Raw genomic sequence first — 57,671 nt, 5'->3', positions numbered from 1 at the left:
TCAACTTATTTAAAGAACGTCTTTATACAACAACTGTATTAACAGGCATGTTTTACGGCGGTGTATTTATGGTCTCAACTATCTATATCCCCCTTTATATCCAAGGAGTAACTGGTGGAACGGCTACCAACTCAGGGCTGCTTCTTTTGCCAATGATGGTAACATCAAGTATTGCAGCAGCACTTGGCGGATCACTTGCCAATAAATTCAGCTATCGATCCATCATGCTTACCTCCGGAATCATCATGGCTGTCGGAACATATTTGTTAAGCACCCTTGAACCAAGCACACCACGCTTAGCTGTTACTATCTATATGATGGTAATTGGACTTGGAGTAGGACCCTCATTCTCGGTGCTTGGAATGGCTGCGCTGCAGAAAGCTTTACCGCAGCAGCGCGGAATTGCCAGCTCGACAAGCAATTTTCTCCGGTCACTTGGCATGACATTGGGAATTACTGTTTTCGGAGTAATTCAAAGAAACAGCTTTACAGACGGACTTCCGGCATCGATGCAGGAAGGAGCAGGCAGCGCAGAAAGCGGAAGTATTCTCTCACCTGAAGCAAGAGCACATATCCCTGCAGATATTCTGAAGCAGATTACAGATGTACTCGCAGACTCAATCAGCACAACTTTCCTGTGGACCTTTGTTCCCCTGCTGCTGTCATTTGTGTTTATCCTGTTCATGAGCAAAGAAAAAATTACCGATTCGAAATTAAATCAACAAGGCTAAAAAGCAGAAAGGGACCACTGTACAGAAACAGTGGTCCTTTTGCTGTTAAATCTTTTTCTCTCTTATTGACACTCGGTGGATATGAATCATGAAGTAGGCAAGCTCATCCTTCGTCATTTTCATGGAATATTCCTTTTCCAAGTAATCGGCAACCTTCATTGTACATTTATATGCTTCGGCATATTGTCTTTTGACTTGGTTATAAAGAGCGTCATTATGCTCATCATTTATTTCTCCGCGCAGCATACGGTAGGCAAAATAGCGCAAATGTGTAACGAACCGGCTGTAATTGACTGATTCCTCATTAAAGTCTATTCCATAATGATATTTAACGATATTCGTCACATCTTTAACGATATTTGTCATCGTTACGGTTTCTTCCAAGCCAGTATTATCTTGCCTTGCATTAAAGATATGCAGTGCGATGGAGGCAACCTCATCTTCCGGGAGCTCCATACCTGTTCTTTCCTTAATCAGTCCAAGAGCAATGCGGGCAACATGATATTCGGCTTTATAAAACTTCTTCACTTCCCACATTAATGCGTTTTTGATGGGGATGTCATTTTTAATTCTCGTAATGGCAAAGTGGATATGATCCGATAACGATAAATACAACGAATCGTTCAGCTCTGTATGCAATTCCCTCTCTGCAAGCTCAATAATGTCTTTTGAAAGTGACATAATCTCATAAGGAATTTCATTTAAAAGCTCAGAAAGCTTGGCCGCGAAGTTTTCCGAAGGCGAGACAAATACCTTTTGCACTTTCTCTTCATCTATTTCATCTCCGACCTTTTTCTGAAATGCAAGTCCCTTGCCCATCACTACCATTTCCGTAGAATTAAGGTCTCTAGTCAAAGCGACGTTATTATTAAATACTTTTAAAATTTTCATTCTAATCACTTTTCCTTCGAATTTTATCATAAAAAAACCCGAACCAAATAAACTCATAGATAAACTGCTTTGCTCCATAAGTTTAGTTGATTCAGGTTTTGCCTGCCTAACAGTAACAATCCTTACTAAACCTATTATAGATGATAACGTTTTCTATTGCAAGAATATTATGCATCAATATTACTAGAAAAAACCGCTTTTTCCCTTCTAAATTATTCCACTAATCATTTAGAAGAACGCAAAAAGAATTTCAAAAAGGTATTTCTTTTGGTGCGTCGAATAAGTTACTTAAAACAATCATTATCCTTAAAAAAAAGCAAAGTGAGGGTTTGTTTTGCTAATAAACGACCAACAAAATAAGCTTATGTTATTTCTAATAGAACACCAGTCTACATTTATCAATGAATGGATTAATATGTCCGTCTTTGAAAACGATGATCCTCATAAGGCGGAAATTGAGAAAAATGCTGTGACGATGTATGGACTTCTCATAAAGGCATTGTCAGATACTTATTCCGAAGCTGAGCTCCAAGAGTTTGCCTATAAGGTTGGCAAACAACGGCTTGAAGCCGGCATTAATATTGGCGATTTCATCTTTAACGTAAATACAGGCAGAAGCATTCTGATTAAATATTGCTTTCAAGCACAGCTGCCGCACCATGAATTAGAATCTTTCGTCAACAATCTAAACAGTCTATTTGATTCTTTCTGCTATCATGCAGTGAAAAGGTACACCCAGCTAAAAAATCGGGAACTGCATACGAAAACTAAATATATCAATGAAAACCATATGGATAAGCTTGCGATTCTTGGACAAATTTCCTCCAGCTTTGTTCATGAATTTAGAAACCCCCTTACAGCCATAATCGGGTTCAATAAAATCTTGCGCGATGAATACCCTGATTTAAAATACTTGGATATTATTCAACATGAACTGAACGAATTGAATTTCAGAATTACACAATTTCTTCATACCTCCAAAACGGAAATCGTTAAAAAAGGGAAGGAGAATGTTGCGATTGATCTGCTTTTTGATAATTTAAAGCAGCTTTGCTATGCGAGCACAGTTGATAACAAAATTAATCTGACAATCGATAAAGCGAAGCCGCTCTTCCTTTATACGTTTAAAGACGAATTAAAACAGGTGTTGCTCAACCTGATAATGAATTCAATTGATGCATTAAAGCAAAGGTCCTCCAGCAGAGAATTAAGGATAAGCACCACAAAGAATGCTAAAGAAGTAATCTTTGTTATTTCCAATAATGGCCCGATGATTGAAGAGGAAAACACAAAGACTATTTTCGAACCGTTCTACACAACAAAAGAGCTTGGGACAGGGATTGGCTTATTCGTCTGTAAACAAATTATTGAAAAAATCGGCGGCACTATTTATTGTAAGTCTGACGAGAATTGGACCTCTTTTTTCATTCATCATCCGATATCATCTTAAAGTAAGAAGCAAAAAAGTGTGCAGAGACTCTGCACACTCTTCTTTTATTATTTGTAGAATTTCACACGATCTTCTAATGGCTTGAATTCTTTTTCACCTGGTTGTGCAGTTGGTTTACCGAATGGCATTTGAGCGATAAGCTTCCATGTAGAAGGAATATTCCACTCTGCTGCAACAGCTTCGTCAATCAATGGGTTGTAGTGCTGCAAGGATGCACCAAATCCAACCTCTTCAAGCGCTGTCCAAATTACTAATTGATGCATTGCATTTGTTTGGTTTGCCCATACTGGGAAGTTTTCTGCATACAATTCAAATGCTTTTTGCAAGCCTTCAATAACTTCTTGGTCTTCGAAGAACAATACTGTTCCGTAGCCAGCCTTAAAGCTGTTCAGCTTTTCTTCTGTTGATGCAAAGTTCTCTGCAGGTACAATTTTCTTTAGCTCTGCTGCTGTAATATCCCAAACTTTATCATGATTATCGTTTAAAAGAACAACCACTCTTGTGCTTTGAGAATTGAAAGAAGAAGGAGTATGAAGTACTGCTTCATTCACAATTTGTTGAATTTTTTCATCAGATACAACCTGTTCTTTGCTGATTGCATAATAAGAACGGCGGTTTTTAATTGTTTCTAAAATACTCATTTTGATTACCCTCCAAAAGTTATTTCGTTATCCTACCTTTAACTATGTAAATGTAAATAACGGTTATCATTCATAATTACTCAGCGAGATATCTCAACATAACATATCTCTACTTCAAGATAAAATTATTATAACACTCTAGAAAATAATGTCAACTTTTTCTTCTTACAGACAGAAAAAACCTGAAAAAATTTTTCTTTCAGGTTTTTTACTCCCTTAAAAGTCTATTTCTGCCAACAGTTCATAAGATCTCACCTTATCTTCAAACTTGTAAACATTAGTCAAAACCATAAATTCCTCTGTGTTATAAAGCTCACTAAGACGAAGAAGCTCTGACCGAACAGTTTCTTTAGTACCGATAATCATTCTCCGGCGATTTTCCTTTATCGCTTTTTTATCGTCTGGTGACAGAACTTTGCGGTTAACCTGTTCCGGACTGAGAATTTCTGCATTCGCTTCCCCTTTACCAAGTGCCAGCAGCCATATATCTAGACTCGCAGCCATTTGTTCTGCTTTTTCAGTAGTATCTGCACATATAACAAAAGTGCAAATATTGGCTTTCGGCTTGCTTGCATGAACAGACGGCTGAAAATATTTGTAATAATAATCCATTGCCCTTCTTCCATTCAATGGTGCAATGAAATGACCAAAGGTAAAAGCTAACCCCAGTTCTGCTGCTAGTCTTGCACCGCGATGGGACACTCCAAGCATCCACATTTCAGGAAAGCTTTCATGAACAGGGTAAGCAGTAACAGTATGCTTATCCTGTTGATTGCCAACAATGAATTTCTGCAAATCCTGCACTTGCCTTGGGAATTCATTTAAGCTTTTCCGAATGCCATCCGTTAAGGCTAGCCGTGTCTCAGGAGATCCTCCTGGGGACCTGCCAATTCCTAAATCGATACGATTTGGATACAAAGCTTCGAGCACCTTAAAGTTCTCTGCTACTTTATAAGGACTGTATTGGGGCAGCAGTACACCGCCTGAGCCTACTTTAATGCGCTTTGTCTTTGCGGCTATATGGGAAATCAGCACTTCTGGTGAGGTGCCTGCAATGCCGTTCGCATTATGATGCTCTGCCACCCAAAAACGTTCAAATCCTAGTTCTTCCGTTATTTGTGCTAATGCTGCTGTATTCTTTAAGGCAGTATGAGCTGTCGACCCACTGCTGATCACGGATTGATCTAATACACTTAATCTCAATCTCCCTGCTCCTCCGATCAACTTTTATTTGCTTCTATTATTATAAACTGATTTGCAGGGATATACTTAAAACGTGCTCATGTAAAAAAAACCCTTAAGCAAGCCTGCTTAAAGGTTTAAACTTTTTCTTATTTCTTTTCGACCGCATGCCCGCCGAACTCATTGCGAAGTGCCGCTACAACTTTACCTGTAAATGTATCGTTCTCAAGTGAACGGTAGCGCATTAGAAGCGACATGGCAATAACAGGAGTTGCTGCTTGTAAATCAAGTGCTGTTTCAACTGTCCATTTTCCTTCTCCTGAAGAATGCATAATCCCTTTAATCTCATCTAATTTAGCATCTTTAGAGAATGCATTCTCTGTCAATTCCATCAGCCATGAGCGAATAACAGAACCGTTGTTCCAAACCTTTGCAACCTTTTCATAATCGTAGTCGAATTCACTTTTCTCCAGTACTTCAAATCCTTCTCCGATAGCTGCCATCATGCCGTATTCAATTCCATTATGGACCATTTTCAAGAAGTGTCCGCTGCCGGCTTTACCAGCAAAGAAATAGCCATTTTCAACAGCAGTATCACGGAATATCGGTTCAACTACATCCCATGCAGCTTGATCGCCGCCAATCATGTAGCATGCGCCGTTTCTTGCTCCTGCCATACCGCCGGATGTACCAACATCCATAAAGTGCACACCAAATTCCTTCAGCTCATTATATCTGCGGATTGATTCTTTGTAATGGGAATTTCCAGCCTCAATTACAATATCTCCTTTAGCTAATAATGGAGCCATCTCACCTATTACAGAATCGACCACATTATGAGGTACCATAATCCAAAGCACTCTCGGTGTTTCCAATGATTGAACAAGCTCTGTTAAGCTAGTCGTTCCATCCGCACCATATTCCTTCATTTCGGATACAGCGCTTGGATTTAAATCGAAGGCTGAAACTTGATGTTTATTATCCAATAAATTTTTCCCTAAATTTAGACCCATCTTCCCTAAACCAATTAAACCAACTTTCATTATTAAACCCCTCCTGATTAACTGTGAAAAAAATGTATTATTACGAAGCCTAACATATTGGCAATGTTTGAAACCTTATACGAACAATGTGAGACAGTTGATAATACCTATATCATGTTCCAATTCCAATGCCGCTATGTTATGTCATCGAAACTAATTTACTTAAGCTTTCCGGCTTGCTGTCCAACCACCATTTATATCCATTTTCGGCAAGCAGTTTATCAGATGCTTCTGGTCCATTTGAGCCAGCTGGATAGAAATGAAGCGGAACCTCATTTTGTTCAAATGCATCTAAAATCGGCTGTACCCATTCCCAAGATAATTCCACTTCATTCCAATGAGCAAAGAAAGTAGAATCTCCCTTAATTGCATCAAAAATCAACCGTTCATATGCCTCTGGAACGTCTTTTGGAACATCTGAGAGATCAATTTCAACCTGATCCATTTTTCCATTTTCGAATGGGCTCTTGCTGTTAAGTGTTAATTTAATATTTTCATTCGGGCTGATTTCAATAATCAACAAATTAGGTGCAACTTGATCCTTTTTCTCTTCATAGAGATTTTTAAGGGTATCCTTGAATTCAATGACAATACGGGTTGATTTTTCCTGCATCTTCTTCCCTGTTCTAATATAGAATGGGACCCCTTCCCACATCTCATTGTCAATCCAAATCCGCGCTGCTATAAATGTATCTGTATGAGAATTTTCTTTAATATTCGGCTCATCTCGATAGCTCACAGAAGCTTGGCCATTCACTTCGCCACTGCTGTATTGTCCCCTGACAATATTTTCGGCAATATCCTCTCCCTTGACTGGACGAAGAGCTTCCATTACTTTTCGCTTCTCTGCACGAATTTGCTCTGGACCTACCTTTTCTGGAGTATGCATAGCAGTCATCATCAGCATTTGCAGCATATGGTTTTGCACCATATCACGAAGAGCACCGACATGATCGTAATAGCCAGCCCTTTCTTCTACTCCTACCATCTCACTTGCTGTTATTTGGACATTTGCAATATGCTGTTTATTCCATAATGCCTGCAAAACAGGATTCGCAAATTCCAATGCTTCAAGATTTTGAACCATAGGCTTCCCTAAATAATGGTCAATGCGATAGATTTCTTCCTCTTGGAATGCTTTACTCAATCTCTCATTCAACTCTCTAGCTGACGCAAGGTCATGACCGAATGGCTTTTCAATAATCAATTTCTTCCATCCAGCCGTATTACCCAAACCGCTTTCCTTCAGGTTTAAGGCGATGAGATCAAAGAACTCTGGCCCAACAGACAGATAGAACATGCGATTTTGTGGTATGTTCAGTTCAGCTTCCCGCTTTTCCACCTTTTCCAACAGTGTTTGATAATCCTCTATTTTCGTTGCATCCAGGATGCTGTAACGGAAGCTTTCAATAAATGCCTCCAATTGTTCTTCGTCCGCAGCTTTTCTTCTCGAAAAAGTTTCGATTGAGTTTCGCACATGCTCTTGGAAAGTAGCATCCGTGAATTCTTTTCTTCCTAATCCGAAAACGGAGATGGCCTGCGGCAGCTTATTGTCTAAATATAAATTGAAAAGTGCAGGATATATTTTTCTCTTCGCAAGATCACCTGTCGCACCAAACAACACAAATGTCATTGATTCCATCACTTAAACCTCCATATCTAAAACCATTGATTGGTTATATGAGTTACTTTTTATTACCTTAGTTATTTATCATAACAATAATAAGCCTGTTAGTTTTTCATGTCAATTACAACAACTTCGCTACGCGAAGTATTTTCCCCAAACGGACACTTCCTCATTCTTGGTAAGATATTGCTTACTTATCAAGTATTATTAACAAATAATTCCCATTAGAAATTAAAGGAAGTTTTTTTACGGCAAAATGAAGCTGCTTTCTAACATAGTTTCCGTTTAAGTCACTTTTTTAATAATGGTTATTAATAGTAACAATTTATGTACAATATAAAAGAACGGCTTTTAGGAGCCGCTCTAATCATTATTTGTCTTTACTCTTAACTTTAAATTTATTTACCTCTGCAGTTAATTCTTCTGCGAGCATTTGCAAGTCTTTTGAAGAGGCAGCAATCAGCTCTGTGGATGCTAGCTGTTCTTGACCTGAAGCAGATATTTCTTCTGTATTAGCAGCAAATTCCTCGGCTGTGTCCGTCATCTGCTGGATTTGCTCTGAAATACCTCTCGATTTGCTATTTATTGAATTTATATGAGCAGCTGTCTGCTTGAAGTTATGAACAATCCCGTCATAGGTGATTTTAATGTTAGTGAATGCTTCTTCCGTTATCTTTAATGCATCTTTTTGCTCATCAATTAAAGTATGTGCTTTATTAATATGTGAAACAGCTTCGTTTGTTTTTTCTGTTGTATCATGAATAATACCTGTAATTTCCTTCGCTGCTCTTGAGGATTCCTCGGCTAGATTTCTGATTTCCTCGGCTACTACACCAAACCCTCTGCCAGCTTCTCCTGCTCTTGCTGCTTCAATGGCTGCATTCAGTGCAAGCAAGTTCGTCTGTTCCGCAATATTCCTAATGACTGCTACGAAATTGCCAACTTGTCCAATCATTGTGCTTAATTCATGGATAGAGGATGTTGCTTCTGCTGACACAGAGATATTTTCATCCATCTTATTGCCTTGCAGTTCAACAGTGTTTTGACCTTCGACAATTGAATCAATGGATGCTGCTGCCTTATCGGCACCTGCAGAAGCCTCCGTCGTTATAGTTTCCATCAGACCGACCACCTCAAGCAATGTCGAGTTCACTTCACTTATTGTTTGAGCTTGACTATTGTTTCCAACTGCAATTTCTTCAATAGTTGCCACTACTTGATTAATATTTCTCGCATTTTCCTCTGTGTTTTTCGTAAGACTGCTCGAATGAGCTGCAACTGTTGACGAAACATACTTCAATTGAGTTGCCATTGACTTTAGCGAATTTCTGGTTTCAAGCAGGGCTCTTGCCATTTCTCCGGTTTCATCCTTTGATGCAAGTGTACGGCCAAAAATACTTTCATCCTCACTCAATTCAAGCTCTGATGTTTTTTGGGCTATTTCTGTCAGTTGGACAATTGGCTTCGAAATCAATTTCCCTAAGAAGTAAGACAAGATAACACCAAGCACGATAGAAACGGCAAGTCCTATGAGTACTTGCGTTGGCGGCAAATGGCTAAGCAGCCCGCTTTGCGCTTGCTCAGCACCTGTTCCCTCTGTATTGCTTCCTTGGCTGCTGCTCATAAAGAGTGAGGCACAAACATTGATCGCTGCCACAAACATCGAATTAATTAATGATAATATAATAATTTTTGTAGATATCTTTTTCACAGTAATTTCCCCTAATCTTTTTATTGTCAGTTTGTTATAGGACTTACTATAGAAGAGAAATCTTAAAATTCCCTTAAGCTAGTTATAAACTCCTGAATAAAAAGACCTACAACTAACTTTTTTTCTTATAATCCTGTTTTTTTGTTATAGTTAATGAAATAAACTTTTTAATAGCTTAATACAGGAGGGTAACAAATCGTGATAAGACCTATTCAAGAAAAGGATTTGCCCCAGATTCTAAACATCTATAATGATGCAATCCTTAATACAACTGCAGTGTATACATATAAACCAGATACTTTAGAAAACAGACGCATATGGTACGAACAAAAGATGAAAGACGGCTATCCGGTGATTGTGTATGAACTTGACGATAAGGCAGTTGGTTTCGCAACCTTTGGACCATTCCGAGCTTGGCCTGCTTATAAGTACTCTATCGAACATTCGGTATATGTTGACAATAATTATCGAAGAAAGGGTATTGGCGCAGCACTATTGAAGGAGATTATCTCAATTGCTACTGAAAAGGAATATGCCACATTGATTGCGGGTATAGATGCAGCGAACGAGAAAAGCATAGCATTGCATGAGCATTTCGGTTTTGTCCACTCAGGCACGATTGAGAAAGCTGGTTTTAAATTCGATAGATGGCTGGATCTTGCTTTCTATCAATTACACCTGCCAGGACCAAATAATCCAGTCGGCGAATAAGACATAATAACAGGCTTTTAGGATAAAAATTCTTAAATGGAGGTTAAGTCCATGTTAATAGGTCATATTGAAGAAATTGTCCGTCATCCTGTCAAATCCTTTCGTGGCGAAAGTGTACAAGCAACAAATGTGATGGAATACGGCTTGTATGGGGACAGGAGTCACACTTTTAGAGATGACACAAGAAACGACAAATATTTAACCATCACGCAATTTCCAGAGATGGTCCGTTATGCAGCCAAATTTGCAGGCGTGGAATCGACTCAAGAGTACCCAAAAGTGGAAATAACAACACCTGAAGGAAAAGTGTTGGAATGGGGAGACCCAGCTCTTCTCTCTGAACTGGAGGAGAAATCCAAACGAAAGGTTTCTTTTTTATCCTATACACCTGAGAATGTCCCACTAGGAGCCATTGAAGAGGAGCATATTCAGCTTGTGACAGACGCCTCCCTTGATAAACTCCATGAGCTATGGGGAGAATCAGTTGATCAGCGCCGCTTCCGTCCTAATCTTGTACTTTCTTTGAAGGACAAGATTCCGTTCATTGAAGAAAGCTGGTTCGGCAAACAGATAAAAATCGGCTCCGAGGTCGTACTGAGATTGAACAGGCATTGTGAAAGATGCATGATTATTACTGTGGACCCTGACAGTTCAGAAAAAGCTCCTTCTCTTCTTAAAACCGTTTATAAGGAAAGAAAAAATAATTTTGGCATCTATGCTTCTGTAATTAAAACAGGAAAAATTCATGTTGGAGATGAAATATATTTGGTTGATTGAAGGCTAACAAACTGCATCTATCTAAAAGATGCGGTTTTTTTGTGTCTTTCCTTCCAATCCTGTTCATATCTTTAATTGATTATGTCTAAGGGAGGGAAATGAATGAAAGCCATTGTTTCAAACAAATATGGTACACCAGATAGTCTCCAATTATTAGAAGTAGAACGAGCTGTTCCTAAGGAAGGAGAAGTGCTTGTAAAGATTCAAGCTGCCTCTCTCAATTACGGCAATCTTGTTTTACTGAGTGGCACTCCCTTTCTTGCCCGCTTCGCCTTCGGTTTGTTTAAACCAAAATATACGATTCCTGGGGGAGATATTGCAGGGATTGTGGAAGCTGTTGGCATGGGAGTTACACAATTTAAGAAGGGAGATGAAGTATTCGGCGATCTTTCTCAAAGTGGTTGGGGCGGCTTTGCAGAATATGTCTCAGTTCCAGTCAAAGCATTGGTACATAAGCCAGCAAATATCTCCTTTGCGGAGGCTGCTGCTGTTCCGATGGCAGGAACGACCGCATTACAGGCGTTGCGACATAAGGGAGTAATTCAGCCAGGGCAAAAGGTGTTAATTAATGGAGCATCTGGCGGTGTAGGCACCTTTGCTGTGCAAATCGCCAAAGCATTTGGTGCAGAAGTTACAGGTGTATGCAGCACTGGAAATGTGGAGATACTCCAAGCAATTGGTGCGGATCATGTTATTGATTATAACAAGGAAGATTTTACTCAAAGCTCCGACAAATATGATCTTATCCTTGCAGTAAATGGATATCAGCCAATTCTTTCTTATATGCGGGCATTGAAGGACCATGGAAGATATATTATGGTCGGCGGCCAAGGGAAACAGATGAGTGAAGCCATGATGCTTGGTCCTTGTCTTTCCGTCACAAGCAGTAAAAAGCTGGGCAATATGCTGCAGCGGGCAAACCAGGAAGATTTGCATTTACTCAAGGAGCTTCTTGAAGAGGAAAAGCTGCAACCGATTATTGATAAACAATTTAAGCTGAGCGAAGTACCTGAAGCATTTCGGTATTTTGCAGAAGGTCACGCCAAGGGAAAAGTTGTTATTACAATGTCAGAAGACTAGAGAACGCCGCAAAGCGTTCTCTTTTAAAAAAAGATGGAAATAGCACTGTAAACAAGCAGCAATGCCATCACGATATTGAACTGGCTCTTATATTTGGACAAGAACCTTTGAAACATGCTGCCAAACAAACTCCAGCTGAATGTGCTTAAAAACCCAACAAAAGCAAGTATCACAGCAAACAGCAGCAAACTAAGCTGAGATTGATAGTATGGAAGAATAAATGTTGCGATGACCGTTATCCCGTACAGTATCCCTTTTGGGTTAATGAACTGCAGCAGCATTCCTGCCAGGAAGCTGTTATTCTTGTCTTCTTCCTTTTCACCTCCATTATCCTTGCTGGAAACAATTTTATAGGCTAGATACAACATATAGACTGCACCAAGTATCGTCATTACAAACTCAATCTTAGGCATAAAGCTTTTCAGCATTAAATTAAAATAGCTGCAGATAAGCATAATCACAAAGAAACCGGCACTTACACCTGCACAGAAGCCAATGGTTTTCTTCAGCCCATATTTGTTGGCAAAAGCCATTGCCATTATATTATTAGGGCCAGGAGTAAAACTAGTTACAGTCACGTACAGCAAAAACGATAACAACGGCATACTTTTTCTCCCCCTTTATATGTATGTTATAATGTACATATTAGACAATATAACGATTTACGTTTTATTGTACAATACGGTCGCTATATTGTACATATGACAGGAGTGTTTTTTATGGAAGAAATTCAGCTTATTTTGGCAAAAAACTTAAAAGCGATTCGGGAAAAGAAAAAGCTTAGTCTTGAAAAAACCGCAGACTTGACCGGAGTAAGCAAAACGATGATTGGCCAGATTGAAAGAGGGGAATCTAGTCCAACACTTAATACTATTTGGAAAATCGCCAATGGCTTGAAAATCTCCTTCACCTCTCTTATTCAGCACCAGCAGCCTGAAGCAAAGGTTGTGAAAAGAGACGAAGTGCAAGTCCTATCAGAGGATGATGGCAAGTACAACATCTATCCTTACTTTCCATTTGAAGAAGATAAACGCTTTGAGATTTACTCAGTTGAAATCAAAAAGGGCGGCTATTTAAGTGCCGAGGCACATCAGGAAGGTACGGTAGAGTATATTACCGTTTTTGATGGAGTGCTGACAGTTCGAGTAAATGACAATGATTACCTAATATCTGCCGGTGACTCCATCCAGTTTAATGCAGACAAACCTCATACGTATCATAACTCAGGAGATAAGCTGACAAAGCTCAGCATGACTATATACTATCCTGGATAACCTAGCCGCCTCCTTATTGGGATGCGGTTTTTTAACATAAAATCCATGCTTGTCCTCCTACAGCTACCCATGTCATTCTTTATTACTTGAATAAAATGATAAGTGAATAATGAAAAAGGAGGATTTCTTATGAGCAAAGTATGGTATCCAGGTGAAGGGGATAATGACCAAAGCAATAAATCTAAATCTCGTTCTGGTGACAGTGACAGCCGCTCTGATGCGAATGTGGATTTCGAAAGTGACAATCGCTTAAAATCAGACACAAATGTAGACAACGACAATGATTTAAAAAACATCGACAAAAATACGAATGTCGCTAAAGTCAGCCGTTCTGGCAATGCAAAAATTGATCTTTGCATTGATGTTGAATCTGATTCAAAAGCTCGCGTTCGTTCTCGTTCAAAAGCGAATGCTGATTCTGATCAGGATCAGGACAACGATCAAGACAACAGCCAAGATCAAGACGAAGATTAATAATTGTGAGACGAGAATGGTCAAGCCCATTCTCGTTCTTTCGCAGTAAAGGAGGGGTAATCATGTATCCAAACCGCAAGCCAAGAGGCAGAGATAACATGAACTATGAGTTTCGCAACAACGGTCATACAGAGCTTGATGCGAATGCGGCGCAAATTGGGGAAAGCGGAAACTCAGATGTAGATGTTTATGTAAATGTTGAGGTTAATACAAACCCGATTGCCTACGCAATGCTATGTTCCTTATTGGCTACTAGACAAATAACAAGACCAGAATTTGATGAAGCAATAAAGCATTTAGACAGACTGATGAAAGAAACAAACAACAGCAATAACAGTACAGGAAGACTGCAAGGTCCTCCGCCGAGAAACCGCTAATGAATATCTCATAAAAAAAGAATTAACCTGTCACGAAATAACGTTAATTCTTTTTTTATTTGCTTTATAAGTTAAATTTAGTAGCCTCGTCGATTTCCTTTTTTGACGTTCTCCCAATCTACCTCAATATTTTCTCTGACCTTTTTCAGGAGTTCATAAAGAACCTCTGTTTGTTCATGAGACAATCCAGCAAGTGCAGTTTTGTCTGAATGATCTGCCTCCCTTTTTAGAAATGGATATACCTCCATTCCTTTTTCTGTAGGAAACAGCAGCTTGTTTTTTTTATTTGTCTCATCCTGTCTTTTTTCTATAAAGCCGTTCATTTCAAGCTTTTTAATAGCTCTGGCTGCAGTCGTGCGGTCAACTTTTATCATTTCTGCCAGCTTTTCTTGAATGATTCCCGGATTCTCGTATATTCGGACAAGGTATAAATATTGGCCCTTCGTCAAATCGTATTCCTTAAATTCAATATTGCTGATAGAATCAAGTGCTCTGGCAATCATGCCAACTTCACGAAGAATTTCCTTCATAAAAATAATAAACCTCCAATAATTGTTGTATTTACAACAATATATTTTTCCTATACACTGTTTAAAGATGATAAATAAATTATGACTTGTTTCTCATAATAAATCCAGAAAGGAATGAATAGCGATGGAAGCAAAAAAAATTACAACAACAGACGAACTAGAGCAGGCATTACATATAAGAAGGACAGTATTTGTGGAGGAACAGGGTGTTCCGTTAGACGACGAATACGATGAATTCGATAAACTTGATGGTAAATGTGAGCATATTCTTGTTTATTATCATAATGAGCCAGTCGGCACTGGACGGGTTAGATCGGTTGAAGGCTACGGCAAACTAGAAAGAATCTGTATCTTACAGGAATACCGTAAATTTGGTCTTGGGAAAGTTATTATTGCCAAGCTTGAAGAAATCGCCGCAGACCGAGGAGATTTAAAGGTAAAGCTGCATGGCCAAACACACGCAGAGGGCTTTTATAATAAGCTAGGCTACGAAACTGCTTCCGATGTATTTATGGAAGATGGCATCGCTCACGTGTTGATGGTGAAAAATATCGCAGAAAAGAGCCAGTCATCATGAACTGGCTCTTTCTTTGCTAGTTAGTTTATATTTTACAGCCTGTATGTCTGTTTTCCCGTTATAAGCAAAAAAACGGATATCCTGACTGTTTTGATCTGGGAATATTCTTGCAGTGAACACTTCTGCTCCGTCGTTCACAAATACCTCAACAGAAGAAACATCCACAAATATTCGGAAGGAAATTTTGTCTGTTTCTACTAAACATTTTCGGACCGCTCCATATTGTATGCCTGCTGCTTGCCCAGACTCGCTTCTGTCAAAAATCACTTTTTTCTCCTGCATGTCATATTTCAGGACTGTTTTCTCCTTGTCACTAGCTCGAAGCTCTATACCGAACTGCTCTGCCGTAAAATTGGAAAACTCTGCAGATAATTCATAGACATCACCAGCAAATCCTTCTATCCCCTTCGTCTCGTTATCTATTGTTATATGAGCTTCTGTTTCTTCCCCTCTAAGCAGCTCCAATTCCTTAACTGGATTTTGCCATAGTCGCCCGTTCTTTACAGTCAGTTCGCGCGGCAATGTTAAACAATGGGCCCAGCCGTTACTGTCTGTCGGATACTCTATTTCAGGCAGACCCATCCACCCTACTAATATTCTTCTGCCGTCAGGTGCTTCCATTGTCTGTGGTGCATAAAAGTCAAACCCTCTGTCTAATTCATGAAACCCACTGTGCACAAGCGTCCGCTCTTGAACATTCAGCCTGCTGCCGAGCACATAGCCTGATTGATAAATATTATGATAGCTGTCTCTGTCTCTCTCCAAGCCCTGTGGACAAAACAGCAGCACACCATGATTATCTAATTCGAAATAATCCGGACACTCCCACATATATCCGAATTCATTAAGGCCTATATCTACTTCGCCTTCTAAGTCCCATTCCAGCAAATTCTGCGAACGATACAGCATAATTGTACCTGTCTCGTTTTTACGCTGTGCTCCAATTACAGCAAAAAAACAATCATTATCTTTCCAAACCTTAGGATCACGGTAATGATCCGTATACCCGTTAGGAACTGCAGGAATCACTGGTTTTTCAAGCTTTTTTATTTGTCCCTCCTTATTCATGACAGCTAGTATCTGATAAGGATGTCTTACCCAGTTCTCGTCACGGTTGTTTCCAGTATACATAAGGAATAATTCGCCGTTATGCTCGATTCCGCTGCCTGAGTAAACACCGTGACTGTCAAACTCATTTGTCGGCTCAAGCGCAACGCCGACATTTTCCCAGTGAACGAGGTCCTTTGATTTAGTATGATACCAGTTCTTTAATCCATGAACAGCGCCAAGGGGAAACCATTGATAGAACAAATGATATTCACCATTATAATATGAGAAACCGTTTGGATCATTGAGAAGCCCTGTCACAGGCTGAATATGAAAGGTTTGTCTCCAGTTACACTGCTTGACGAGATTTTCAAGTTTCCTCCGTTCTGTCTTTGAGGCATCCTCCCATCTTCTGTACCGTTGTTCTCTGCTCCAATTCATTGATGCTTCACTCCCTAAAAAGAAAGGAGACAAGAGTCCCCTCCTATGCTTATCGATTTTTTATGCAACGATGCCTTCCTTTTTTACACTCGCTTCCTTTTTAGCCGCTCTTTTCGCCAATACGATGGTTACCGTAAATCCGACTACAAATGCGACTGCCATTCCAATAATATAAGGCACAATTTTATCTGGACGAATGGAGATGATGCCAGGCAATCCAGCAGCACCTAATGCGACTGCCTTCACTTTAAACAAAGTAACAAAACCAGAACCAACTGCAGACCCTACGATAGCACCAATAAACGGATACCTTAATTTCAGGTTTACCCCAAACATCGCCGGCTCTGTAATACCAAGCAATGCAGAGATGCCCGCAGCAGAAGCTGTTCCCTTAACTTTTGCATCCTTTGTTAGCTTCAAGACAGCCAATGTTGCTGCACCTTGAGCGATGTTAGACATGGTAGCAATCGCAAACAAGAAGGAGCCGCCTGTTTTTGCGATATCTGCTAACAGTTGAGTTTCAACAGCAATAAAGCTGTGATGCATGCCAGTGATAACGATCGGTGCATACAAGAGGCCGAAAATTAACCCGCCGATTACTCCTGTTGTGTCATACATCCAGACAATGCCATCAGTAAGAAGATTTCCAGCCGTTCTTGTTAACGGGCCGACTAACGTAAATGTCAAAAAACCAGTAATAAAAATAGATAAAAGCGGTGTCAATAAGTTATCCAAAGCCGAGGGCACAATCCTTCTGAGATATGTTTCAATCTTAGCCAAAATAAACGATGCTGCAAGTACAGGCAGCACTGTTCCTTGGTAAGCTACCTTCTCAATCTCCAAACCGAATATATTCCAGACAGGCACTTCATTTTTCAGCATGGCATCTGCATAATTATAGCCATTCAGCAAATCCGGATGAACCATCAGCATACCAAGTGCTGCTCCGAGATAAGGATTTCCGCCAAACCGCTGGGTAGCAGAAAAGCCAATCAGAATTGGCAGAAATACAAAGGCAGCGTTTGCAAAAGTATTAATAAGTGCAGCTAAATCTGCCATGTTTGGATATGCATCAACCAATGATTTGCTCTCTATAAATAAATCTTGAGCAGTCAGGACATTATTTAGTCCCATTAGTAAACCGCCGGCAACAATAGCTGGAATAATCGGCACAAAGATATCAGACAGCATTTTCACAAATCGCTGAATCGGATTAAGCTTCTTTGCTCCAGCCTCTTTTACTTCCTTCGTCGACATTTCTGAAAGACCTGTCATCCCTGCAAAATGCTTATACACTTCATTAACAGTGCCTGATCCTAAAATAATTTGATATTGACCGCCTGTAGAGAATGTTCCCTTCACCACATCCATCTTATCAAGCACATCTTGATTAACTGCTGATTCATCATGCAGTACTAAACGAAGCCGTGTTGCACAGTGAGCTGCTGCAGACACATTCTCTTTTCCGCCGATTGCCGCGAGAATTTCTTCTGCGATTTTTTTATGGTTCATTTTACGTTCCTCCCTATTATATCCGGCAATATAGAACCGGTTCCAAAATTACACAAAAAGTAAAACCGTTTAAGGAACCGGTTCCAAATAAAAGCTTAAAAAAATATGATTCTAACGAAACCAATTATAAATTTCATTGGAATCGATTTCATTAGAATTATAATTCATCATGCTAGATTGTGTCAACGCTTTCTCTTTTAATTATTTCAAAATTCATTGTTGTCAGTATTTCTACTGGCCGCTCATGTACTAGCTCCACCATATTAACTGCGGCCTTTTTCCCTGCTTCTTTATAATGAAATTTTGCTGTTGTAATGCCAGGATGAATGGCTTCCGTGACATCATAACCGCCAAAGCCAGTAACAGACAAAGTATCTGGTACAGCTATCCCCAGTTTGTATGCTGCCTTCAGACAGCCAAGGGCAATATTGTCTGTAGCACAAACGACAATACTCTGGTTGGAATTTCTTAAGATTTCCATGGCGGCAGCTTGGGCAGCAGGAATATTAAATTCTGTCTCATAATAATGGACATCAATATCTTCCTTCCCCTCCAATGCTTTTGTAAAGCCTTGTTTTCGTTTTATTCCAACAGCAATATCAAGCTCTGTCACTCCTAAGTAAGCAATGTTGCGATGCCCCTTTTCCAGCACATATTGCCCTATTGCCATACCGGCATGATAATCATCATGAATAACACTATGAATTTCCTCATGCTCCTGACCTATTAATAAAACTGGAATATTCACATCAGCTATTGCTTGAAGATGCCTGTCCGTAATCACGGTCGCAAGCAAGATAATACCCGCCATCTTCTGGTTTGCCAGGCTGTATATACTCTCAATTTCCCTGTCTAAATCTTGGCTCGTATTGGATATTAACATCTGATAGTTCAGTTCTTTCAAGCGCTCATCGATTCCAATCAACGTCTGTGATGACGCAAAAGAATCCAGCCTTGGAACAATCGTGCCAATGATATTTGTCTTTTTTGCTTTTAAACTTTGAGCAAAAGGGTTTGGCGTGTAGCCAGTCTCTCGAATTGCCTTTTCAATCTTCTTCCTTGTTGCCTCTCCGACAGAGCCTCCATTCAGGTAGCGGGATACCGTGCTTTTGGCGACTCCGGCGATTTTAGCAATATCCGCAATGGTCCGAATCATTAGTTTACCAACCTCATAATTGTATTTATGGTTATATTATATACTACTTATTCAAGCTTTTTGGGCAGCTGTTTCAAATTTAAGCCTAGACCCCTACATTACTGCCTGTTAATTGATTCACGAAATCTTTTTATATCACTGACTGGAGGAGCTCCAAACATTCTGCTGTATTCTCTGCTGAATTGGGATGGACTTTCATAGCCGACTTGAAAAGCCGCTTCACCTGCTTCCATCGGTTCAGATAACAAAAGCTTCCGTGCTTCCTGCAGCCGAATCATCTTTTGATACTTTAATGGGCTCATTGCTGTCACTTGTTTAAAATAATGATGGAAAGAGGAAACACTCATTTTAGCTATTTTTGCAAGCATATCTATCCGCAGCGGCTGGTTATATTCCTCATTGATTATGCGGATTACCTCTTTGATTGCCTGCGCTTGACTTCCCATTACTGCAAACTCTCTCATTTGATCTCCGTCTTCATTATTCCAAATTCTATAAAGAATTTCTTTTTTATAAAGAGGTGCCAGTGCTGAAATGTCTTGGGGCGTATCAAGCAAGCCTATCAGCCTGATAACTGCATCGAGTATATTGGATGTTGTCTTATTCACCATGATGGCTCTTTGTGCGGGAAATGAGTGATCTTGCTTCATCTTAATAACATCGAGAATCTCTTCTGTTGTGAAGCGGAGTTTGACTCCTAGATAGGGGCTGTCACTCGTCGCCTTCATGATTTTCCCTGTTATCGGCAGATGGACAGAGGCAATAAGGTAGTGATTGGGGTCATAATGAAAGATGTCATCCTCCAGCATCACGATTTTTGAGCCTTGGGCAATAAAGCAGACAGACGGCTCGAACAAGGAATGAAGAGGCTCTGATAAAGTCGATGAGCGGATAAAGCTCAATGTATCAATTTCCGCAGCAAATGTCCCATCCCTATTTGTATGTTTTTCAATTAAAGTCACTAACTGCTGCTGCCTGTCTTTCATGCCATTCACCGCCTTTTTTATATATTTTAACGTTTATTTGGAGAAATAGGCAAAAATAATAGACGATTCAGCTATCTCGTTATTCGTAACTTTATTTATAATTTAGAGGAAAATAGAGCTTGGAGGAATAAATGATGACAAACTTACAGGATAAAGTCGCAATAATTACAGGCGCATCAAGAGGAATAGGCGCTCAAAGTGCAATAAAATTAGCAGAACTGGGAGCTAAGGTTGTTGTTAATTATGCTAACAGCCCACAAGCAGCAGAGGCAGTGACCTCATCTATCATGGAAAAGGGCGGCCAGGCGATAGCTGTTAAAGCAGATGTGAGCAGCCTTAAGGAAATAGAGTATTTATTTGAAACGACCATTAGCCATTTCGGCAAGGTCGATATCCTTGTGAATAATGCAGGTATCATGCATACCATTCCAATCAGTGAAGTGACAGAGGAACAATTTGACCAACATTTTGCGATTAATGTTAAAGGCACCTATTTCGCCTGCCAACAAGCCTTTAAGCATATGGCACCGAACGGACGAATCGTTAATTTCTCTACTTCTGTTGCAGGAGTAATGTTCCCAGGCTACAGCATTTATGCAGCTACTAAAGGGGCTGTTGAACAAATCAGCAGACAGCTGGCCAGAGAATTCGGACCAAAGAATATAACGATAAATACAATCGCCCCAGGTCCGACAACAACAGAACTATTCTTGGAAGGAAAAACTCCTGAACAATTGCAGGCATTAAAAGGAAACAACGCCTTCGGAAGATTCGGAGAAACAAATGATATCGCCGATGCCTTAGCCTTTTTAGTAAGTGACGAATCCCGCTGGATTACAGGACAAACAATCCGTGTTAATGGCGGTATGATCTAGAATATTGAAAAGAAAAGATAGAGGTAGTGCTCTATCTTTTCTTTATACAGACTTCCTCTTCTAATTGAAAACAATTCTCATTTATGATACGTTTGTTGTAAATAATATGAAGAGAAGGTGGCTAACTTGTATTACGTTGAAACATACACAGCAACGAAAAAGGAATCTAAGGAACTTATCAGTAAACTGCATACATACTTCCATCAATATAATAGTCAGTTCTTATTCAATAGAATTTACCGGCGGAAACTGACTTTCTCCACTGAAGAAAAGAGTCAGCTATGGAATGTCCTTGTGATGATGAAAGCAGCAGATGGGAAGCAATATGAACATTTCCAAAATATTTTCAAGGACTATCAAACACAGTTAATCAGACAAGAAAACATGCTGCCAACACCAGGCTCCTTCCTCCCTTCTAACGAAAAGAACGGCTTCATACATATCGTTGAATACGTTCATGTTCAACCCGATTATCTAGCAGAATTTAAAGAAATAATGATTCACAATAATGGCCCTGCTATGGAGCATATTATCCAATCAAAAAAGTGGTGCAAGGAATTTATCGCCCTTGAAACGACAGAAGTATTATTCCATAAGGCTGATTATCCCGCATGGAATCAAATCCATCTAATCGCAATGCTTCCATCTGGAGTTTTTCACTTCAAAAAAGACTTTAATGAAGGGTTAATAAAAGTAAACGCTCCGAACTTTGCCGAAAACTTTGAAAGACTTGGACAAATTCGGAAGTTTACTTCAAAGGTAAGTGCCGCCCGCGAGTTATAATTAATTACGTCAGCTGCCCTCCATATTTAAAATTCTCCTGTACGCTCATTAAATGCTATAATTTAATATATTGCTATTTTCATTTTGACAAGATAACAGGAGTTTTTGTATGAATGTAAACAATGTATTGCCTCATTTACATAAAGAACTGCTTCACGGAATGTATTTTGACTATGATGATACCAGCACGAAATTTCTAGACATTATTACGATTACAACCAGTCTATTCTTATTTGCGCCAGAGATAAAAAAAGGCCAAAAAGATCTTTCCATTACCATTCCCGTTTTTCATTATTCTGTTTGGGAGAAGGAAAAAGCTGCGGCAGAAGCGTTTTTTTCCTGGATGACAGACACGCATGTGTCACTTCAATTTACAAATAACATTCCGCCAGATACGGAAGAAGGATTCTTATTGTCATTGCCAGCCTATCAAAACATTGCATTGTTCTATGATGATATCGAATCAATTGCCGGCATAAATCACCAGTTAGTATGTGATTATATACGCATTCCCAACAAAAATAATGAAAAAACAAAACAGCAGAAACTAGCTGCTTTTTTAAGAAAGACAGCATCCGATTCGAGCGAAATAATAAATATAGATATTAAATTACTCAACAAAAGAAAATCCAAAACTACTCCTGCGGCCATTTCCTTAGTATTGGCGATAGCTGCTGCCAAAGCCTATTTTAACGGCGGAACAAAAGTATATTATTATCAAAGCCAAAAGATAGATGCAGATTCTCTAAACCTAGCTAAGACTGCTCATCCGAAAACATATCAACTGCTGAATGCACTTTATCAATGCATTTCTGCAGATATGCAGATTGAGACACCCCTCTTGCATAAAACGAGGATAACTGTCCTCAAAGAAATGCCTAAAGAGCATAAATTACAAATTAAAAATACAAATGAATGTTTGAGAATGAAAAGAAAAACAGCATTAGCGGCTGCAAATACTCCTTGTGGCATTTGCACAGCTTGCTTCCAACGAAAGATTGCCTTAGCTGCAGCAAACAGTGAAGTATATGATGGTTTTTACCAATATGACTATGGCCAAAAGATAGCCGAAATAACGGACGAACACGATCAACAAATTTATCGAGACACTCTGGAATTAATGGAAACTCTCAGTCAGGAACGAAAAACCACAGAAGAAGACGAGTATTTAGCTGATGATCTTAGGTCAGCTTTTGCGTGTTTTGTTGATAGGTATAATCCGTACTGAAACCACGAAATCTAATAAACTCAAAGACCTCCTTTTTCGGAAGGTTTTATTCTAGGCTCCCTTTGCCCTTAAAAAATGTAAATCTAGCAAAAAAGAGCCGCCAAACGGCAGCTCTTTTGTTTAAAAAATGGTCGGAACCATTCCGCCATCCATACGGATTGGTGATCCTCTAAATGCAGATGCATAGGGACTGCATAGGAATGTGGCTAATCGTCCTATTTCAATCGGTCTGATAAATCGCTGTATTTCTGATTGAGGCAAATTAGTGACCATAAATTGTGTTTCTTTTTCTGTAAAGGTCATGTTTTCATCACTGTAAATACCCTCAATTATAGCTTGCACATTTTCAGAAAGTGTTGGTCCAGGCATAATGGTATTGACTGTAACTTCTGTACCTTTTGTTAGAAAAGACAAGCTTTTTGCTAATGATAGCAGCATTGATTTTGTCATACAATACTGTGGCATTTGTCCAGAAGGCATTACGGCTTCTTCACTAGCAATAAAAATGATTCGGCCATCATTTTTATTCAGCATTTTTGGAAGATAATGTTTACAAAGCCCATTTGCAGCTAATACATTCGTTTCAAAGTATTTTTGCCAGACTTCATCTGTAACATCTTCGTATTGCATGATTTCGTATATCCCCATATTGTTAACTAAAATATCGACATTAGGATATTTCCTAAATAGTTCCTCTCTTTGTTGCACATCGACAATATCAGCTGCAGCATTTTGAGGGGAAGTTAACGGGAATTCTGATTTAATTTCCTGTACAGTTCGTTCTACCTCGTCATAGTTGCGGCCATTGATGAGAACATTAACTCCTTCTTTAGCCAATTCTTTTGCTATTGCTTTCCCGATTCCTTTTGTTGAGCCTGTAACTAAAGCGGTTTTATTTACTAATTCCATTTCCAAGATACATTTCTCCTTTAAGTAGGTTATCCTTGTCGTTCGTCTATAAGTGCATGTTCAGTACGCCAATTTAAAGGAGTGTCACCTTCCCAACAACGGAAGGCACGATAGAACGAGCTATGGTCTTTATATCCAACGAGAAAAGCGACTTCTTTAATATCTAGGTCAGGATCAGCCAAGTACTGTCGTGCCTGTTCATGACGGACTTCCTTTAAGAGATCCTTAAAGCTGGTTTTTTCATCAGTAAGCCGTCGCTGTAAGGTACGTTCGCTCATGCCCAACTCACTTGCAACATCTTGTATGTCAAGTCGTTCTCCTGTTAAATTGCGTTTTAAAATCCACTTAACTATCTCCGTTATTGAGTGACTGTGGCGCTGCTCCTCCAATGTTTGCTCCAATACTGGTGTTAGTATCTGCAGTAATTCAGCATTATAGGAAGTAAAAGGACGATCAAGATCTTCTCTTTGCAATATCAGTCTATTATGTTTTGCTCCGATATGGATCGGGCAACCAAAATAATCTTCCAGTGCTTGGACTTGACCAAAAGAATGTGTAAATTCTACTAAGCTCGCTTTTATAGGATATCCGGTGCCTCTTCGTCCTAGTTCCAGTAAAAACGCAAGTGTTGTTCCGACAAGCAGGGCTGGTCCTGCTTGCTCGGTTTCCAACCATTTCAGTTCAATTACACAATTTGTATCTTGTTCCACAATGCGTAATTTTTCAGGAGGGCACATTTCTTTGTAACGCGCCATTCTGTTAAGCGCATCCCGATAATCACGGGCATGGTAAGCAGCCAGTACAGATGGGGGATACTGTGTTGTTTCAAATACTGTCGGAAGCTGCAACATGCCAGCTTCACTATCACCGATCATATCGGAATATGCTTGCCATAATGCATAATATTGTTCAACAGTGACAACTGATTCACTGATTACAGTCAGCGGCATTTTTGCTTTTCGAACTAAATCCTGCGCATTAAATCCTAGTTTTTTTAATCCAGTCCAAAGTCCATCCGGTATTCTAATACGAGTATTTGCAGTCATATTTATTTACACCTCTCTATCTATCAGCACATTACAGCTAATTCTGTTAACGGGATAGTTATTTCATTTTACTTTTATATTGTCTTACTGTAATTAGCAGGGAACGACAATCAATTAGCCAAAGACGCCAAGAGAAAAAATCTATGTTCATTATATCAATTTCGTTAAAGCTACTTTAACTAAAATTAAGCTCAAACTCAAAAAATGAAGTGTAATTTTAAACTAAATATTACATTAAACTCTAAATCAAGGATGATAAGCGGGAAAATCGTGAACATAAATTTTTGCTTGACCTCAAGAAAACTCTAAGTCATATGATTAAAAAGTACAAAAAAATCTATTATTGGAGTGAAGAACATGAAAGTAAGAAGACTTGGAAATAGTGAGTTGGAAGTATCATCCATTGGCCTAGGGTTGATGGGGATGTCACCAGGAATATATGGTCAGACAAATGATGAGGAATCAATTAGAACGATTCATAGTGCAATGGAATTGGGTGTGACATTATTAGATACGGCAGATGTTTATGGAAATGGTCATAATGAAAGTTTGCTCGGCAAGGCTTTGCAAGGTAAACGAGATAAAGCAATTGTTGCTACTAAGTTTGCTTATACAACAAATTATGAAAAAATCATCGGTCACCCTGATTATATCCAAAAAGCTGTTGATGACAGTCTGCGCCGATTAAATATTGACTATATTGACCTTTATTATCAACATCGTGTCGATCCAAATGTTCCGATTGAGGAGACAATCGGCGCAATGTCCGATTTAGTTACGGCAGGAAAAGTTCGAGCAATTGGATTATCCGAAGCATCAGTTGATACCATAAAACGGGCACACAACATACATCCTATTTCTGCATTACAAACAGAATACTCCTTGTGGAGCAGAGATATTGAGGAGGAAATCTTACCTGTTGTAAGATATCTAGGAATTACACATGTAGCTTACAGTCCATTAAGCAGAGGGTTTATAACCGGAGAAATAAGTAATTTCAAAGATTTTGGCGATGATGATTTGCGCAGATTTATGCCGCGGTTCCAAGGGGAGAACTTCCAAAAAAATCTTGATATAGTCAGTGAAATTCTGAATATGGCTAAAGAAAAGAATGTTACACCTTCTCAATTAGCTATCGCTTGGACAATTGCAAATGGTGCCCTGCCAATCCCTGGGACAAAGCGTCAAAAATACTTAGAGGAAAATGTCGGCGCTTTAGAAGTCGAATTAACTCCTCAAGATTTAGTACGTCTTGACAGTATAAATCCCAAAAATACGGTCTATGGAAATCGCTATGATGATAATAATATGAAGGATCTTAGTCTGTAAGTTTTTATGGGCACTACTCTTTTACGCAGTGCCCTTTTATTATGGCAGTATCTTTAAATCTTTTTCATGAATATCATAAAAAGCTAATTTATAATTTATTTTCTCCAGATAGCTATAAGTTTCTTGCAGCTGTTCTTCTACTTTTTTCTTATGCTTAAGCATCATTTCTTTTCTTTCCCTAATAGAGGCCTTGCCATACTGTGTTAATTCCACATATTTCTTCATTTCACTCAGCGGCATATTCGTTGCACGCAAACACACCATAAAGCTTAGCCACTCTAAGTGATAATCCTCATAAATTCGAATTCCATTATGATCTCTATTAACAGCAGGAACAAGTCCTTCTTTTTCATAAAAACGCAGTGTGTGCGGAGATATTCCTGTTTTTTCAGCAACCTCGCTTATCGTAAGCCCCATATGGCCCCTCCTCTTATACCTCATTCTATTTTCATGTATTTTACTTTATATCTATTTATTTCCGCAATTAAAAGCATATTCCTATAAATATGTTCATATTGAGAAAAGACCTATTAACGAATAATAGGCCTCTCCCTTTCATTCACATAATAATCTTATTACTGCATATACTTCTCCACTAATTCAAAGCATCTTTCTTCCGTAAGATTACCTAGCACAGCCACGTATTCCAACTCTTCCATCGTACCGCCTTCATATTTTAAAGAAGCCTCTTTTGCAGTACTATCTCTGTATTCAATCCACTTACGCTGTTCATTTCTCAACTGCTCCATTTCGTCAGAAGGCAGTTGCTTCTGTAAGACACCATAAATTTCATTTACTAAGCCATCCCACGTGTCATATCTGTCACCTTCAACCTTTATCATGGCATATGTTGAGTCATCTTCTGGATTGTTCCGCCGTTCATCCATTTCTTTTTTTGTATCATTTAATTTCTTGAGATACACTTCCTTTTGACTCTCTGCAGTATCATTAGCAGCTGTGTTTTTTTCCGTTTTATTTGTACCAGTATTTTCTTTAGGTGCCTCACCATTTGCTGTTTGAGAACTGCTGTTATGTTCAGCTTGTTTATCTGCTGAATTGCTTGATTCTGTGGATGAGTTATTACAAGCAGCCAAAATCAGTACCGCAACTAAAGAGAAAATCACCTCAAAAGTTTTCATTATGAAAGTCCTCCTTTTATGGAAGTGAATGACGTTCCTCCTTTTATCCCCTTTATTTAACAATATAACAATTACAATTATTGTTAATCAATTTATATGTATATTTCTCGGTTTATTTTTAGAAGCAAGACAGCAGCATAAATAAAAAAGCACCAAACCCCCAACCGGGAATTTGATGCTTCATATCTCTAAGTAGTAAAAAACCACCAAACATATGTATTTGGTGGAGACGGTGGGAGTCGAACCCACGTCCAGAAACATCGGCACTTAAGCTTCTACGAGTGTAGTCAACATATTCGCGATTCGCTCATTCTTATGCCTGCTGACGGGCGTCCGATGAGCTAGCCTGGTTGTTCTCTTCCTTCTTCCTCAGACGGTGGAATCCGGCGTAGCCCACTTAAAGTGAGTCCCTTACCCTACCACATGGGCGATGGAGGGAGGAACCGCTAAGCGCTATTAAGCAGCTAAAGCGAAGTTGTTTTGTTGTTTGCCAGTTATAGGCTTTGACGTTTTAACGAGGCCGATCCCCTCGACTCGCAACCTAAGCTCGAACTATCCCTGTCGAATCCGTAACGTCCCCATAAGGATAAAATCTAGTGATTGTTACATCACTGGATTCACGCTATTTGCGTTAACGTTAGGAAGCTCAAAAATAGGAGCTTTAAGTTATGCTTGTCTTAACGACATAATTTATTATAACATAAACATCCTAGATTTCAATTGTAAGTTTTTGGATTACATTTTTTGTCTATCTCTTAAGGCACGCTCGATGCTGCGGTTTGCTTCTTTGCGCTTTAATGTCTCACGCTTGTCATAGTTTTTCTTACCCTTACCGAGCCCGATTAAAACCTTGGCAAAGCCGTTTTTCATATAAAGCTTCAATGGAACTAGTGCATAACCGATTTCCTTCGTGTCGCCAATCAGCTGGTTTATCTGCTTTTTGTGAAGCAGCAGCTTGCGTGTTCTCAGCGGCTCATGATTATAACGGTTTCCTTGTTCATATGGGCTTATATGCATGCCATACAAAAATACTTCACCGTTATGAACACGGGCATATGATTCCTTCAGGTTAACCCTGCCAGCACGGATTGCCTTAATCTCTGTTCCTTGCAGCACGATGCCTGCTTCATATGTTTCCTCAATAAAATAATCGTGGTTCGCTTTTTTGTTTTGAGCGACTACTTTCCCTTCACCTTTTGGCATTAAAATCCCCTACCTTTATAACCTAATTGTATCAAATTATCTCTGTTCGGACAATTTTGATAAAGTTTATCAAAGGGAAGCAAGATATGCTTCCCTTTCTCAAAAACATTTTAGCGTTTCTTTTTCTTTCTTTTTGCTTTTGGGGCATTTTCATAAAACTTTCTTTCTTTTTTGCCCTTGCGTTTTCCTTCCCCGTTGCTGCCGCTGCCATTGCCATGGCGTCCATCTTTGCCGGCCCCAGACTTTCCTTTCCGTGGCGCGCGAGATGTGCTGCCAGTTGAAAATACTTTGCCCTCTTTTTTCGGATCTCTGCGGCGAGTTCCTTTCATGCCGACAATTTCGAAGTCAATGGCACGCTCTTCTTTATTAACATTAACAACACGAACTGTGATCTCATCACCAATACGGAATACTTTGCCTGTTCTTTCACCAATCATCGCAAAATGGCGTTCATCATAGCGATAATAGTCGTCTGTCATATAGCTGACATGTACAAGACCTTCAATTGTATTCTTAAGCTCCACAAACATTCCAAAGTTTGTGACAGAGCTGATGATGCCGTCATATTCTTCGCCGATTTTATCCAGCATATATTCTGCTTTTTTGAGTTCGTCAGTCTCACGTTCTGCTTCAACAGAGCGTCTTTCCATATTGGACGAATGCTCTGCTATGTCTGTCAGCTTGCTGTTCCATTTCTCTTGAGTAGGAGCGCTAATGTCACCTTCTACTAGATATGTGCGAATAAGTCTGTGCACAATTAAATCGGGATAGCGTCTGATGGGAGACGTGAAGTGCGTATAGAACTCTGTTGACAACCCGAAATGCCCTAGACTTTCTGGATAATATTTTGCCTGCTGCATGGAGCGGAGCATAACAGTTGAAATAACCATTTCTTCTGGTGTGCCTTGCACCTCTTCAATAATTTCCTGAAGAGCTCTCGGATGAACTTCATTCGCAGTACCTTTCACGATATAGCCGAAGTTTGTAATAAACTCAAAAAACCTGCGCAGCTTTTCTTCTTTCGGGTCTTCGTGAATACGATAAATAAACGGTACTTGCAGCCAGTGGAAATGTTCTGCTACTGTTTCATTGGCAACAAGCATGAACTCTTCAATAAGGCGTTCTGCAACAGAACGTTCACGAAGGACAACATCCTTTGGCTTTCCATTTTCTTCAACAAGAACCTTTGATTCTTTGAAATCAAAGTCGATTGCTCCTCGGCCCATCCGTTTTGTGCGAAGAATCTGCGCAAGCTCTTCCATTCTCTCAAACATTGGAACAAGCTCAGCATATCTTTCTCGCAGCTCTTCATCTTTGTCATTTAAGATTGAGTTAACATCGGCATAAGTCATTCGTTCTGTTGTCTTAATGACACTTTGGAATATCTCATGGCTAACCACTTCACCGCTCGGGCTGATTTCCATTTCACAAGACAATGTCAGACGATTTACTTTAGGATTCAAAGAGCAAATCCCATTTGACAGGCGATGTGGAATCATTGGAATAACTCGGTCTACTAAATAAACACTTGTGCCTCTGTCTTGTGCCTCTACATCAATTGGTGAATCTTCCGTCACATAATAAGAAACGTCTGCAATGTGAACCCCAAGCTTGTAGTTGCCATTTTCCAGCCTTGTAACGGTTACCGCATCGTCCAAGTCCTTTGCATCAGCACCATCAATTGTGACAATCTGCTGATCCCTTAAATCACGTCTGTTTTTGATTTCACTTTCATCAATTTCATCTGGAACACTGTCAGCCTGTGCCATCACTTCGTCAGGAAAAGCAAGCGGCAGTCCATGCTTATGAATAACAGATAGAATATCCACACCAGGATCATTTTTATGACCCAGTATCTTGATAATCTCCCCTTCTGCATTCTTTCTTCCTTCTGGATAAGCAGTTAAGTTTACAACTACTTTATGGCCTTCTACAGCACCCTTTGTGCTGCCTTTAGGAATGAACACATCTGTGGCAATTTTTTTATCATCGGGAATAACAAACCCAAAATTCTTGCTTTCGGAATATGTACCGACAATTTGCTGCACACCTCGTTCCAGAATACGGACGATGGTTCCTTCCCGTCTTTGACCAGAGCTTTCTGAAGTGACACGGGCAAGCACGATATCGCCATTCATCGCTGTCTTCACTTCATTTGGCGGGATAAAGATATCGTCTAGACCAGGCTCCTCTGGAATAACAAAGGCAAAACCCTTTGCATGGCCGGATATCTTCCCTTTCACTAAATTCATCTTTTCAGGCAGACCGTAACGATTGCTTCTCGTTCTTACAACCAACCCTTTTTCTTCCATCTGCACTAATGCCTTGACGAACTCCTTAAAGTTAGAAGAATCCTCAATTCCAAACGCTTCCTCCAGCTCCTGTACTGTCAGGGGCTTATACGCCTCGTCCTTCATATAATGCAGCAGCTTTTCTATATGCTCTTGAATTATATCCAAACAAACAACCTCCTTTTAATTAATTAATCCAATCTAATCGATCAATAAACTGGTAGAAATCCTCAAAAACCTCGTCCTTTTCTTTATCATGTGTAATAACATGGCCAGAATTCTCATACCATTTGATCTCTTTATCATCACTTTCCACTTCATTATAGATAATATTTGCACTATCTGTATTAATCATGTGGTCATGTCTTGCTTGTATAACAAAAACAGGGGAATAAATTAAATCCACTGATTGACGGACATCTGCAATCAAGCCTTGCAGCTCTTTTAACGTATTCATCGGGGCGAATTCTGCCATTTCTTGTTCAATGACTTCCTCCGATTTTCCTTCCCTAACCTTATAGTTACGAGCATATTCAAGGACGCCCTCATACATGACTTCTTCGCTTTTAATATACATTGGAGAACACATTGTTACGATACCCTTTACAGGTACAGTGTAACCTAACTTAAGAGAAAATACCCCGCCTAGAGAAAGTCCGCCCACTGCAATTTCTTCATAACCTTTTTCTTTCAAGAAATTATAGCCTGCCTGAACATCTTTCCACCAATCTTCTGGCCCATACTGCACAAGGTCCTCTGGCGGCACTCCATGGCCTTTATACAACGGAATATAGCAGCTGTATCCTTTAGTATTCAAATAGCGTCCAAGCATTCTTACATCTGATGTGTTGCCTGTGAAGCCGTGCAGCAGCAATACAGCACGTTTATTACTTCCTTCAAAATACAACGGCTTTTGTTCCACTAATTTCATTTTAAAAACACTCCTTGCCTTATCTTTTCCCATTTCCATCGGATTAACATATGTATAGCTGATTTTCTTTTTAGTAAATCTCATCCTATTTTAGGCAGAAAAAAGGATAAGAATCCAGCAAAAAGCTTCCAAAACCCCTCTTGCAGAAAAAAAACCTGACCGCATCCGGCCAGGTTTTTCATCTATACCGTTCAGCTATTAAATATCGAAATAGCTGACTGCAATCGTTAAAGCAAAGAACAAAATTGACAGTACGATTGTTGTATTATGAAGTATTAAGTCTAAACCGCGAGCTTTTTGTTTACCGAAAAGCTGTTCTGCCCCACCTGAAATGGCCCCGGATAGACCTGCACTTTTTCCTGATTGCAGAAGCACTACTACAATAAGAGCAAGAGCAACAATAATCAGTAATGTTAATAAGATTGTGTGTAACATACAAGCACCTCCATTAAAACGAACATACATTACTCTTAATGTACCATAATTTATCTTGTCCCACAATAGCATTACAACGGTTTTATCCAAGTTGTGGCAACAAAAAAGCACCTGACACAAAAATGTCAGGTGCTTGAAGTTCAAACCTTATTTAGTAAGGTTGTAGAAAGATTTAAGACCATCGTATACAGCTAGGTCGCCAAGCTCGTCTTCGATGCGAAGAAGTTGGTTGTACTTAGCAATACGGTCTGTACGAGAAAGTGAACCAGTTTTGATTTGGCCAGCGTTAGTAGCAACAGCGATGTCAGCGATTGTTGCATCTTCTGTTTCACCAGAACGGTGAGATACTACTGCAGTGTAACCTGCACGTTTAGCCATTTCGATAGCTTCGAAAGTTTCAGTCAAAGTACCGATTTGGTTAACTTTGATAAGGATTGAGTTAGCAATTCCTTTTTCGATACCTTCAGCCAATTTTTTAGTGTTTGTAACGAATAGATCGTCACCAACCAATTGTACTTTAGAACCGATGCGGTCAGTCAACAATTTGTGACCTTCCCAGTCGTTTTCGTCAAGACCATCTTCAATAGAGATGATTGGGAATTCGTTAACTAGCTCTTCGTAGAAAGATACTAGCTCTTCAGAAGTTAAGCCAGTGCGGCCTTCTCCAGCAAGATCGTATTTACCAGTTTCTTTGTTGTAGAACTCAGAAGAAGCAACGTCCATTCCAAGCAAGATGTCTTTACCAGGCTCATAGCCAGCTTTTTTGATTGCTTCGATGATAACTTCAAGAGCTTCACGGTTTGAACCAAGGTTTGGAGCGAATCCACCTTCGTCACCTACAGCTGTGTTCAAGCCTTTTGCAGATAGAACTGATTTAAGTGCATGGAACACTTCAGCACCATAACGCAATGCTTCTTTGAATGTTGGAGCACCTACTGGCAAGATCATGAACTCTTGGAAGTCCACGTTGTTGTCAGCGTGAGAACCACCGTTGATGATGTTCATCATTGGAGTTGGCAATTGCTTAGCATTGAATCCGCCAAGGTAACGGTACAATGGAAGACCAACAACTTCAGAAGCAGCGTGAGCTGCAGCCATAGATACACCAAGGATAGCGTTAGCACCTAATTTACCTTTGTTTTCAGTTCCGTCAAGCTCGATCATAGTTCTGTCGATTCCAGCTTGGTCAGTAACGTCCATACCGATGATAGCTTCAGCGATAACTTCGTTTACGTTTTCTACTGCTTTAAGAACACCTTTGCCAAGGTAGCGTGATTTGTCGCCGTCACGCAATTCTACTGCTTCGTATTCACCAGTTGATGCACCAGATGGAACAAGTGCACGACCGAAAAAACCTGATTCTGTTAAAACTTCTACTTCTACTGTTGGGTTACCGCGTGAGTCTAATACTTCGCGAGCATATACATGTTGAATGTATGGCATAATAAATTCTCTCCTTTTAATAAATCAATTATTTTTTAATGATAGATGTACCAGTCATTTCTGCTGGTTGTTCAAGTCCTAATAACTCAAGCATAGTTGGAGCCAAATCTCCAAGCTTTCCTTCTTGAAGCTCGACACCAGGCACTGTCACAATGACAGGCACAGGGTTTGTTGTATGTGCAGTCATTGGTTTTCCATCAAGTGTTACCACTTCATCTGAGTTACCATGGTCTGCTGTAATGATAGCTTTGCCGCCTTTTTCTTCAATCAGTGTGATGATTTTGCCTAAGCATTCATCAACAGTCTCGATAGCCTTGATAGTAGGTTCAAGCATTCCGGAGTGCCCAACCATATCAGGGTTTGCAAAGTTTAAGATGATAGCATCAAAATTATCTGCTTCAATCTCTTTTAGAAGTGCATCTGTCACTTCATAAGCGCTCATTTCTGGCTGCAAGTCGTATGTTGCAACTTTAGGAGAGTTGATCAAAATACGCTTTTCACCAGGGAATTCCGCTTCACGTCCACCGCTCATAAAGAACGTTACGTGTGGGTATTTTTCCGTTTCCGCAATGCGGAGCTGAGTTAATCCATTTTGGGAAATAACTTCACCTAATGTGTTATCCAAGTTTGTCGGCTTGAAAGCAACATACCCTTTTACTGTTTCACTGAAATGAGTTAAGCATACGAAATATAAATCTTTCGGATGATTTTCTCCGCGATCGAATGAACGGAAGTCCTCATTTGTGAATACATTAGAGATTTGGATTGCACGGTCTGGACGGAAGTTATAGAAAATTACTGCATCTTCGTCTTGAATGGTTGCAACCGGCTTACCGTCTTCTTTAGTAATAACAGACGGAAGTACGAATTCGTCAAAGATACCGTTTCTGTAGTTATCTTCTACAACATCCAATGGGTTGGAGTAGCTAGGTCCTTCACCATAGGCCATTGCACGGTAGGATTTTTCAACACGGTCCCAGCGCTTATCTCTATCCATAGAATAGTAGCGTCCTGAGATTGTCGCAAATTCACCTACACCGTATTCTTCTATTTTTTCTTGTGTAGCCTTAATGTATTTTTCCGCAGTCTTTTGACCGACGTCTCGGCCGTCTAGAATTCCGTGAATATATACATTTTTTACACCCTCGTCTTTTGCAAGGCGAAGAAGGGCATACATATGTTCAATATGGCTGTGAACTCCTCCATCTGATAAAAGACCGAACAGATGAAGATTCTTGCCTTTTTCCTTCACATGCTTGATGGCATTTACGAAAGTTTCGTTCTTAGCGAACTGACCTTCTCTGATTGCCACATTCACTCTTGTCAAGCTTTGGTAAACAATACGTCCTGCTCCAATGTTCAAATGGCCAACTTCAGAGTTACCCATTTGTCCTTCTGGAAGACCTACATCTTCACCGCTCGCAACAAGTGTTGTGTGAGGATATTGATTCCAGTATTTATCAAAGTTTGGCTTTTTTGCTTGAGCAACAGCATTTCCCATACGTTCGTCTCTCAATGCAAAGCCATCCAAAATGATCAATGCTACAGGAGATTTACTCATGCCTTACCTTCCTCCAATAATTGCAGGAAGCTTTGTGCTTCTAAGCTAGCTCCTCCTACAAGAGCACCATCGATATCAGGCTGTGCCATATATTCTTTGATGTTCTCAGGCTTAACGCTGCCGCCGTATTGAATGCGGATGCTTTCTGCTACTTCTGGAGAAAACTGTTCGCTTACTGTTTTACGGATATGTGCGCAAACTTCGTTAGCATCAGCTGATGTAGAAGATTTGCCTGTTCCGATTGCCCAGATTGGCTCATAAGCTACAACTGTTGCTTTAGCTTGCTCATCTGTAAGACCAGCTAGAGCTTTTGAAACTTGAGAAGCAACGAATTCGTTTGTTTCGCCGTTTTCTCTTTGCTCAAGCGTTTCACCACAGCAAACGATTGGAGTTAAGTTGTTTTCAAATGCTGCAATCGTTTTTTTGTTAACAGCTTCGTCTGTTTCATTGAAGAACTCACGGCGTTCAGAGTGTCCAAGGACAACGTATTTAGCACCGATGTTTTCCAAAGCTACAGGGCTGATTTCACCTGTGAAAGCACCATTTTTTTCGAAGTGCATGTTTTGTGCACCAATTTTCACTTCTGTGCCGTCAGTCAATTCTACTAATTGACCGATGAATAGAGCAGGAGCAACAACTACTGCATCAACCTGTTCACTAGAAGGAATTGATTCTTTAATTTCTTGGATAAAGTCCACTGCTTCAGGAAGTGTTTTGTTCATCTTCCAGTTTCCAGCGATAATAGGTTTGCGCATGTATAACATCCTTTCATGCTTGGTTAATTATTATTTATCGTTAAGAGCTACTACACCTGGAAGTTCTTTGCCTTCCATGAATTCCAACGAAGCACCGCCACCTGTTGAAATATGGCTCATTTTGTTTGCAAGGTCAAACTTCTCAACTGCTGCTGCAGAATCTCCACCACCGATGACAGAGTATGTATCTTGTGATTCAGCAAGAGCTGTTGCTACTGCTTTTGTTCCTTTAGCAAATGTATCTAATTCAAACACACCCATTGGTCCGTTCCAGATAACCAATTTAGAGTTTTTGATAACATCTGCATAGATTTCTCTTGTTTTTGGACCGATGTCCAACGCTTCCCAATCAGAAGGGATTTCTTCTATGGAAACAGTTTGTGTGTTAGCATCGTTAGAGAAGTCGTCTGCAACTGTTACATCTACAGGCATGTAGAATTTAACACCTTTTTCTTTCGCTTTTTCCATATAAGATTTCGCTAGTTCGATTTTATCTTCTTCAAGAAGAGACAATCCGATTTCATGGCCAAGTGCTTTTACAAATGTATAAGCTAATCCGCCACCGATGATCAAGTTATCTACTTTATCAAGAAGGTTATCGATTACGCCGATTTTGTCTTTTACTTTAGCTCCACCGACGATAGCTGTGAATGGACGGTCTGGATTTGAAAGTGCTTTTCCTAATACATCAAGCTCTTTTTCCATTAATAGACCAGATACAGCTGGGATATGGTGTGCAATACCTTCAGTTGAAGCATGTGCACGGTGTGCTGCACCAAATGCATCGTTTACGAATACATCAGCTAGTTCAGCATAGCTTTTTGCTAGTTCTGCATCGTTTTTCTCTTCACCAGCATTGAAACGTACGTTTTCAAGCAATAGCACATCGCCTTCAGACAGCTTGCTGATTTCAGCTTTAACAGCTTCACCATAAGATTCATCTGTTTTTACAACATTTTTGCCAAGTAGCTCAGAAAGACGTGCAGCAACTGGAGTTAAACGCAATTCTTCTACCACTTCACCATTTGGACGGCCTAAGTGACTTGCTAAAATTACGATAGCACCTTTTTCTACTAACTCGTTAATAGTTGGTAGTGCTGCTTGAATTCTTGTTTCATCCGTGATTTTTTGATCCTTCATCGGAACGTTGAAGTCAACACGAACAAATACTTTTTTTCCTTTTAAATCGATATCGCGAATCGTTTTCTTGTTCATTAAATGAGACCCTCCACTTGCATTATTTTAAGCTTTTAATCCGTATCCACTAAAGATTGCAAAGCTATTTTTAAAAGAGCGGAAACAAAGCTGTTTCCGCTGTTTGATTAAGGGCTTTAGCTTAACAAAATTATTTTGTAGCTAATTGTGCAAAGTGTTTAACTGTTCTTACAAGTTGGTTTGTGTAAGACATTTCGTTGTCATACCAAGCAACAGTTTTAACCAATTGCTTGTCGCCAACTGTCATAACTTTAGTTTGAGTTGCATCGAACAATGAACCATAGCTGATTCCGATGATGTCAGAAGAAACGATTTCGTCTTCAGTGTAACCGTAAGACTCGTCAGCAGCTGCTTTCATTGCTGCGTTAACTTCTTCAACTGTTACTTTTTTGTCAAGAACTGTTACAAGCTCAGTTAATGAACCAGTTTTAACAGGTACACGTTGTGCAGCTCCGTCTAATTTACCGTTAAGTTCTGGCAATACTAGACCGATAGCTTTAGCAGCACCAGTTGAGTTAGGGATGATGTTTTCTGCAGCAGCACGAGCGCGGCGGAAGTCACCTTTTGGATGTGGAGCGTCAAGAGTGTTTTGATCTCCAGTGTAAGCATGGATAGTTGTCATTAGTCCTTCAACGATACCGAAGTTGTCTTGAAGTGCTTTTGCCATTGGAGCTAGGCAGTTTGTAGTACAAGAAGCACCAGAGATAACTGTTTCAGTACCATCAAGAATGTCATGGTTTACGTTGTAAACGATTGTTTTCATTTCACCAGTTGCAGGTGCAGAGATAACAACGTTTTTAGCGCCAGCTTGGATATGAGCTTCAGCACTTTCTTTAGTTGTGAAGAAACCAGTAGATTCAATCACTGTATCTACGTTAAGCTCGCCCCATTTAAGGTCAGCTGGGTTTCTTTCAGCAGTAGTTACTACTTTTTTACCGTTTACTAGGAAGTAACCTTCGTGTACTTCGATTTCACCTTGGAAAGTACCTTGAGATGAATCATATTTTAAAAGATGTGCCAGCATTTTAGTATCAGTTAAATCATTGATAGCCACTACTTCCAATTCTGGGTTTTCCATGATTTTTCTGAATGCTAAACGTCCGATACGTCCAAATCCGTTAATACCAACTTTTACTGTCATTATTATTTCCTCCTCTAAATTTAGAGATAATTATATATAAAGGGATTTCCCATTATATCAAGTTTTTTGCCGCTCCTTCATCTGTGATCAGAATGGTAGAGGGTGGCGCTTTTTTTAAATAGGCTCTAATAGCCTTTGATTTCGACGATCCTCCGGCAACTGCGATTACATTTGGAACAGTAGAAAGATTTTCAAGTCTAAGGCCGATCGTCTGAACCTTATGGACAACCTCTCCGTCTTCATTAAAGTAATAACCAAATGCTTCACCGACAGCATTTGCCTGCACGATTTTTTCCAGGTCACTTGCACTTGTACTGCGGCGTTCTGCCATTGTAATGGCATCTCCAATTCCATGAATAAGCAGGCTAGCTGATTTAATCAACTGTAAAACTTCATTGATGCGGGCATCTTTGACAATGCTTTTGTACATCTCCTTGCTCACTTCATCAGGAGCATACAGGACACGATGCTTGCTGTCTGTGCGATCAGCCATCATGGAACAGATCGTATTGGCCTGGTTTTTAACATCTTCCCCAATGCCGCCACGCGCCGGAACAAACAGCCATTCACCGTCCACTATGTTAGGCGTAAGCATCTCTGCCACTGCAGCCATCGTGGTTCCACCATTAACTGCGATGATATTATTGCCTTTTAATAGTGATTTCATACTATTAGCTGTTGCAAGTCCCAGTTCTTTTTTCAACCATGGAGAATGATCGCTGTCTCCAGCTACAATAATCACCCTTTTGATATGCAGCTTCTTTTCAAGCTCTTTCTCCATTTCGTTAATACCCGTTACTTCCCTCATTACACTAGAAAGACTTTCCAAAGTTTCTTCGCCAATTGGAGTGAGTGTCATGCCAATGTTCGTAATATGTATAAGCTTCTGATCTTTTAAGAACTCCACTTCGCTCCTGAGCACTCGTTCCGTCAATCCAAGGCTTCCCGCCAAGCTTCTTCTGCCGACAGGCTGCATATTGCTGATGTGATGAAGAATGTAATATCTTTTTTGCATAATTACGAGTAAATCAGGCAATAATCTTTTTTGAATCTCGATAAATGAATTCATTCTTGGTGCCCCTTCACTTACAGTGGTCATTTGAAGTCCCGCATAGACATATTATGTCCCACAATCTCCAAAAAAAATCATTTCCTGCTACAAACTCATTCTATCACCAGCGAATAGCAAATTCAACTTATAAACGTCCATTTTTCAAGAAATTTGACGAAAATTCGAAGATGGTTCGCATGTGAATTTCATCACGTTTTCATTGCTTTCATTCTATATAAACAGGTACAGCAGCAAAAAAGGATAAAGATTTAGAAATGGTTAGATAGCTCGTCCCCGTGATAGGAGCGGAATTCTATATCCTCACTTTCAAAGGAATTCAAACAAAAAAAGACTGTCGAAAATCCCATAAAGAGATTGTCAACAGTCTTTTTTTCAAATAGCGCCCTCGAAGGGAATCGAACCCCTATTTCAAGAACCGGAATCTTGCGTGCTATCCATTACACCACGAGGGCAGAATTTTTTAAAGAACGTTTTGATTATATGATATGTTTCGCTTTAATGCAAGGAATAATTGTTTAAAAATATCCAGTCTGGGTATCATGGTAAGGATAAAATCTTATTGTAAAAACATGAATGGAATGACAGTGACATAAAGTGTCGAAGGATATTTTGCTGTATCCGAACGTAAACGTTTGACCTTAATTGACCATCCGTGTATCATTAGGATTACATACAGTAATGAATTTATTTCACTACTGAAGAAACACATACTTATAAAGCAAAATTTATTTTTAAAGGAGGATTTTTTTATGAACTTAATCCCTACAGTTATCGAACAAACGAATAGAGGGGAACGCGCTTATGATATTTATTCCCGTCTGTTAAAAGACCGCATCATCATGCTTGGAAGTGCGATTGACGATAATGTTGCTAACTCTATCGTTTCACAGCTCTTGTTCCTAGATGCTGAAAATCCTGAAAAGGACGTTTCCCTATACATTAACAGCCCTGGCGGTAGCATTACTGCTGGAATGGCTATTTATGACACAATGCAGTTCATCAAGCCGAATGTACAAACAATCTGCATCGGTATGGCTGCTTCTATGGGTGCTTTCTTGCTTGCAGCTGGTGAAAAAGGCAAACGTTATGCCCTTCCAAACGCTGAAGTTATGATTCATCAGCCACTTGGCGGAGCACAAGGTCAAGCTACAGAAATCGAAATTGCTGCAAAACGCATCCTGTTCTTGCGTGACAAGCTGAATGGTATCCTTGCAGAGCGTACTGGCCAGCCAATCGATATTATCGCAAAAGACACAGAGCGTGATAATTTCATGACAGCAGAAAGAGCGAAAGAGTATGGTTTAATTGACAATATTATCACTCGCAATGAACTGTCAGACAAAAAAGATAAATAATAAAAAAAGGAACACCTCGCAATAAAGCGCGAGGTGTTTTTATAATAATTTTTCCAATGTTTTAAGCGCTTCCAATTCATCGCTGCCATCAATAATAAGTTTAATGTCCGCACCTGAGTGTATCGCCAGGCCCATAATTCCCATGATACTCTTCGCGTTTACTCTTCTTCCTTCTTTCTCAATATAAACTTCAGAAACATAGTTTGTCGCTTCTTGAACAAATATCGCTGCAGGTCTTGCTTGTAAGCCTGATTTCAATGTTACTTTAATATCTCTTTCTACCACCTGAAATCTCCTCCCCGATTTAAAATATACAAGGAGGATAATATACCCTTACAACTTAAAGTTTTAAGATATATTATCCCTCTATACTTATTATACTTGTTCTCCTCTGCGTAGCGCATCAGCAATTTCATCTATTTTTCTCAGCCTGTGGTTAATACCGGATTTACTGATATTCCCGGAGGAAACCATTTCGCCAAGCTCCTTTAAAGTCACATCCAGATAAGCTACTCTCAGCTCGGCAATTTCACGCAGCCTGTCTGGGAGCACTTGAAGTCCAACCGTCCGTTCAATAAAGCGGATATTTTCCACCTGTCTCAATGCGGCGCCAATTGTTTTGTTCAGGTTGGCAGTCTCACAGTTAACAAGCCTGTTAACAGAATTTCTCATATCCCTGACAATCCGGATATCCTCAAAGCGAAGCAAAGCTCCGTGAGCACCGATGATATTTAGGAATTCTGTAATTTTTTCCGCTTCTTTCAAATATGTGATGAAGCCTTTCTTTCTCTCCAGCACTTTGCTGTTTAAATCGAAAGTATTCATCAGATTGCTCAATGCAACAATATGCTCTTTGTAAAGTGATGTTATTTCCAAATGATAGGAGGATGTTTCCGGGTTATTGACAGAGCCTCCCGCAAGAAAGGCCCCTCTCAAATAGGAGCGTTTGCAGCATTTTTTCTTAACAAGGTCTTCTGCAATTTCATGTGTAAACATAAAGCCCTCTGTTAAAATGCTCAAGCTTTCCAAAATTTCCTTCGCTTTCGTGGAAAGTCTTACAATATACACATTGTTTTTTTTGAGTCGCATCTTCTTTCTCACCAACAGCTCGACAGGTATGTCGAAATACTTTTTGATGAGTGTATATATTCTTCTTGCAATCGCGGCATTTTCTGTCTGAATGTCCACCACCAGCTTTTGGTTGGAAAAGGATAAAGTGCCATTCATCTGGATCAGGGCAGACAGCTCTGCCCTGCCGCAGCAATCTTTAACTTCAATAGTCGTTAATTCTTTTTTCGTCTCTGAAGCGAAAGACATACCTTCACCCCCATTTTAAAACGCAAACCCTATTCCCTGTTATTGATCGGCTTTCAGTTCTGGATCAAGCATAGAATAGAGGATTTTCGCCACTTCCAACGTGTTATGGCGGATGACCTTTTCCTCCAGGCTGATAATTTCTCCAAGAATGACTTCTAGTCCAAGCTTCTCTAATTTCTCTGTATCAAAAAAGACAGGTTTTGCTTTCTCTTCATTATACCGTTCCAGAACGTTCGCTGGGATATTTTCTTTATTTACCAATATTGTGTTTAAAAAAGGCTCTGGCATATGCTCATAAATAGCCTTAACATGATCGCTCGCTGAGTAATCAAGAGTTTCGCCGGCTTGTGTCATGATGTTGCAAATATAAACTTTCTTTGCAGCTGCTGTCATGATTTCCCTGCTTATTTCAGGCACAACAAGATTTGGAAGGATGCTCGTATAAAGACTTCCCGGTCCAATCACAATCAAGTCTGCATGACGGATTGCCTGAATTGCTTCAGGCAGCGGCGTCGCATGTTCCGGTGTTAAAAACACCTCTTTTATTTTCTTCCCGCTCTCGGGAATTCTTGACTCACCTGTAACGATTGAACCATCTTCCATTCTTGCATTTAAAACTACACTGTGGCTTGTAGCCGGCAATACTTTTCCGCGCACATTAAGCACTTTGCTCATTTCCTGAATGGCATAGGTGAAATTACCAGTAATCGATGTCATCGCTGCAATAATCAAGTTGCCTAAAGAGTGTCCATTTAAATCCTTGCTGTTCGAAAACCGGTGCTGAAACATTTCCTCCACCAACGGTTCGACATCGGATAATGCAGCCAGTACATTTCTAATATCACCTGGTGCAGGAATGTCCAAATCATCACGCAGCCGGCCCGAACTTCCTCCATCATCTGCAACAGTGACAATAGCTGTAATGTCCAAAGGATACTTCTTTAATCCTCTCACAAGGACAGACAAGCCGGTGCCGCCACCGATAATTACAATTCTCGGATGCTCCACTTCATTCATGCTTTTTGGTCCTTTCTCCTCTCCATGTCACGATGAGTTATTTCGACATGATAATCACCTTCGAAATGTTTGCCAATATACTCCGATAAGGCAACAGAACGATGCTGGCCGCCAGTGCAGCCAATTGCTACAACGAGTTGGGACTTCCCTTCCCTTTTATACTGCGGAAGCATAAAGGTAAGCAGATCAATGACTTTTTCAAGAAATTGGCCTGTTTCTGTCCATTTCAATACATAGCTGGACACATCAGCATCTAATCCTGTTTTTGGTCTCATATGCTCAACGTAATGAGGGTTTGGTAAGAAACGAACATCAAATACTAAATCAGCATCAATCGGGATGCCATGCTTAAAGCCGAAGCTCATGACATTCACCGTAAAAATCGTATCTTTATTCGCTGAAAACTCCATTAATATTTTTTCTCGCAATTCTCTTGGAGAGCTTTTCGATGTATTGTAAATGATTTGTGCTCTGCCTTTTAGCTCCTCAAGCAATTCTCGCTCCATTTCAATTCCTTCAAGGGGAAGGCCTGAGGGTGCAAGAGGATGCGATCTTCTTGTTTCCTTATATCTTCTGACTAGAGTGCTGTCATCTGCATCCAGAAAGAGCACTTTCGGCACTACCCAAAATTTTGCCAAATCATCCAATGCACTGAATAAATTGTCAAAAAACTCTCTGCCCCGCAAATCCATCACAAGGGCAACCTTATTCATCTTATTCTCTGATTCCTTCATAAGTTCAAGAAACTTTGGCAAAAGAGTAGGCGGCAAGTTGTCTACACAGAAAAACCCTAAGTCCTCAAAGCTTTGTATGGCCACTGTTTTACCAGCCCCAGACATACCTGTAATAATAACAACTTGCGGCTCGTTCACCACACTCGCACCCATGCTCATTCCCCCTTTAATGTTTTAGCTTGGATCCAACCGGTAGCTAATCAGTTCAAAATCAGGCGTATATGTGAATGTTCCATATATAATTCCATTGCCGTGAATCATATAATCCAAGATGTGATAGTCTCCTTCTGCCATCGGCAGATTTTTGATATTTTCAATATCATGCCAAACTATTTTTCCTTCTTCAGACTCATCCACATGAACTCCGTCAGCGTTTGTGGAGAAGAAGGTGAACATCATCCATTCAGAAGTTATTTTGTCGCCATCCTTGATAATGAACGTGAATATTCCTTTAATATTGGGATTTCTTAAGTATATACCTGTTTCTTCTCGGAATTCTCTGATGCATGAGTCTCTTACAGACTCCCCTGGCTCCATCTTACCGCCTGGAGCAACCCACCAGCCTCTTCTTGGCTTTTGCAAAAGGAGCACCTTATTATCCTTCAGTAACAGGCAGTTCGTCACACGCTGCACTATTATCACCTCAAACATTCTGTAATCTCTATGTAGCATGAAACTACTGCTTAGTTCTTATATTATACTATTATTGTGAAACACCCACAATAAAATGCCTTCTTCAAATAAGTTCTGCTATTTCTCTTTAAATAAAGCGCAAAAAAAAAGCATAGGCTTTATGCCTATGCACCAAAATATATATCTTAAAAGGGGGTCAATTTCTATTATTATGTTACCCGAATTATATTTCACTACTGTTACAGTACAATTAAAAGAGAGTAACACTTTGAAAGCTTTTTCATTACGCCTTTTGTTGTAATGATTCAGCAAGCTCTTCCACATAATGCTGTGCAGCTTGAGCAGCGATACTGCCGTCTCCCGTAGCTGTAACGATTTGACGAAGTGTTTTTTCACGAATGTCTCCTGCCGCGAAAATACCTGGTACTTTCGTTTCCATACGGTCATTTGTTTCGATATAACCATTTTCGTTCGTAATGCCTAAGTTCTCAAACGGTTTAGACAGAGGCACCATTCCGATATAGATGAACACACCGTCAGCAGCAAGTTCCTGCTCTGTGCCGTCCGTTGTAGAAACAAGTGTTACACTGCCGACTTTTCCGTCTTTTTCATTAATTGCTTTAATTGTGTGATTCCAGATGAAATCAACTTTATCGTTAGCAAACGCTCTGTCTTGCAGAATTTTTTGTGCTCTTAATTCATCGCGGCGATGAACAATTGTTACTTGTGAAGCAAAACGTGTTAAATAAACGCCCTCTTCTACAGCTGAATCTCCTCCGCCGATGACGAACAGCCTTTTTTCTTTAAAGAATGCACCGTCACAAACTGCACAATAGGAAACTCCGCGGCCGCCCAATTCTTTTTCGCCAGGAACACCGACTTTTTTGTATTCAGCACCAGTCGAAATGATAATGGATCTTGCTTTATATTCCTTTGAACCTGCTTTGACTGTTTTATATTCTTTCCCGTCAATAATTTCCTTAATATCGCCATATGCATATTCTGCACCGAATTTTTTTGCATGGTTGAACATTTTATTAGAAAGGTCCGGGCCAAGAATGCTTTCAAATCCAGGGAAGTTTTCTACTTCTTCTGTATTTGCCATTTGTCCGCCTGGAATACCTCTTTCAATCATCAATGTGGAAAGGTTGGCACGGGAAGTATAAACAGCTGCTGTCATACCAGCTGGACCGGCACCAATAATAATTATGTCATAAATTTTTTCTTCCGCCACTTTTAAACACTCCTTTATCTAAACACTCTATATTCATTAACGCACGCGTCAGGACCGCACGCTTTAAATACTAGCTCACTCTTTGTAGTATTACCATCTAATACTATCCTATTAGACACAGTCTCTTTAGTCCAAATATTTGCTCACAAAAGAAAAACTTCCACCATTGTCTCTCCAATGGCGGAATTCTCTTTATCAATCATTATATTTTTTAATGATTTTAATATATTTTTGCAACGTTGCTGTAGACAGACCGTAAAGGCTTGCCATTTCTTTTTGGGAAGTCTTTTCATTTCTGTACTTGCTCCAAATATAATCCATTGCCGCTGCCAAAGCACTGCTGTTATCCATTTTCTCACCTGCTTGAAAGATTTGAATGAAAACAGAAAACCACATTAAATAAAGGCCAGCCTCAATCGTTCCAATCGGGCGGTGCTTGCTGTAAATAATCTCAGCAGTATTGTGTGCATTCAGCAGGATAGTATTAGTGCTTGCACCTGTCTTTACAAATGAAAGATACTCGTTCTCTAATGAAGTGAACGTACTGTTGTCTTTCATTTGTTCCGAAGAAAGGATTGCATCCTTATTTTTCGAAATGGAAGTAAGGAACACAGCAAACAGTCTTTCCTCTTGGTGTATGCTGGAATATCTCTTTAAAATGGAAGGCATATGATCTTCGAAGCCGTTAACTCTGTCTTCTTTTTCTTTCCAAGGTTCATGTCCCGCTTTTTCCGGATTCAGCTCAAGGACTTTTGCCCACACCGTTTGTGCAAATTTCGTCCTGCCGACAAAGTAAGCGGAGGCAGACAGCCAATAATAAAAAGTAGCATCTTCTGTATAACCTTGTTTTTGCAGCTTTCTCAGTAGGAAATAAGCTGCTTCATATTCCCCTACAAGAGCAAAAGTCGTGCCAAGCTTAAATTGATGGTCGACAGAAATCGGTTTGATTTTCTTCAAAATCTCCGTAAGCTGACTGATATTCTCACTATTGCCTTCATAATAAGCAAATACTAGCTTATTGCATAAGGCGTGCAGATTTCCAGCATTCTTTTCGAGCACATCCTCTAAAATGCCATTCGCCTTTTTTACTTCACCTAGATAAAAGTAAGCCAGTGCCAGGTTATTATAAGCAGACCAGTATTCGGGGTAATCAGAAATCACTTTATTCAGCATTTCAACAGCTCTGTTGAAATTGCCTGATTCCAGAAGTTCTCTTGCCTGTTCCTGCCTGGTGATTAGGTCTTCCTCTTCATAAGGCTCCTCTTCTTCCAGATCATCAGACTCTAATGTTAGCACCTCAAGCAAATCCTCTGTATCTTCCCGGAACTCTCCGTCCGGTTCCAGCTTTAAATATAATTTCGCGTGATAATAAGCATCTTTGAAAAATCCTAAATGCGCATAATTATTTGCAAGGAAATAATAACATTCCACCATTTCTTCATCCAGTTCTTCAATAATCAGATGAAGCAGTTCATTGGATTTTTGATATTCTCCAATATCTGCATAAACAATCGCAAGCTGACAAAGAATTGTCGGTTCTCCTGGGTCAAGCTGCATCGCTCTTTGCAAATATTTCAATGATTTATTATAATCTCTTTGATGATATGCTTTAATGCCTTTGGAAAAATAATATTCGCCTGTAGGATTAAATGTAATAAGTTTACCCATTGGTTGTAAAGTATTTGAGTCTTTATTCATATAATCCTCCACAATCTATTTAAACTCACGTAGAGCAATTCTTTTGCTTCAACTTATGTAGTATACCATACTTCAAAGGATGCGGAGAAGGCTGTTTCTAGAAAATACATATACATAACTGGAAATATGACACTTCTATGTTTCTTTCCATGATACCGAAGCAATTATTATTCTAACATACAAAAAACTGCCCTCAGGAATAAAGCTGAGTGCTCAAAATCCATCAGACAGTTGTATGATTATTTCTCTTGATGACGATTTTCCAAAACCTTCAGTATTTCGGCAAAAGGAAGATTTTGTTCCCTCAGCAATACAAACAGATGGTAGAGAAGATCAGACGCTTCCCATTTGAGTTCCTCTGTATCACGGTTTTTGGCTGCAATGATAACCTCAGCTGCCTCTTCACCGACTTTCTTCAGGATCTTGTCGACCCCTTTTTCAAACAGGTAAGTCGTGTATGCTCCTTCAGGACGATTTAATTCTCTTTCTTGAATAACAGCTTCCAAGTCTTTCAAAATTTGATAGTTTGCCAATTCCTCAATCGCGGCTTCCTTATTTTGATATAAACTTTCAGCAAAGCAGCTAACCGTTCCATTATGGCAAGCAGGCCCATTTGGTTTAACTAGCACTACAAGGGCATCTTTGTCACAGTCAAATTTAATTTCGGCAATTTGCTGTGTGTTTCCGCTTGTTGCTCCTTTATGCCAAAGCTCATTCCTTGATCTGCTGTAAAACCATGTTTCTCCTGTTGCTAATGATTTTTCCAAAGATTCTTTATTCATGTATGCCAAAGTTAACACTTCTTTTGTTGCGGCATCTTGAACAATTGCTGGTATTAGTCCTTTTTCATCAAACTTCAGCTCGTCTACTGTCATCTCACAAGCACTCCTCTTTCATGTAAATATCCTTTGACTTCATGCACGGAGGTTTCTTTATAATGGAAAATACTAGCAGCAAGTGCTGCATCTGCATTTGCTTCTTGGAACACATCAAGAAAATCCTCTGCATCACCGGCACCGCCAGAAGCAATAACAGGAACAGAAACCGCATCACTTACGGCTTTCGTTAAGGCTAAGTCGAATCCCTTTTTCTCTCCATCTGAATCCATGCTCGTCAGCAATATCTCGCCTGCTCCAAGCTCTACCGCTTCTTTCGCCCATGAAATAACATCTTTATCAACAGGGGTGCGTCCGCCATGTGTGTATACTCTCCATGTTCCCAATTCTTGATCATATTTTGCATCGATGGCAACAACGATGCATTGAGAACCGAAAAAGTTTGCTCCTTCTTTGATAAGGCTGGGATTTGTAACAGCTGCTGTGTTCAGTGAAACCTTATCAGCTCCTGCACGCAAAGTCCTTTTCATATCATCAAGAGAGTTAATTCCTCCGCCGACAGTGAAGGGAATTGCAAGCTCAGAAGCAACTTCCTTAACCACCTCAACCATCGTCTTGCGGCCTTCATGTGATGCTGAAATGTCGAGAAATACCAGCTCGTCTGCTCCCTGTTCATCATAAAACCGAGCAAGCTCAACAGGATCGCCAGCATCTCGCAATTGCACGAATTGCACACCCTTTACGACACGCCCGTCCTTAACATCCAGGCATGGAATGATTCTTTTCGTCAGCATTATCTTTCCACCTCATTAAGCGCATCTCGCAATGTAAAGCGCCCTTCATATAATGCTTTGCCGATAATTGCTCCAGCGACACCGTCCTTGGAATATTGCTTTAGGGCAACTAAATCCTCCAAGCTGCTGACTCCTCCAGAAGCAATAACATCCTTCTTCGTCACTGCCGCCAATTCTTTGACTGCTAGTAAATTAGGACCACTGAGCATTCCATCTGTAGCAATGTCTGTAAAAATAAAGGTTTCAGCACCTGCATCGGCAAATCTTTTCCCTAAATCAACTGCTCTTATTTCAGAGGTTTCAATCCAGCCATGTGTGGCGACAAAGCCATTTTTTGCATCAATGCCAAGGGCGATGGCACTGCCGTATTTCTTTATCATCTCTATTGCGAAATCAGGATTGGAGATAGCAATGCTGCCGATAATGACACGTGTAACCCCATTATCCAAATAATGAACAATATCCTCCTCAGTACGAATCCCTCCGCCGATTTGCACAGAAACACCAAGTTTTTTTGCTGTTTCTATTACAAAGGAATCATTCACTCTTTTGCCGTCTTTTGCTCCATCCAAATCGACCATATGTATCCATTTTGCTCCTTGGTCTGCGAAGCTTTTGGCCATATCAAAGGGAGAATCGCCGTAAACAGTTTCCTTATCGTAATCTCCTTGAAGGAGACGGACACACTTGCCGCCTCTCATATCAATGGCAGGATATAAGGTAAAGCTCATATTGTTCATCCTTTCTTTATAAGCTTCGTAAAGCCGCTCAATAATTCCATCCCAAGCTTGCTGCTTTTTTCTGGGTGGAACTGCATGCCATACACATTGCCTTTTCCGACAACTGCTGGTACTTCCTTGTCATACTCACTGCTGGCGATAATGATTTCATCATCTGTTTCTGCATAATAAGAATGAACAAAATAAACATAGTCATCTTCTAGACCTGTTGTAGCATCAGAATTCTTTTTGAAATGGAGACGATTCCAGCCCATATGAGGCACTTTATACTTCACACCTTCTGCCGATTCCCCTGGAAAACGAACGATTTTCCCTGGCAGTAAGTGCAATCCTTCTGCATGGCCATGCTCCTCACTTTCTTCAAAAAGCAGCTGCATGCCAAGGCATATGCCGAGCAGCGGTTTATCACTTTTCGCATATTCACGGATCATGTCAGACAGGCCAGTTTCGTTCAGCTTCACCATCGCATCCTTAAACGCCCCTACACCAGGAAGAATTAAAGCATCTGCTTCCATCAGCTTTTCTTTGTCCTCAGAAATAAAGTAAGGGATGTCCAATCTTTCCAGTGCTTTGCTCACACTAAATAAGTTGCCCATGCCATAATCGATGATTCCAAGCATTTACAGCATTCCTTTCGTAGATGGAATTCCTTTTACTCTAGGATCAATGGTTGTCGCCTCATCAAGGGCTCTTGCCAACGCCTTAAAGATTGCTTCAATCATGTGATGCGTATTTTGGCCATAGTGAAGGATAACATGCAGATTGATACGTGCTTCTAATGCAAACTTCCACAGAAATTCATGGACAAGCTCTGTATCGAATGTACCTACCTTATTGCTTGGGAATTCTGCCCGAAACTCCAGATGCGGGCGATTGCTTAAATCGACAACTACTTGAGCCAATGTCTCATCCATCGGCACAAAGCTGTTACCGTAACGTTTAATGCCCTTCTTGTCGCCAAGTGCATCCTTTAGTGCCAACCCAAGGCATATGCCGATATCTTCTGTTGTGTGGTGATCATCGACCTCTATGTCTCCATTAGCCTGAACGGTCAAGTTAAATTGGCCATGCTTCGTAAAAAGATCAAGCATATGGTTCATAAAAGGTACACCTGAATCAATTTCGGAGATGCCTTCGCCATCAATATTGTAGGACAATTGGATATTTGTTTCTCCTGTTTTCCTGCTTACCGCTGCTGTTCTTCCCATTTTTAACCCTCCTGTAAAAGATGCTACCTGTTTTTATTTCTTGCTTCGATTGCTCTGGCATGCGCTTCTAAGCCTTCCAGACGGGCAAAGGCAGCTATTTTATGTCCATTTTGTTCAAATGCTTTTTCACTGTATGAAATAATGCTGGATTTCTTCTGGAAATCGTCGACATTCAACGGACTGGAGAACCTAGCCGTTCCATTTGTTGGCAACACATGGTTTGTACCGGCAAAATAATCTCCAACCGGCTCTGAACTGTAACGGCCGATAAAAATAGCGCCTGCATGCTTGATTCTGCCAAGCAATTCAAAGGCATTGTCTGTGATAATTTCTAAATGCTCTGGGGCAATAGCATTAATAGATTCAATCGCTTGATCCATTGTATCTGTTAATACAATTAAGCCATAATCATTGATTGATTTTTCAGCTATTTCCTTGCGCGGCAAGTCACTTAGCTGCTCTTCCACTTCTGCTGCTACTTGTTCAGCAAGCTTACGAGAGGTTGTCACTAACACTGCAGATGCTCTTGTATCATGCTCTGCCTGTGATAATAAGTCTGCAGCTACTTCATTTGCATTTGCTGTATCATCTGCAAGAACAGCAATCTCACTCGGTCCTGCAATCATATCGATATCAACATCGCCATATACTTCTCGTTTAGCTAATGCGACAAAAATATTGCCAGGTCCCACAATTTTATCAACACTTTTAATCGTTTCTGTACCATACGCAAGTGCAGCAACTGCTTGTGCTCCGCCTGCCTTATAAATCTCTTTCACACCGGCAATATGAGCAGCTACTAAAACTGCACTTGGCAGTTTGCCGTCTGCATTTGGAGGTGATACCATCACGATTCTGTCGACTCCGGCAACTTGGGCAGGAACAACATTCATCAGTACAGAGGATGGATATGCTGCTGTTCCGCCGGGAACGTAAACACCAACAGAATCCAAAGATGTTATTTTCTGACCGAGAATGGTGCCGTCTTCCTTTGTTATCATCCAAGATGTTTTAAGCTGGTTTTGATGATATGCACGAATATTTTCGGCGGCCTCTTGGATGATCTGGACCATGTCTTTGTCAACATCTTCATACGCAGCCTCTAATTCCTCTGTGCTGACTCGGAGGTTAGATAAATCTGCTTTATCGAATTGGAGTGTATACTCCTTTAATGCGCTATCGCCTTCGCTTTTCACTGTAGCTATTATGTCTTTTACAATCTGTCGCTGTTCCTCTGTTCCTGCGTCAACTGAGCGCTTTAAATAGGAACTGTCTACACCATTTACTATTTTCACCTTCGGGTCTCCCCTCCAAAAATACTAGTTTTGCACTGTTGCTTTCACTACCCTGCTGACACGATCAACTAACTCGCTTATTCTCTTATCCTTCATCCGGTAGCTTGCTGGATTGACAATAAGACGGGAGGTGATATCAACAATTTTCTCGTACTCGACAAGCCCATTTTCCACAAGTGTTTTGCCAGTGGATACGATATCGACGATTCGGTCTGACAAGCCAATGATTGGAGCAAGCTCAATGGAGCCATTTAGTTTAATGATTTCTACTTGTGAGCCTTGTTCCCGAAAATAGGCTGCTGCCACATTCGGATATTTCGTTGCAATTCTTGGGGCAATTTCATTTAATTCCGTATTCGGCAAGCCTGCCACTGCCAAATAACAGGCACTTATTTGCAAATCTAAAAGCTCATAAACATCTCTTTCCTCTTCGAGCATAACGTCCTTGCCCGCAATGCCCAAATCAGCTACACCATGTTCAACATATGTCGGAACATCCATTGGTTTCGACAAAATGAACCTAAAATTTTCTTCCTCCACGTCGATGATCAGCTTTCTGGAGTCGTCAAATTCCTGAGGAAGCTGGAAGCCTGCTTCCCGCAACAGCTTTGCTGCTTCTTCAAAAATTCTGCCCTTTGGCATGGCAATTGTTAAAACATCGTTCATTTGACAACCTCCATTCCTGCTTTCCCGACAAGCAAAGTAATTTCGTCATACTGCTTAGTACATGCATCCACATTGCCGACACCATTTATATCTTGGGTAATTACTTTAAGACCGTCTGCTCTTTTTTGTTTAGCTAATTCAAATGCTTCTTTTCTTCTGTCCGCACTAAACAGAATGCAGTGAATATCGCTTTTGTTAACAAGGCTGCCTAAAGCCTCGAGCAAGTGATCCATGCGGATAGCAAATCCGGTAGCACCGGTGTTTTTGCCGAACTTGGCAAGAAGTAGATCATATCTGCCTCCGCTTCCGATCGGAAACCCGACTCCTTCTGCATAAGCCTCATAAAGGATACCCGTGTAATAGCTCATATGACTGACAAGCGTCAAATCAAACTTCACTTGATTCTCCACTTCATAGTCTACAAGAATTTCCCATAGCTGCTTTAAGTCATCAATCGCTTTGCTTCCACTGCCATTTTCGATTAAATCGTATGCAAGCGGGATAATTTCCTCTCCACCCCTCAGCTTGAGAAAGTCATTCAGTCTTTGCTTATCAATGCTGGATAAGGAAAGACTTGCGACATGCTGACGATAGCCAACATAATTCTTTTCATATAAGTATTTAGTCAACGCATCGGCTCTTTCCTTCGTTCCGAGAATTTGTTCAAAGAACGCTTGAACAAAGCCAACATGGCCGACAGACAGTTGATATTTTTTCAGACCTGCCTTTTCTAATGAAGAAATCATCAGGGCAATACCTTCACCATCTGCACTTACAGTCTTGTCGCCGATATACTCAACACCAATCTGTTCAAACTCTGCCGGTCTGCCGCCCTCTCTTTGCTGTGCTCGGAAAACCGAAGCGTTATACGCAAGGCGCAACGGCAAGTCTTCATTCAGCAGCTTTGAAGCAGCCACCCTCGCAATCGGTGCTGTCATGTCCGGTCGCAGCACTAATGTATGCCCTTGCTGGTCCAACAGTTTAAAAAGCTGCTGATCTAAAATGGCTGAGGCTGCACCGACTGTTTCGTAGTATTCCAATGTTGGTGTTTCAATGAATTGATAGCCCCATTGCTTAATCTCTTTATCCATTTTTTGTTTTATCATATATTTCGTTTCATAAATTTCAGGTAAGCTGTCTCTCATGCCTAACGGCTTTTCAAACATAAATAAGCTGCTCATTATATACACCTCATAAAGAAGAATATTCCGAATGCTTTAGTTCGCTAATATGCTAACAAATTAAAGGTTATTTGTAGTTTACTCTTCCATTTCTTTTTGGTCAAGTAAAAAAGCCGTTTTTTCTGACTTTTCCGCTTATAAAAAAGGCAACTCTAGCATATGATTCTTTTTCAAAACAACATGACGGTTAGCCAATATCTTTGAAATAAGACTCATCATTAGAGTCGCCCTGCCTTATTCTTCTACTACATAGCTTGGACTATTTTGTTTCCGTTGCTCCATCTCTTCTGCTGTATAGATGATTTGCATCGGATTGCCGCCGACAAAGCTGCCGGCAGGAACATCTTTATGTACAAGTGTACCTGCTGAAACAACAGCATGAGAGCCGATCTCCACGCCGGGGAGTATCGTCGTGTTCGCACCAATCATGACTTCATCACCAATAATGACTTCGCCAAGCCGGTACTCCTCAATCAAATACTCATGTGCCAAAATCGTGGTGTTATAACCGATGACCGTATTTTTGCCCACTTTTATCTTTTCCGGGTACATGATATCCAGCATAACCATCAAGGCAAAGGAAGTTTCTTTGCCAACTGTCATTTTCAATAATTTTCGATACATCCAATTCTTCATTTTCAAAAAAGGAGTGTATCTAGCAAGCTGGATGACGATAAAGTTCTTAATTACCTTCAGAAAAGGGACTGTCTTATAGACATGCCATAAAGAGTTCGGCCCGCTCACCGGATAGCGCGTCGTTTTTCTCATTTTACTTCCACTTCAACGATAGAGAGCAAATCTCTCATATTATCCAAAAGATAATCAGGCTCCAATGATGCCAAGAACTCTCTTCCCTTTAATGTCCATGCTACCCCTGCCGTTTTTGTTCCGGCATTTTTCCCTGCCAGAATATCATGAGAATTGTCACCTACCATAATTGCTTCTTCAGGAGAAGAACCGAGCTTCTCCAAAGCCATTAAAACAGGCTCTGGGTCCGGCTTCGCTTTTGTTACATGGTCAAGTGCGACAATCACATCAAAAAACTCATCCAGCTTCGTCAATTTTAGTCCCATATCAACTACATCAGACAGCTTTGTGGTCACAATCGCAATCTTATAGCCGTTTTCCTTTAAAATCTTTATCGTGTCATAAACACCTTCAAATATTGTCACGATTCTATCATGGTTTTCTAAATTATACGCCCTGTATTTAGCTGCCATCTCTTCTGCTCTCTTGGCATCAATACTTCCGAACGTTTCCATTAACGTTGGACCCATGAAAGGAATAACATCCTCACGAATGTATTTGCCAGGATAGTAGAAATCCAATGTATGCAAAAAGGAGGATATAATTAGTTCATTTGTGTCGATAAGTGTTCCATCTAAATCAAACAACAGTGTATTAATTTTTCCGTTCATCTTATCTTCCTTTCTTCACTTCTAATTACTATTCTCCAAATAACGCTCGCTTGCCAATCCTGATTTTCTTCTGTAAACAACGACAAGTGCCGACAACACAATGAGCGCCAGGGAAATAAGCTGTGCCATTCTAAGGTCGCCAACCATTAAGCTGTCTGTTCTCATACCTTCAATAAAGAAGCGGCCGATTGAATACCAAATAACATAGCTTAAGAAGATTTCGCCTCTTCGCAAGTTAACTCTTCTTAAAACAATTAAAATGATAAATCCAACGATATTCCATAGCGATTCATACAAAAATGTCGGATGGTAATACGTACCATTGATATACATTTGATCAATAATGAATGGAGGTAAATGAAGTCCTTCTAAAAATGATCTGCTGACTTCCCCACCATGAGCTTCCTGGTTCATAAAATTGCCCCAGCGGCCAATTGCTTGACCTAAAATAATACTTGGAGCTGCAATATCCGCCATTTTCCAGAAAGAAATGCCTCTTTTCTTTGTAAATATGTATGTGGTAACAACTGCTCCAATCAATGCACCGTGAATAGCAATACCGCCATTCCAAATTTTCGGTATATCGCCTAAATGGTTACTATAGTAGTCCCATTCAAAAATAACATAATAAATACGTGCTGATATGATAGAAATTGGAATGGCCCATAGCATTAGGTCAGGGAAATCATCCTTCCCAAGCCCTCTTCTGCTTCCTTCGCGAATGGCCAAAATCAAAGCCAGAACGAGTCCGGTACCGATGATTACTCCATACCACCGGACATCAAGGCCTCCTATTGAAAATGCAATAGGATCAATTGGCTGTATATTCTCCACTATTATTCCTCACCTTTCCCCTGTGTATTTATCTCTATTAGGCTATCATTCATTTTCGTGAGATATCACGTTTGCAAGCTTATTCGTAAATTGCTGTGCAGCATTAACACCCATTCGTTTCAGGCGGAAATTCATCGCAGCAACCTCAATGATAACTGCCAAGTTTCGTCCAGGACGTACAGGAATTGTCAGCTTTGTCACATCTGTATCAATGATTTTCATCTTCTCTTCATCCAAGCCTAAACGGTCATACTGCTTGTTCTGTTCCCACAGCTCAAGTGACATAACGATGGAGATCTTTTTGTCGCTTCGCACTGCTCCAGCCCCAAACAATGTCATAACATTAATGATACCAAGTCCGCGGATTTCTAGAAGATGCTCAATTAACTCAGGTGATCTTCCAACAATTACACCTTCATCCTCCTGGCGGATTTCAACACAGTCATCAGCTACTAGGCGATGCCCTCTTTTAACAAGTTCCAGAGCTGTTTCACTTTTACCAACACCGCTTTTTCCAGTTATCAGTACGCCCACACCATAGATGTCAACGAGTACGCCATGAACGGCAGTAGTCGGTGCAAGCTTGCGCTCTAAGAAATTAGTCAGTCTGCTTGAGAATAAAGATGTTTTTTGTTTTGAACGCATAACAGGCACCGCATTTCTTTCCGATGCTTCAATTAGTTCAGCCGGAACCTCTTTATTTCTTGTAATAATAATTCCCGGCGTGATGTCATTACACAGTCTTGTAAGTCTTGTTTCCCGCTCTTCTTCACTTAGCTTTTCCGCAAACGTAAGCTCCGTTTTGCCAAGAAGCTGCACCCTTTCTGCAGGATAATAATCAAAATAACCTGCAAGCTCCAGTCCAGGTCTAGATATATCGCTTACCGTAATCGGTCTATTAATTCCTTCTTCACCGCTGATTAGTTCTAAATCAAACTCTTCCATTACTTCTTTTATTAATACCTTAGCCAATGGGGTTCCTCCTTCAAAGGTTCAATGCTGTTATATTAAATACATTTTCGCATCATCTTATTTTAGCATTATTCTTTAAATTTATGCTAGATTCTGACTATGTTAATTATCGTTTTTCACAAGCCTTTTACAAATACTAAAAAACAAAAAAAGGCCGGTGCATAA

The 57,671-nt window shown here is 40.1% G+C and carries 59 protein-coding genes, 1 tRNA gene and 1 other RNA gene (1 of these 61 running past the window's edge); 14 read left to right on the top strand and 47 right to left on the bottom strand.

All coding sequences use genetic code 11. From position 1 onward, the window contains the following. Positions 1–731: the 3' portion of an MDR family MFS transporter gene (locus ACLIJJ_RS19515; protein ID WP_411411495.1), read on the top strand. The gene continues 766 nt to the left of window position 1, outside the view; 731 of the gene's 1,497 nt are visible here — the last part of the coding sequence; its start codon lies off the left edge, out of view; the stop codon is at positions 729–731. 45 nt (positions 732–776) lie between these two features. Here the strand turns inward: ACLIJJ_RS19515 and licT are convergent, their stop codons facing one another. Further along, positions 777–1,622: a BglG family transcription antiterminator LicT gene (licT, locus tag ACLIJJ_RS19510; protein WP_233316574.1), complete on the bottom strand. Its 846-nt coding sequence runs from the start codon at positions 1,620–1,622 to the stop codon at positions 777–779. A 364-nt stretch (positions 1,623–1,986) separates the two neighbouring features. Between licT and ACLIJJ_RS19505 the strand changes: the two genes are divergently transcribed. After that, positions 1,987–3,072 carry a histidine kinase N-terminal domain-containing protein gene (locus ACLIJJ_RS19505; protein ID WP_411411494.1) on the top strand — a complete coding sequence of 362 codons (1,086 nt, stop codon included), beginning with the start codon at positions 1,987–1,989 and terminating at the stop codon, positions 3,070–3,072. A 47-nt stretch (positions 3,073–3,119) separates the two neighbouring features. On the opposite strand, the gene ACLIJJ_RS19500 is transcribed toward ACLIJJ_RS19505, so the two are convergent. The 5 genes from ACLIJJ_RS19500 to ACLIJJ_RS19480 form a co-directional block, all read right to left on the bottom strand. After that, a complete protein-coding gene (locus ACLIJJ_RS19500) occupies positions 3,120–3,713 on the bottom strand; it encodes a nitroreductase family protein (RefSeq protein ID WP_233316576.1) in 594 nt (197 codons plus the stop codon). Positions 3,714–3,929: 216 nt separating this feature from the next. Continuing rightward, complete coding sequence (locus ACLIJJ_RS19495) at positions 3,930–4,916, bottom strand: LLM class flavin-dependent oxidoreductase (protein WP_411411493.1); 987 nt, start codon at positions 4,914–4,916, stop codon at positions 3,930–3,932. A gap of 128 nt (positions 4,917–5,044) precedes the next feature. Next, positions 5,045–5,938, bottom strand: coding sequence for a phosphogluconate dehydrogenase (NAD(+)-dependent, decarboxylating) (gene gnd, locus ACLIJJ_RS19490; RefSeq protein WP_233316578.1), 894 nt, complete (start codon positions 5,936–5,938; stop codon positions 5,045–5,047). Positions 5,939–6,077: 139 nt separating this feature from the next. Further along, the gene (gene zwf, locus ACLIJJ_RS19485) at positions 6,078–7,580 is read right to left on the bottom strand and encodes a glucose-6-phosphate dehydrogenase (RefSeq protein ID WP_233316579.1); all 1,503 of its coding nucleotides are present in this window, start codon (positions 7,578–7,580) and stop codon (positions 6,078–6,080) included. Positions 7,581–7,935: 355 nt separating this feature from the next. Next, positions 7,936–9,276, bottom strand: coding sequence for a methyl-accepting chemotaxis protein (locus ACLIJJ_RS19480; protein WP_411411492.1), 1,341 nt, complete (start codon positions 9,274–9,276; stop codon positions 7,936–7,938). 198 nt (positions 9,277–9,474) lie between these two features. Here ACLIJJ_RS19480 and ACLIJJ_RS19475 point away from each other — a divergent pair, with 198 nt between their 5' ends. From ACLIJJ_RS19475 to ACLIJJ_RS19465, 3 genes are all read left to right on the top strand, one after another. Next, on the top strand, positions 9,475–9,987 hold the full coding sequence (locus ACLIJJ_RS19475) for a GNAT family N-acetyltransferase (protein ID WP_237941879.1): 513 nt from the start codon (positions 9,475–9,477) through the stop codon (positions 9,985–9,987). Between the two features lie 51 nt (positions 9,988–10,038). Beyond that, positions 10,039–10,764 carry an MOSC domain-containing protein gene (locus ACLIJJ_RS19470; protein ID WP_237941880.1) on the top strand — a complete coding sequence of 242 codons (726 nt, stop codon included), beginning with the start codon at positions 10,039–10,041 and terminating at the stop codon, positions 10,762–10,764. A 102-nt stretch (positions 10,765–10,866) separates the two neighbouring features. After that, on the top strand, positions 10,867–11,844 hold the full coding sequence (locus ACLIJJ_RS19465) for an NAD(P)-dependent alcohol dehydrogenase (protein WP_233316583.1): 978 nt from the start codon (positions 10,867–10,869) through the stop codon (positions 11,842–11,844). Between the two features lie 23 nt (positions 11,845–11,867). Here the strand turns inward: ACLIJJ_RS19465 and ACLIJJ_RS19460 are convergent, their stop codons facing one another. Then, positions 11,868–12,449: a LysE family transporter gene (locus tag ACLIJJ_RS19460; RefSeq protein ID WP_233316584.1), complete on the bottom strand. Its 582-nt coding sequence runs from the start codon at positions 12,447–12,449 to the stop codon at positions 11,868–11,870. Positions 12,450–12,563: 114 nt separating this feature from the next. On the opposite strand from ACLIJJ_RS19460, the gene ACLIJJ_RS19455 reads away from it, so the two are divergent. The 3 genes from ACLIJJ_RS19455 (at position 12,564) to ACLIJJ_RS19445 (ending at position 13,969) form a co-directional block, all read left to right on the top strand. Next, entirely contained in the window at positions 12,564–13,118 is a 555-nt protein-coding gene (locus tag ACLIJJ_RS19455; protein WP_411411491.1) for a helix-turn-helix domain-containing protein, read from the top strand. A gap of 129 nt (positions 13,119–13,247) precedes the next feature. Further along, positions 13,248–13,592, top strand: coding sequence for a hypothetical protein (locus ACLIJJ_RS19450; protein WP_233316586.1), 345 nt, complete (start codon positions 13,248–13,250; stop codon positions 13,590–13,592). Between the two features lie 62 nt (positions 13,593–13,654). Further along, positions 13,655–13,969 (top strand): hypothetical protein, encoded by a 315-nt coding sequence (locus ACLIJJ_RS19445; RefSeq protein WP_233316587.1) that lies wholly within the window; start codon positions 13,655–13,657, stop codon positions 13,967–13,969. Between the two features lie 77 nt (positions 13,970–14,046). Here the strand turns inward: ACLIJJ_RS19445 and ACLIJJ_RS19440 are convergent, their stop codons facing one another. Beyond that, positions 14,047–14,499: a MarR family winged helix-turn-helix transcriptional regulator gene (locus ACLIJJ_RS19440; protein ID WP_233316588.1), complete on the bottom strand. Its 453-nt coding sequence runs from the start codon at positions 14,497–14,499 to the stop codon at positions 14,047–14,049. Positions 14,500–14,623: 124 nt separating this feature from the next. On the opposite strand from ACLIJJ_RS19440, the gene ACLIJJ_RS19435 reads away from it, so the two are divergent. Further along, the gene (locus ACLIJJ_RS19435) at positions 14,624–15,076 is read left to right on the top strand and encodes a GNAT family N-acetyltransferase (protein WP_411411490.1); all 453 of its coding nucleotides are present in this window, start codon (positions 14,624–14,626) and stop codon (positions 15,074–15,076) included. On the opposite strand, the gene ACLIJJ_RS19430 is transcribed toward ACLIJJ_RS19435, so the two are convergent. From ACLIJJ_RS19430 to ACLIJJ_RS19415, 4 genes are all read right to left on the bottom strand, one after another. Further along, positions 15,071–16,564, bottom strand: a complete 1,494-nt coding sequence (locus tag ACLIJJ_RS19430) for a glycoside hydrolase family 32 protein (RefSeq protein WP_411411489.1) — start codon at positions 16,562–16,564, stop codon at positions 15,071–15,073. The genes ACLIJJ_RS19435 and ACLIJJ_RS19430 overlap by 6 nt on opposite strands. A gap of 60 nt (positions 16,565–16,624) precedes the next feature. Further along, a complete protein-coding gene (locus ACLIJJ_RS19425) occupies positions 16,625–18,076 on the bottom strand; it encodes a sucrose-specific PTS transporter subunit IIBC (RefSeq protein ID WP_233316591.1) in 1,452 nt (483 codons plus the stop codon). A 172-nt stretch (positions 18,077–18,248) separates the two neighbouring features. After that, the gene (locus tag ACLIJJ_RS19420) at positions 18,249–19,232 is read right to left on the bottom strand and encodes a LacI family DNA-binding transcriptional regulator (protein ID WP_233316592.1); all 984 of its coding nucleotides are present in this window, start codon (positions 19,230–19,232) and stop codon (positions 18,249–18,251) included. 98 nt (positions 19,233–19,330) lie between these two features. Beyond that, a complete protein-coding gene (locus ACLIJJ_RS19415; RefSeq protein ID WP_411411488.1) occupies positions 19,331–20,218 on the bottom strand; it encodes an AraC family transcriptional regulator in 888 nt (295 codons plus the stop codon). A 134-nt stretch (positions 20,219–20,352) separates the two neighbouring features. Between ACLIJJ_RS19415 and ACLIJJ_RS19410 the strand changes: the two genes are divergently transcribed. The 3 genes from ACLIJJ_RS19410 to ACLIJJ_RS19400 all read left to right on the top strand — a co-directional run bounded on the left by ACLIJJ_RS19410 (position 20,353) and on the right by ACLIJJ_RS19400 (position 23,104). Further along, entirely contained in the window at positions 20,353–21,093 is a 741-nt protein-coding gene (locus ACLIJJ_RS19410; RefSeq protein ID WP_233316629.1) for an SDR family oxidoreductase, read from the top strand. A gap of 126 nt (positions 21,094–21,219) precedes the next feature. Then, positions 21,220–21,876 (top strand): hypothetical protein, encoded by a 657-nt coding sequence (locus tag ACLIJJ_RS19405; RefSeq protein WP_411411487.1) that lies wholly within the window; start codon positions 21,220–21,222, stop codon positions 21,874–21,876. A gap of 109 nt (positions 21,877–21,985) precedes the next feature. Further along, positions 21,986–23,104, top strand: coding sequence for a 7-cyano-7-deazaguanine synthase (locus ACLIJJ_RS19400; RefSeq protein ID WP_233316595.1), 1,119 nt, complete (start codon positions 21,986–21,988; stop codon positions 23,102–23,104). A 120-nt stretch (positions 23,105–23,224) separates the two neighbouring features. Here ACLIJJ_RS19400 and ACLIJJ_RS19395 read toward each other — a convergent pair whose 3' ends face one another. Together ACLIJJ_RS19395 and ACLIJJ_RS19390 are read right to left on the bottom strand one after the other, a co-directional pair. Further along, a complete protein-coding gene (locus ACLIJJ_RS19395) occupies positions 23,225–24,019 on the bottom strand; it encodes an SDR family NAD(P)-dependent oxidoreductase (RefSeq protein WP_233316596.1) in 795 nt (264 codons plus the stop codon). Between the two features lie 23 nt (positions 24,020–24,042). Next, positions 24,043–25,059 (bottom strand): AraC family transcriptional regulator, encoded by a 1,017-nt coding sequence (locus tag ACLIJJ_RS19390; protein ID WP_237941889.1) that lies wholly within the window; start codon positions 25,057–25,059, stop codon positions 24,043–24,045. 357 nt (positions 25,060–25,416) lie between these two features. On the opposite strand from ACLIJJ_RS19390, the gene ACLIJJ_RS19385 reads away from it, so the two are divergent. Beyond that, entirely contained in the window at positions 25,417–26,388 is a 972-nt protein-coding gene (locus ACLIJJ_RS19385) for an aldo/keto reductase (RefSeq protein WP_411411486.1), read from the top strand. Positions 26,389–26,427: 39 nt separating this feature from the next. On the opposite strand, the gene ACLIJJ_RS19380 is transcribed toward ACLIJJ_RS19385, so the two are convergent. The 14 genes from ACLIJJ_RS19380 to ACLIJJ_RS19315 form a co-directional block, all read right to left on the bottom strand. Further along, a complete protein-coding gene (locus ACLIJJ_RS19380) occupies positions 26,428–26,805 on the bottom strand; it encodes a MerR family transcriptional regulator (RefSeq protein ID WP_233316599.1) in 378 nt (125 codons plus the stop codon). A gap of 158 nt (positions 26,806–26,963) precedes the next feature. Then, positions 26,964–27,527, bottom strand: coding sequence for a lysozyme inhibitor LprI family protein (locus ACLIJJ_RS19375; protein ID WP_411411485.1), 564 nt, complete (start codon positions 27,525–27,527; stop codon positions 26,964–26,966). Positions 27,528–27,748: 221 nt separating this feature from the next. Continuing rightward, positions 27,749–28,107: a transfer-messenger RNA gene (gene ssrA / locus ACLIJJ_RS19370) on the bottom strand. Positions 28,108–28,262: 155 nt separating this feature from the next. Next, positions 28,263–28,730 (bottom strand): SsrA-binding protein SmpB, encoded by a 468-nt coding sequence (gene smpB, locus ACLIJJ_RS19365; RefSeq protein ID WP_127738132.1) that lies wholly within the window; start codon positions 28,728–28,730, stop codon positions 28,263–28,265. A gap of 110 nt (positions 28,731–28,840) precedes the next feature. Next, positions 28,841–31,147: a ribonuclease R gene (gene rnr / locus ACLIJJ_RS19360; RefSeq protein WP_411411517.1), complete on the bottom strand. Its 2,307-nt coding sequence runs from the start codon at positions 31,145–31,147 to the stop codon at positions 28,841–28,843. Between the two features lie 61 nt (positions 31,148–31,208). Then, the gene (locus ACLIJJ_RS19355; protein ID WP_233316601.1) at positions 31,209–31,952 is read right to left on the bottom strand and encodes an alpha/beta hydrolase; all 744 of its coding nucleotides are present in this window, start codon (positions 31,950–31,952) and stop codon (positions 31,209–31,211) included. 198 nt (positions 31,953–32,150) lie between these two features. Next, on the bottom strand, positions 32,151–32,387 hold the full coding sequence (gene secG, locus ACLIJJ_RS19350) for a preprotein translocase subunit SecG (RefSeq protein ID WP_233316602.1): 237 nt from the start codon (positions 32,385–32,387) through the stop codon (positions 32,151–32,153). A 147-nt stretch (positions 32,388–32,534) separates the two neighbouring features. Beyond that, on the bottom strand, positions 32,535–33,830 hold the full coding sequence (gene eno / locus ACLIJJ_RS19345) for a phosphopyruvate hydratase (RefSeq protein WP_233316603.1): 1,296 nt from the start codon (positions 33,828–33,830) through the stop codon (positions 32,535–32,537). A gap of 28 nt (positions 33,831–33,858) precedes the next feature. Further along, the gene (gpmI, locus tag ACLIJJ_RS19340) at positions 33,859–35,391 is read right to left on the bottom strand and encodes a 2,3-bisphosphoglycerate-independent phosphoglycerate mutase (RefSeq protein ID WP_233316604.1); all 1,533 of its coding nucleotides are present in this window, start codon (positions 35,389–35,391) and stop codon (positions 33,859–33,861) included. Further along, positions 35,388–36,146, bottom strand: coding sequence for a triose-phosphate isomerase (tpiA, locus tag ACLIJJ_RS19335; protein ID WP_233316605.1), 759 nt, complete (start codon positions 36,144–36,146; stop codon positions 35,388–35,390). Before tpiA ends, gpmI begins: the two co-directional genes overlap by 4 nt. A gap of 30 nt (positions 36,147–36,176) precedes the next feature. Next, positions 36,177–37,361: a phosphoglycerate kinase gene (locus ACLIJJ_RS19330; protein WP_233316606.1), complete on the bottom strand. Its 1,185-nt coding sequence runs from the start codon at positions 37,359–37,361 to the stop codon at positions 36,177–36,179. 130 nt (positions 37,362–37,491) lie between these two features. Continuing rightward, positions 37,492–38,502, bottom strand: coding sequence for a type I glyceraldehyde-3-phosphate dehydrogenase (gene gap / locus ACLIJJ_RS19325; protein ID WP_127738140.1), 1,011 nt, complete (start codon positions 38,500–38,502; stop codon positions 37,492–37,494). A gap of 52 nt (positions 38,503–38,554) precedes the next feature. Further along, a complete protein-coding gene (locus tag ACLIJJ_RS19320) occupies positions 38,555–39,571 on the bottom strand; it encodes a sugar-binding transcriptional regulator (protein WP_233316607.1) in 1,017 nt (338 codons plus the stop codon). 383 nt (positions 39,572–39,954) lie between these two features. Then, positions 39,955–40,026 (bottom strand) — tRNA-Arg (locus ACLIJJ_RS19315). A gap of 297 nt (positions 40,027–40,323) precedes the next feature. Here ACLIJJ_RS19315 and clpP point away from each other — a divergent pair. Further along, the gene (gene clpP / locus ACLIJJ_RS19310; RefSeq protein ID WP_233316608.1) at positions 40,324–40,929 is read left to right on the top strand and encodes an ATP-dependent Clp endopeptidase proteolytic subunit ClpP; all 606 of its coding nucleotides are present in this window, start codon (positions 40,324–40,326) and stop codon (positions 40,927–40,929) included. A gap of 39 nt (positions 40,930–40,968) precedes the next feature. On the opposite strand, the gene ACLIJJ_RS19305 is transcribed toward clpP, so the two are convergent. From ACLIJJ_RS19305 to hprK, 19 genes are all read right to left on the bottom strand, one after another. After that, entirely contained in the window at positions 40,969–41,214 is a 246-nt protein-coding gene (locus tag ACLIJJ_RS19305) for an HPr family phosphocarrier protein (protein WP_233316609.1), read from the bottom strand. A gap of 90 nt (positions 41,215–41,304) precedes the next feature. Continuing rightward, complete coding sequence (gene whiA, locus ACLIJJ_RS19300; RefSeq protein WP_411411484.1) at positions 41,305–42,246, bottom strand: DNA-binding protein WhiA; 942 nt, start codon at positions 42,244–42,246, stop codon at positions 41,305–41,307. Between the two features lie 39 nt (positions 42,247–42,285). Next, the gene (locus tag ACLIJJ_RS19295; protein WP_233316611.1) at positions 42,286–43,263 is read right to left on the bottom strand and encodes a gluconeogenesis factor YvcK family protein; all 978 of its coding nucleotides are present in this window, start codon (positions 43,261–43,263) and stop codon (positions 42,286–42,288) included. Next, positions 43,260–44,156 carry an RNase adapter RapZ gene (gene rapZ, locus ACLIJJ_RS19290; protein ID WP_411228820.1) on the bottom strand — a complete coding sequence of 299 codons (897 nt, stop codon included), beginning with the start codon at positions 44,154–44,156 and terminating at the stop codon, positions 43,260–43,262. The genes ACLIJJ_RS19295 and rapZ overlap by 4 nt, the downstream gene beginning before the upstream one ends. 15 nt (positions 44,157–44,171) lie before the next feature. Next, positions 44,172–44,630 (bottom strand): NUDIX hydrolase, encoded by a 459-nt coding sequence (locus ACLIJJ_RS19285; protein ID WP_192486584.1) that lies wholly within the window; start codon positions 44,628–44,630, stop codon positions 44,172–44,174. A 283-nt stretch (positions 44,631–44,913) separates the two neighbouring features. After that, positions 44,914–45,864, bottom strand: a complete 951-nt coding sequence (gene trxB / locus ACLIJJ_RS19280) for a thioredoxin-disulfide reductase (protein ID WP_411228819.1) — start codon at positions 45,862–45,864, stop codon at positions 44,914–44,916. Between the two features lie 195 nt (positions 45,865–46,059). Further along, the gene (locus tag ACLIJJ_RS19275) at positions 46,060–47,562 is read right to left on the bottom strand and encodes a tetratricopeptide repeat protein (RefSeq protein ID WP_411411483.1); all 1,503 of its coding nucleotides are present in this window, start codon (positions 47,560–47,562) and stop codon (positions 46,060–46,062) included. 239 nt (positions 47,563–47,801) lie between these two features. Next, the gene (gene hisIE / locus ACLIJJ_RS19270; RefSeq protein WP_192486581.1) at positions 47,802–48,437 is read right to left on the bottom strand and encodes a bifunctional phosphoribosyl-AMP cyclohydrolase/phosphoribosyl-ATP diphosphatase HisIE; all 636 of its coding nucleotides are present in this window, start codon (positions 48,435–48,437) and stop codon (positions 47,802–47,804) included. After that, a complete protein-coding gene (gene hisF, locus ACLIJJ_RS19265; protein ID WP_251644738.1) occupies positions 48,434–49,192 on the bottom strand; it encodes an imidazole glycerol phosphate synthase subunit HisF in 759 nt (252 codons plus the stop codon). Before hisF ends, hisIE begins: the two co-directional genes overlap by 4 nt. After that, positions 49,192–49,923: a 1-(5-phosphoribosyl)-5-[(5-phosphoribosylamino)methylideneamino]imidazole-4-carboxamide isomerase gene (gene hisA / locus ACLIJJ_RS19260; RefSeq protein WP_251644739.1), complete on the bottom strand. Its 732-nt coding sequence runs from the start codon at positions 49,921–49,923 to the stop codon at positions 49,192–49,194. The genes hisF and hisA overlap by 1 nt, the downstream gene beginning before the upstream one ends. Before the next feature lie 5 nt (positions 49,924–49,928). Further along, positions 49,929–50,552 (bottom strand): imidazole glycerol phosphate synthase subunit HisH, encoded by a 624-nt coding sequence (gene hisH / locus ACLIJJ_RS19255; RefSeq protein ID WP_192486578.1) that lies wholly within the window; start codon positions 50,550–50,552, stop codon positions 49,929–49,931. Further along, entirely contained in the window at positions 50,553–51,140 is a 588-nt protein-coding gene (gene hisB, locus ACLIJJ_RS19250) for an imidazoleglycerol-phosphate dehydratase HisB (protein WP_237941894.1), read from the bottom strand. A 23-nt stretch (positions 51,141–51,163) separates the two neighbouring features. Then, positions 51,164–52,435, bottom strand: coding sequence for a histidinol dehydrogenase (gene hisD / locus ACLIJJ_RS19245; protein ID WP_341078602.1), 1,272 nt, complete (start codon positions 52,433–52,435; stop codon positions 51,164–51,166). 24 nt (positions 52,436–52,459) lie between these two features. After that, positions 52,460–53,101, bottom strand: coding sequence for an ATP phosphoribosyltransferase (hisG, locus tag ACLIJJ_RS19240; protein ID WP_192486575.1), 642 nt, complete (start codon positions 53,099–53,101; stop codon positions 52,460–52,462). Then, complete coding sequence (locus ACLIJJ_RS19235; RefSeq protein WP_341078606.1) at positions 53,098–54,282, bottom strand: ATP phosphoribosyltransferase regulatory subunit; 1,185 nt, start codon at positions 54,280–54,282, stop codon at positions 53,098–53,100. Before ACLIJJ_RS19235 ends, hisG begins: the two co-directional genes overlap by 4 nt. A gap of 234 nt (positions 54,283–54,516) precedes the next feature. Beyond that, on the bottom strand, positions 54,517–55,050 hold the full coding sequence (locus tag ACLIJJ_RS19230; protein ID WP_233316618.1) for an acyltransferase: 534 nt from the start codon (positions 55,048–55,050) through the stop codon (positions 54,517–54,519). Then, positions 55,047–55,700, bottom strand: coding sequence for a pyrophosphatase PpaX (gene ppaX, locus ACLIJJ_RS19225; RefSeq protein WP_341078608.1), 654 nt, complete (start codon positions 55,698–55,700; stop codon positions 55,047–55,049). Before ppaX ends, ACLIJJ_RS19230 begins: the two co-directional genes overlap by 4 nt. Positions 55,701–55,721: 21 nt before the next feature. Further along, positions 55,722–56,537 (bottom strand): prolipoprotein diacylglyceryl transferase, encoded by an 816-nt coding sequence (lgt, locus tag ACLIJJ_RS19220; RefSeq protein WP_341079574.1) that lies wholly within the window; start codon positions 56,535–56,537, stop codon positions 55,722–55,724. A gap of 42 nt (positions 56,538–56,579) precedes the next feature. Further along, the gene (gene hprK / locus ACLIJJ_RS19215; protein WP_233316620.1) at positions 56,580–57,506 is read right to left on the bottom strand and encodes an HPr(Ser) kinase/phosphatase; all 927 of its coding nucleotides are present in this window, start codon (positions 57,504–57,506) and stop codon (positions 56,580–56,582) included. Positions 57,507–57,671: the final 165 nt, after the last annotated feature.

It is taken from the genome of Niallia laureatilytica, assembly GCF_046613985.1.
Taxonomy (GTDB): Bacteria; Bacillota; Bacilli; order Bacillales; family Cytobacillaceae; genus Niallia.
This window is presented reverse-complemented; position numbering and strand designations above follow the sequence as displayed.

What these genes read in the sequence shown, in the direction of transcription:
- licT (WP_233316574.1), bottom strand. Translation starts at nt 1,622, where the DNA reads ATGAAAATTTTAAAAGTATTTAATAATAACGTCGCTTTGACTAGAGAC.
- ACLIJJ_RS19505 (WP_411411494.1), top strand. Translation starts at nt 1,987, where the DNA reads ATGTTATTTCTAATAGAACACCAGTCTACATTTATCAATGAATGGATT.
- ACLIJJ_RS19500 (WP_233316576.1), bottom strand. Translation starts at nt 3,713, where the DNA reads ATGAGTATTTTAGAAACAATTAAAAACCGCCGTTCTTATTATGCAATC.
- gnd (WP_233316578.1), bottom strand. Translation starts at nt 5,938, where the DNA reads ATGAAAGTTGGTTTAATTGGTTTAGGGAAGATGGGTCTAAATTTAGGG.
- zwf (WP_233316579.1), bottom strand. Translation starts at nt 7,580, where the DNA reads ATGGAATCAATGACATTTGTGTTGTTTGGTGCGACAGGTGATCTTGCG.
- ACLIJJ_RS19470 (WP_237941880.1), top strand. Translation starts at nt 10,039, where the DNA reads ATGTTAATAGGTCATATTGAAGAAATTGTCCGTCATCCTGTCAAATCC.
- ACLIJJ_RS19465 (WP_233316583.1), top strand. Translation starts at nt 10,867, where the DNA reads ATGAAAGCCATTGTTTCAAACAAATATGGTACACCAGATAGTCTCCAA.
- ACLIJJ_RS19460 (WP_233316584.1), bottom strand. Translation starts at nt 12,449, where the DNA reads ATGCCGTTGTTATCGTTTTTGCTGTACGTGACTGTAACTAGTTTTACT.
- ACLIJJ_RS19455 (WP_411411491.1), top strand. Translation starts at nt 12,564, where the DNA reads ATGGAAGAAATTCAGCTTATTTTGGCAAAAAACTTAAAAGCGATTCGG.
- ACLIJJ_RS19450 (WP_233316586.1), top strand. Translation starts at nt 13,248, where the DNA reads ATGAGCAAAGTATGGTATCCAGGTGAAGGGGATAATGACCAAAGCAAT.
- ACLIJJ_RS19445 (WP_233316587.1), top strand. Translation starts at nt 13,655, where the DNA reads ATGTATCCAAACCGCAAGCCAAGAGGCAGAGATAACATGAACTATGAG.
- ACLIJJ_RS19440 (WP_233316588.1), bottom strand. Translation starts at nt 14,499, where the DNA reads ATGAAGGAAATTCTTCGTGAAGTTGGCATGATTGCCAGAGCACTTGAT.
- ACLIJJ_RS19435 (WP_411411490.1), top strand. Translation starts at nt 14,624, where the DNA reads ATGGAAGCAAAAAAAATTACAACAACAGACGAACTAGAGCAGGCATTA.
- ACLIJJ_RS19430 (WP_411411489.1), bottom strand. Translation starts at nt 16,564, where the DNA reads ATGAATTGGAGCAGAGAACAACGGTACAGAAGATGGGAGGATGCCTCA.
- ACLIJJ_RS19425 (WP_233316591.1), bottom strand. Translation starts at nt 18,076, where the DNA reads ATGAACCATAAAAAAATCGCAGAAGAAATTCTCGCGGCAATCGGCGGA.
- ACLIJJ_RS19420 (WP_233316592.1), bottom strand. Translation starts at nt 19,232, where the DNA reads ATGATTCGGACCATTGCGGATATTGCTAAAATCGCCGGAGTCGCCAAA.
- ACLIJJ_RS19415 (WP_411411488.1), bottom strand. Translation starts at nt 20,218, where the DNA reads ATGAAAGACAGGCAGCAGCAGTTAGTGACTTTAATTGAAAAACATACA.
- ACLIJJ_RS19410 (WP_233316629.1), top strand. Translation starts at nt 20,353, where the DNA reads ATGACAAACTTACAGGATAAAGTCGCAATAATTACAGGCGCATCAAGA.
- ACLIJJ_RS19400 (WP_233316595.1), top strand. Translation starts at nt 21,986, where the DNA reads ATGAATGTAAACAATGTATTGCCTCATTTACATAAAGAACTGCTTCAC.
- ACLIJJ_RS19390 (WP_237941889.1), bottom strand. Translation starts at nt 25,059, where the DNA reads ATGACTGCAAATACTCGTATTAGAATACCGGATGGACTTTGGACTGGA.
- ACLIJJ_RS19385 (WP_411411486.1), top strand. Translation starts at nt 25,417, where the DNA reads ATGAAAGTAAGAAGACTTGGAAATAGTGAGTTGGAAGTATCATCCATT.
- ACLIJJ_RS19380 (WP_233316599.1), bottom strand. Translation starts at nt 26,805, where the DNA reads ATGGGGCTTACGATAAGCGAGGTTGCTGAAAAAACAGGAATATCTCCG.
- ACLIJJ_RS19375 (WP_411411485.1), bottom strand. Translation starts at nt 27,527, where the DNA reads ATGAAAACTTTTGAGGTGATTTTCTCTTTAGTTGCGGTACTGATTTTG.
- smpB (WP_127738132.1), bottom strand. Translation starts at nt 28,730, where the DNA reads ATGCCAAAAGGTGAAGGGAAAGTAGTCGCTCAAAACAAAAAAGCGAAC.
- rnr (WP_411411517.1), bottom strand. Translation starts at nt 31,147, where the DNA reads ATGAAGGACGAGGCGTATAAGCCCCTGACAGTACAGGAGCTGGAGGAA.
- ACLIJJ_RS19355 (WP_233316601.1), bottom strand. Translation starts at nt 31,952, where the DNA reads ATGAAATTAGTGGAACAAAAGCCGTTGTATTTTGAAGGAAGTAATAAA.
- secG (WP_233316602.1), bottom strand. Translation starts at nt 32,387, where the DNA reads ATGTTACACACAATCTTATTAACATTACTGATTATTGTTGCTCTTGCT.
- eno (WP_233316603.1), bottom strand. Translation starts at nt 33,830, where the DNA reads ATGCCATACATTCAACATGTATATGCTCGCGAAGTATTAGACTCACGC.
- gpmI (WP_233316604.1), bottom strand. Translation starts at nt 35,391, where the DNA reads ATGAGTAAATCTCCTGTAGCATTGATCATTTTGGATGGCTTTGCATTG.
- tpiA (WP_233316605.1), bottom strand. Translation starts at nt 36,146, where the DNA reads ATGCGCAAACCTATTATCGCTGGAAACTGGAAGATGAACAAAACACTT.
- ACLIJJ_RS19330 (WP_233316606.1), bottom strand. Translation starts at nt 37,361, where the DNA reads ATGAACAAGAAAACGATTCGCGATATCGATTTAAAAGGAAAAAAAGTA.
- gap (WP_127738140.1), bottom strand. Translation starts at nt 38,502, where the DNA reads ATGACAGTAAAAGTTGGTATTAACGGATTTGGACGTATCGGACGTTTA.
- ACLIJJ_RS19320 (WP_233316607.1), bottom strand. Translation starts at nt 39,571, where the DNA reads ATGAATTCATTTATCGAGATTCAAAAAAGATTATTGCCTGATTTACTC.
- clpP (WP_233316608.1), top strand. Translation starts at nt 40,324, where the DNA reads ATGAACTTAATCCCTACAGTTATCGAACAAACGAATAGAGGGGAACGC.
- whiA (WP_411411484.1), bottom strand. Translation starts at nt 42,246, where the DNA reads ATGTCTTTCGCTTCAGAGACGAAAAAAGAATTAACGACTATTGAAGTT.
- ACLIJJ_RS19295 (WP_233316611.1), bottom strand. Translation starts at nt 43,263, where the DNA reads ATGAATGAAGTGGAGCATCCGAGAATTGTAATTATCGGTGGCGGCACC.
- rapZ (WP_411228820.1), bottom strand. Translation starts at nt 44,156, where the DNA reads ATGAGCATGGGTGCGAGTGTGGTGAACGAGCCGCAAGTTGTTATTATT.
- ACLIJJ_RS19275 (WP_411411483.1), bottom strand. Translation starts at nt 47,562, where the DNA reads ATGAATAAAGACTCAAATACTTTACAACCAATGGGTAAACTTATTACA.
- hisIE (WP_192486581.1), bottom strand. Translation starts at nt 48,437, where the DNA reads ATGACAGTAGACGAGCTGAAGTTTGATGAAAAAGGACTAATACCAGCA.
- hisF (WP_251644738.1), bottom strand. Translation starts at nt 49,192, where the DNA reads ATGCTGACGAAAAGAATCATTCCATGCCTGGATGTTAAGGACGGGCGT.
- hisA (WP_251644739.1), bottom strand. Translation starts at nt 49,923, where the DNA reads ATGAGCTTTACCTTATATCCTGCCATTGATATGAGAGGCGGCAAGTGT.
- hisH (WP_192486578.1), bottom strand. Translation starts at nt 50,552, where the DNA reads ATGCTTGGAATCATCGATTATGGCATGGGCAACTTATTTAGTGTGAGC.
- hisB (WP_237941894.1), bottom strand. Translation starts at nt 51,140, where the DNA reads ATGGGAAGAACAGCAGCGGTAAGCAGGAAAACAGGAGAAACAAATATC.
- hisG (WP_192486575.1), bottom strand. Translation starts at nt 53,101, where the DNA reads ATGAACGATGTTTTAACAATTGCCATGCCAAAGGGCAGAATTTTTGAA.
- ACLIJJ_RS19235 (WP_341078606.1), bottom strand. Translation starts at nt 54,282, where the DNA reads ATGAGCAGCTTATTTATGTTTGAAAAGCCGTTAGGCATGAGAGACAGC.
- ACLIJJ_RS19230 (WP_233316618.1), bottom strand. Translation starts at nt 55,050, where the DNA reads ATGAGAAAAACGACGCGCTATCCGGTGAGCGGGCCGAACTCTTTATGG.
- ppaX (WP_341078608.1), bottom strand. Translation starts at nt 55,700, where the DNA reads ATGAACGGAAAAATTAATACACTGTTGTTTGATTTAGATGGAACACTT.